Below are 57,671 nucleotides of genomic sequence, written 5' to 3'. Positions count from 1 at the left end.
ATTCGGTTTCAGCATTCGGGTCAGTAAAAACACCCCGAGCAGCATAAACATACTTTTGAACAGCGGGACTAAACCTAAGGCGGAAAGCGCAATCGCGGCGACAAAGCCAAACACAGCCAGCCACTCTTTAGCCGGCGTCAAAGTCTGCTCCGTTTCCACCCCGCTGACAAAAAAGAAGTTTTTGCGCAGGTTATGACGCGATTTAAAATCTTCACCCACCGCCAGCACCAGGTTATCACCCGCTTTCAGCACCACTTCACCCAACTTGCCAGACAAGCGTTCACCGTCGCGCTTAATCGCGACGACCGCGGCATCGAACAGCGCACGGAAACCGGCGTGTTTGAGTGTGCGGCCGACTAAGGTACTTTCCGGACGGACAATCACTTCAGACAAGTTATCGAGTGGCAGGCCATTCTGGTTGGCAAAAGATTCCAGCCCGGAGAACTGATTAAGCAGGGTAACTTTTTTAATATCACCACTGAACAGCAGGCGGTCACCCTGCTGCAGCACTTCATGCGGAGAAACCGGTGAAATCAGCTTGCCCTGACGCTGCAACTCCACCAGAAACAGCGCTTCCAGATTACGCAGGCCGTTTTCTTCAATCGTGCGGCCAATCAGGGCTGAGCCTTCACGTACCTTAGTATCAATAAAGTAATCGGCCAGTACCTGAGTGGTGTTGCAGTGGTTGGGCAGCCAGCGACTGGCAATAAACAGGGTCAGGCCACAGCCCAGCACCAGCAGACTGCCGACCAGGGTAAAATCGAAGAAACCCAGCGGCTTAAAGCCCGCTTCGACAACCATGGAATTGACGATCAGGTTAGTCGATGTACCCACCAATGTTAACGTGCCGCCGAGAATGGCAGCGTAAGAGAGCGGGATTAATAACCGGCTCGGCGCATGATGGCGGTTGGCGCGGATCGGCGCCAGCATGGCCGACACCACCGCGGTATTGTTCAGCACCGCAGAGGATAACGCCCCGAAGGTAAACAGATTGAGCCACGAGCGGCGGTAGCTGCTACGAATCACGAAGTTCGCTACCTGGCGTAAAAAGCGGGTTTTCTCCAAAGCCAGAGAACACACCATCAGCAGCACCAGAGTCAGAACGCCCTGGCTGGCAAAGCTGCTCACCACCTGTTCACTGCTGACAAAACCGCACACAAACAATACTAAAAGCAACACCCCGAACACGCGTTCAGGGTTGGATTGATATTTGATCAGCCCCGCTATTGTTAACACAAACAGCAACAAGACCGCCAAAGCCGACGTATGAGTAACTAACATTGTTGTTTTTCTTCTTCCTTGGAAAATGAGCTGCTATTTATTTATCTATTTAATTTCTACAGCTCTTCGTACACTTTGAGTGCACGCTCAAGATCATCGTAAAAAGTCAGCGTGCCCTGATGGAGGATTATCGCACTGTCACAAAACTCACGGATCTCCTTCATATCGTGACTGACCATGATCACACTGGCGGTTTTACTTTTATCCAGCAGTGCCTGCTTGGCCTTTTTACGAAACTTCTGGTCACCGACTGAGGTCGCCTCATCAATCAGATAAATATCAAAATCAATCGCAATACAGCAGCCAAAGGCCAGGCGGGAGCGCATACCACTGGAGTAATTTTTCACCGGCAAATCGTACTTCACCCCTAGCTCAGCAAAGTGTTTTACCTTTTCTTCGTACTCATCCAGATTGGCCACCCCGTTCACCCGGCCGATAAAACGGGTATTTTCCCGCCCGGTCATTTGCGGGTGAATTCCGGTAGAAAGCGCCACCGGCCAGGAGATGGCTTTATCAGTCACCACCTTACCCGAGTTCGGGTATTCACTGCCGGCAATAATCCGGAACAGAGTCGATTTACCCGCACCATTGGAACCAAGTAAGGCGACATTGTGCCCTTCAGGCAGGGTAAAGTTAAGGTCTTTAAAAACGTACTGTTTACCCAGCTCTGAAGGGTAATATTTAGTGAGGTTTTTGATTTCAATCACTAATCACTATCCCTTGCCAAAATTTCTTTATATTGGTTTATCTTATTATTAATAACAGGCCCGTGCGGTCTTAACTTTTGTGCAGCACTAAGTACTAAATAAGCCAAATCAATTTTAGCGTCGGCTTCTAAAGCAAACGCCAACTCCCTTAAAGAATCCACATAGTTATCTGTCTTGTTTCTGCCAAATACTTTCTCGTGGACTTCAACAACTTCATCAATTGTTACATTCCGTAAAGCTATCTTGAGATCTTTGCGGTCTGCATCGCTAAGATCACTACTAAAAACGTCAAGGGCTCTTTTATAGCGTTCTATCACAAAGTTTCTTGATATAGCGATATAATCCATAATAGGCTGCTCAAAAACCACCAAATGAGCTAAATAGTCATCTAATTTTTTCTCATCGATGGTAAAAATCTGATCAAATTCTTCGCTTTTGTAGTATCCCAATCTATTATTTTTAATCACCTGCCCGGTAGGACGTCCTCTTAAAAGCAGTGAAACATACTCTAACTGGCTTCGATAGGCACGATGAACAATAAACACAGAATCCGACAATGCTTTATTATTCACAATTTTTGATCTTAACTTGTCTTCAGCATCGAAGATAATCTCAGCACCACTCGAGTCCCGATATACAAATCCATCCCCGTACGTATTGTGTATACCTACGTTATCAAATGATGAAGACAAATTAATTAAATGCTTTAATTGTGGTGCTTTTTTAAAACGATTACTGAGATTAAAACATGGTGAGAAAATTTTCTCATCATGATGCATGCTCCACTGAAAAACATAACAATCTGCATTATCAGTATCAGATAAGAAATCTTTAACTGTCATGGTAAAGTCTTTCGGTGTCCAGAACTCATCAATATCAATAAATAATATGTGAGTAAATCCATCAAGCTTAGCTCTCAGGGCAATATCATTATATGCGGCTTTCTGAAAGTTCCCCTTAGCTTCTTCAACCAGATCATCTCTTATCTGATACTCCACCGCATAATTTTCGGATAAGCTATCAAGAATTGCCATCGTTCTGTCACTGGTGTTATTGACATAAACCTCAACTGCATCAAAGCCAAAGTATAAATGATGGTGAACCCACTCAGAGATGTAAGCCCCTTCGTCTTTAGCAATCGCTGCAACTTTAACTTTCAACATACACTATCACACCCAAGAGTAGCGTTTAGAAAGAATACTCATATCATGATTGAAAGCCCCGTTTACAATGTTATTTTCAACTCTATTGTAAATATGCTTTTTATGATTCGGCTTAAAATCAAAACTAGAGACATAGTTTATAAACTCTTTCCTCTGCTCTGGTGTGGCATCTACGATCTTATCGAAATGGCGAATAAAAGGTACAATATCAACACTGATAGAAGCATTAACATTTTCCGTTACATCTTGTTTTTCGGGATACAATCCAACCAAAGAAAAGAACTTTTCCACCATCAGTTTTTTATTTTCGTCATAATTGATCAAATGAATATTTTCATCCCCGACATGCCGAGACCAATGATCAACTAAGCGGTTCATACGAATGTTTTCCAGTTCGCGCTCACAAAAAGTAAAAATAGTATCATTGGGATTAACCCCCCATTGAACCTTCACACCTTGAAGAAATGCTGAAATCAGATAATCGGTATAATCTCTCACTGCGATGACGACTTTAACCTGCAACCCTTTAGCTAAAGCACTGTCAATCAGCATCTTGATATGGGCTGGTCGGTCTCGAATCAGAAATTCAGAGGAAACAATCGTGCTCGAATCTCGACTTAGCGCAAAATCGAGTAATTTCGGCCATTCTTTGTCAAACACATCCTGCTTAAAATCAGGATGATTAGAAGCAAACAAATTATGCGCGTTGCCATGAACACCAAACGGAGCGAAACAAGCCTTGTTTGACAGCGAAGTTGGCAACGCCAATCCTACTTTTTGAATTGCACTGGTGGCAGTTTTTCCGATACCCGGATGAAAAATCAGCGTTTTAGGTTGATTGAGATTGATATTAGACGACATATTACTGCTTACTCACCTAAAAACGGGAAGCGGCCAAACTGACTGACAAGCGGTCCCCATTTTAAAATCTGTTGTTCATTTAATTCGTTACCGCCGGCAAACGGATTGCTCCATCCCGCAGCCTGCCACTTATCGATCGGATTAAGAATATGCAGGTTGGCTAAGCCAAAGTCTCCTGGCAGCTGGGCATCAGCGACGGCATTATCACCGATATGGACAAAACGGCTCTTATCTTTGAGCTCATTACTGATATAAGACCACATGGTGGCGTTATCTTTACGCAGCCCCAGTTCCGAAGAGACAAACAGGCGGTACCCATTAGTGACGCCAGCTTTACGCAGCATCAGGATGATCTGATATTCGGTATAATAGGTATCCGAAATGATGTAGACCGTTTTGCCCATACCAATCAGCTGATTGAGCACATCGACCACTTCATCTTTACTTTCAATCATTTCCAGATCGTAAGCAAACTCCATCTCAGCATATTGCTGCGCCTGCGGCTCGGACCAGCCCTGTGATGTTGCCAGCTTTTGATAGGTTTCAAAAATGGTCACATCACCCTGAAACTCTTTATCCTGACGGACCAGAAACTCGGCCTGATTACGCACTTCAACAAAGGTTTTCGCATCAGCAACCACGCCTTGCGACACCAGATACTGGCCCAGTTTTAGTTTGGCATAATCCGGCACATAATGGCTGCGGCGCACCAGGGTATCAAACACATCAAAAGAGATAACATCAAACATTTGCACTTTGTGCAGCAGTTGCTGTTGGGTGCTGACGTAATTGGTAAACAGATAGCCTTTATCCTGAGTGAAACTGGCCAGTTCCGGGTGGAAAAACAGCTGGGTATACCCTTGGCGTTCCGCCAGCAAGCCGATACAACGCTCTAACGCATGCAGCTGAGAACCATCATTAGGCAGTGGCTCTGCAGGGAAATCACTGTACTGGTACTCTTTCTCCAGCAGCGGTCTTAACGCCTCAGGTTTGGCCCAGAACATACCGCCAACCGGGTAAGCCAGAAACTCAGAGTGATCCTGTAAATCCCATTGCTGAAAAAATTCACCTTTGAACGGTTTATTCTTGAGCCAGTGATTCACCCAGTCCGGCATCATGGTGTATGAGGTCGGATAGTACAGGCCGCACTCACTATCCTGCAGCATCTGGGTCATCACCCGGGCGATCACTGCATGGTCTTTGAGCAGATATTCACCGAGATAATCGGCCCACTGGGTCTGCGGACGACCGGAATAAAGCGACTTTTTCGAATGCAGATGACAAAACAGATCGTAATCGAGAAGCTGACGGCCAAACTCGACCAGCATCGGGCCAAAATTGCGTCCGCGGTTTGGTACTTCAACCACTTCAATCTTCTGCACCGAATCCAGCGGAGCCAAATGCTCATCAATGGAGGCCTGATAGGCTTTATCACTGACACTGATAAACAGATCCACCTGAGCCGGAAAATCGCGCAGGCAACGGGCATAATAAGGAATAAAGTCTTCATAAAAGATATGCAGACAAACCGCGACTTTAGCCTGTTTAAGCAACTGAGGAGCCGGAGTAATATCCAGCGTACTGGTTGGGGTCCACTTAGGCGAAAATGGTGCCGTAATCCGCCCTTCCTGCCGCCCCGATTGCAAGTAATGGGCTAACGGGCTGATATTGGAGTGATAGACATCCAGATTATGTTTTTGGTAGGTCAGGTTATCAAAGGCAGGGCTCGGGCTGACTGAAGAAAAGCAGCTTTTGTGCAGGTAGTCACTGAACGCTTCCTGCTCGGAGCTGAACGGCCGGTTCTGCACCTGACAGTACCAATTAAAATCAAACAAACCATGCTGTTTGGCTTCATTCAGCAACTGTTGCTGGTGCACATCGAACTTCACACCGCTGACAGCATAACTCTGTGACAGTTTTTTCATCCTGCGCTGCAACAGGCGACCTTCGACATTGACCGCCAGTTTCATCAGTTGCGGATTGTTACGCAGTGTGCGCTCCACTTTCGGAAAGCGCCGTTTAATCATAGCTCTGTAATTCATACTCTCAATCCGAAGAAGTCGATACCATTCACGGTTCCCTCACTGGCAATATCGTCATCAATTTCAAACAACGGCCAGCTGTGGCGCGGCAGAAGCCCCTTTTTGGTGACAAACGTGGTGTAGAGAGACTCCACTTCCTGCTTGGTAAACTCAATGCCCAGCTGTGCAAAAGATTCAAGTTGCGCCAGGGCACCCTGGCAGACAGCTTCGACCAAATGAAAATGGTGCTGAGTAGACACTTTTCGGCCATAGTAATAGTCAAAAGTGACATGCGGCAGAGGGCTGAGGCGAATGTCCTGAAACTGGCCAACAGGCGCGGTAAGTAATCCTTCGAGAAACATCGAGCGGTCTAAAGGAACATAACCCTCACCCAGTTTCACGCCTTCATGCAGATAACCATTCATCACAGCTCTGTTTTCACCCAGCGACTGTTCACCCGGATTCGACGCGATCAGATAGTGGCCAACCGTATCCACTTTGTAAATCAGGCTGAGCAAGGTTTGAATGGTTCCGCCATACCCCAGGTCAACCACATCAACCACACCGTGCTCAAAAAAGCCCAGTTCGGTCAGGTAGTGACGATACGCATCACTGGAGGTAGAAATCACAGGTGTCAGTTGAGGGATTTTGTCTTGCAGCAAAGCGGAGACTTTATCCAGCTGCTGAGGAAGCAAAAGCTGTTTACTGAACTCCTTTTCCGTGAATACCTGGCGAATTTTAGTATCACTGAGCATAAACCGGCTGCGCATTAACTCGTGTAAGGTACCGGAGAATTTGAAGTTGAGTGAATAAGGATAGGTTTGCGGTTGCAGCAAACCGATTTTAAACAAGAACGCACGTGACACCAGCAGATAACGTGTGTCTGCCTCATGCTGCTGCGCCTGCGCGTAGCGCTGAAACGCCTGTTGCAGCCAATACCCTTCGCGGGCAAGAAAAAACAGTGGTCTGCCGGCAGGCTGATGCGTGAGCAAATGCTGGTTAAAGTAGGTCAGCACCGGAGACAAAAACACTGCCCCCAGCTGCTGCAAGGATTCGATAGCCATCTGATGCCTGTACTAATTTAGTAATTTTGTAAGATATTAAGATGAAGAAGATGGGTGTTGAGTCAATTGCTTGACAAAAAGTTGATAATCCATCGCAAATACCACAGGTTCAGCGTTGATTTTAATACCATCAACATAGAGATCCGCCAGAGTCGGAGTTAATGTATTCTGTTCCAGATCCGGGGCGATTTCGAACGCACAATCCGTTTTTGGTAAGCCTGCCTCAACTAAATCTTCGCGCGGTTGATCCGCCATCACTTCACAGAAGGTGTGATTCCCCTGTTTAAAAGCAACGTGCACCGATTTGCTCGGGTCGCTCTTTTTATAGACCCAACCTTTGACAACATGATTGAAACACGCATCCAGGTGGTACACATAGTCCGCTGCCGGTACATTTTGTCCTGACAATTTTGATTTTATTTTTCGTGCAACTCTTAGCAGTGGCATACCTGTCCCATTAATATCCGTTTTACTTACTATACTTTTATATTTAAAACCGCTCCGGAACGAAGCGGCAAATTAGGTTGCAGAACACTAACACGGTATCGGAAATTGGTTCATAAACCGATTCATCTTTGCGATCCTGATGCAACTATCATCCAGGCGATAATACCACTGTTTGGATGAGGCATCATAGCGCTTATGCAGGTCGATAAAAATTTTCGCATTACGCAATACGGACTTTAAGGCAAACTTTCCATCCATCGAAAGCCGTTGTTTTAATTGATCTTCATTGATTGGACACGGGTAGACATCAAGTAAAACGTCCAGTAACTCTCGTGGCCGTCCGGTGGCAGGTGCGATATACAAAGACAGAATTTGTTTTTCTTCATCCAGAGAGAGTGGCGATATCATAACCCCTCCAGATGTGAAGATGGTCTCTGCTGCGTTTCACGGCGCTGACGAATCAGGCTTTCAATACGCTCAGCAAACGGATTCGGCTGCTCACTGAGCGCAAACTCCGCCACCATTTGATCGGCTGCTCTTGACGGTACAGGCTCCTTTTTCGCCGTGAAATGCCCCCCTTGTAATAAAAACATTTCTTTATGGGAGTTTATCGGTGCATCTGCTGCACCACCTGTCGGCGCAGTTATTTCCCCCTGGCTGATGCAGTTAAACGCAGTATCCGCCTGCAACTCAATATGCAAATGCGCGGGCGTTCGCAACTGATACAGATTACTGCGCTGCCGGCCCCGTTTATCAAAGCGATGCACCAGCTCAAGCAAACCCAAAGCCTCAAGCTGCCGGACATGCTGTTTGACAGTACGCAGCGACACCTCGCAATACCGGGCCAGATATTGGTATGAAGGGAAACAACGGCCATGAATATCGGCGTTATCCGCCAGTTTCAGCAGAATCAGCTTACTGATCGGCGAACCAGTTCTGACTTTCATGAAGGTGGCAACTAAAGTATGGCTCATACAGGTATCCTCTTGATTATACGGAGGACTACCAAACCAGCCTTAACCACATGAGGGTTCTATTAATGGGTAGAAATTTGCGATCTTAGTTCAAAAATACAAGCCACCTCGCAGCGCTAAGAGCTGATTAACTACCCAAATTACAAACCCATTTGAACTCGTTCTAACTTTTAACACGCCGTGCGGAAAACGCTCAATTTTAGTCTTGCAGCCCCGTCCCTCCGGACAAAAAAACACCTAAAGTCGCCCTGTCCGCCTGAGATAGGAAATGAGCATGACGACAGCCATACGTCGCTTTATTTATGTTTATAACCCGGTCCATCACCAAGAGGAGAACTACTTTCCGCCCGGTAAACAGCCAGGCCGTGAAGACTTTATCTGGCTGATTGCCAAAGCCGCTGGTTTACACCCGGCGGGCTTTCAACTGGCGCTGTTTGTCTGGCTGCACCATGGCAGCCTGCAAGCGCTGGCAGAGCGTTTTCAGCTACCACACCGAAAGCTGCAACATGACCTGGACGCATTTTTCACCACCCTGGAACAACTGAGTATTGCAGAGGAGAACTAGCTTATGGCCCCCCATACAAACTGGCAGGTTCCACCAACGGCCCGGCCGTCAATCCAGTGGCTGACCATACATTGCAGTGCCACCCATGCCGGACAAGATATCGATGCCGCCGAAATACGGCGCTGGCATCAGGCCAAAGGATGGCAGGATATTGGTTATCACTGGGTGATTAAACGCAATGGCACGCTTGAAATCGGCCGTCCGGCAGAGCAAACCGGCGCTCACGTGTACGGACACAACCCAGGCAACTTAGGCATTTGCCTCATCGGTGGCTGCGATAAGCAGTTGCAGCCACAAGATAACTTTACCCTGGCGCAGCGCAAAACGCTGTTCACTCTGATCGCCGAGTTGCAAGCACGCTACGCACTCACTGACGAGCAGGTCAAACCGCACCATGCCTGGTCTTCACATAAGGCTTGCCCGGTGATCAACCTGCATGCAACAGACTTTGCAACACACCAAACAGGGAGCAACACATGAGTTTATGGAGCCGTATTTTTGGCAGCACTTCATTGGTGGAAAAAAGCTTAGACGCAATGACCCGGACAGGAGATGCAATGTTCTTTACCAATCAGGAAAAGGCCGGATACAAACTCGATCTGCTCAAAGCCTTTGAGCCGTTCAAACTGGTGCAACGCTGTATTGTACTGCTGTTTACCGTACCCTACGTGCTGCTGCACAGCCTGGTGATCGTCGGCTGCATGCACGGATTTGAGTGGCAACCGATAGGAGAAATGATCAATGAGGCGTTTGGCTATCCGGTCCTGACCGCCGTCGGATTATACCTGACCGGCGGGGTATGGCCGAAAAAGTCATAACCGATAACGCATCTGTTTGAGAGCACTATCCATACAACAGAAGCCATACAAAACAAGCGCAGCCTTATGCTGCGCTTGCTATGATTACGTATTTATCCTTCAGCCAAGGGCTGCGTCAGGCAAGCTCAGCTTCTTTAACCGGCTGGCGCTCGGTACGCTGCTGTTTTAATTCAGCCTTTGTATCTTGCAAATAAAGGTTATTAAAACAGAAGTTGGTCGCTTCGATATAACCTTCAACCGAACCACAGTCAAAACGCTGGCCTTTAAACTTATAGGCAATCACGCAGCCTTGCTGCGCCTGTTTGAGCAGCGCATCGGTGATCTGAATTTCACCGCCTTTGCCTGGCTCGGTATTTTCAATCAGCTCAAAGATATCCGGCGTAAGAATATAACGGCCGATGATCGCCAGGTTGCTTGGCTCGGTCCCCGGGGCTGGCTTCTCTACCATATCATTAATGCGCAGCAAATCATCGCGAATTGCTTCACCAGCAATCACGCCATATTTATGGGTTTGATCACGCGGCACTTCCTGCACTGCCACAATCGAGCAGCGGAACTGCTTATACAAATTCACCATCTGCTTAAGTACGCCATCCCCTTCAGGGTTGACACACAGATCATCAGCCAGCACCACGGCAAACGGTTCATCACCGACCAGTTCACGCCCGGTCAGAATCGCATGACCGAGCCCTTTCATCTCGCGCTGGCGAATATAGGTATAGTTAGCCGAGTCAATCAAATGGCGGATATCAACCAGCAGATCTTCTTTATTGGTGCCTTCGATCTGATGTTCCAGCTCGTAGTTTTTATCAAAGTGATCCATCAGAGTGTGCTTACCACGCCCGGTAACAATACACATCCCATTCATACCGGCGTGAATCGCCTCTTCGACACCATATTCAATCAGCGGTTTGTTGACCACCGGCATCATCTCTTTCGGCATGGATTTGGTTGCCGGAAGAAAACGGGTGCCGTAGCCAGCGGCAGGAAATAAACATTTTTTAATCATGACGTTGTTAATACCTTATTATTTGTTAATGTTATAAAATAAACCGAGTGAAAATTCATCTTCTTCGAAGTCGGGTTTGGTTTACAGCCAAAGAAAGAAGGAGCATCCGTCGTTAGTTTGTCGTCAACTGCAGAGTCGAATGATACTCTTCAGTTGCTTTATCTCGATACTTGGCATACCATACTTTTATTTTTTACTTACAGAAAATTTATATTTACGTATAAATATACCTAATATTAAAAATATAAAAACTCTGTATAGATATAGTCTATAAATATCGTTAACGTATAAATTAACCACCGCAATCAGCGGTGGCTTATAATAAAAAAACAAACAGATATTATTTCACTTAGTTGAATCAATCTTATTTAAAACCAGATCTTTATAATAACCAAAATGTGGATTATTAGGATTTATTTTAATCGCCAGATCACACGCAATGATAGATTCCTCTAACAAATTGAGTCCATTTAAAATTTTTGCTTTTTGCATATGATATTCGGAATTTTCACTATTGATCGCAAGCAACCTATTATTAACTATAAAGGCAGAATTAAACTTACACCTTTTAATTAAATACTCAGAAAACCAAAATAAATAAGAAACAGATTGTTGTTTTTTTTTCGGGACATTTAATTTTTTGGTAGGGAAATTCAGCCCATCTAAAAGGGATATTAAAACCATCTTAAGTAGTCCCATATCTCTTAAACAGTAGCTAACAGGATGCCCAGCGAACTTTATTTTATACTCATTAAGATTGACACCCATGAGTTTACGATAACTATCTATATGAATAGCATCTTTATCATAGGGATCATAAAAAAAATGATATTCAATAGAGTCACATAGATCCGTATCAACAATCATTTCTGAACTATTCATAAATGGGATATCCGTATCCCATCTATGCTCCCAGTCATTCTTTATATTGAATAAAGGAGAAATTGCGATAACTCGATCTACAAAAAATGCTTTAGCAAACTTTATACTGCCATATGCACCCATGCTACTTCCATAGCTAGCAATCAAAGAGTAAGAATTTTTAATCCTTTTTAAAAAACTTTTTATAGTATCAATATCATTTATGCTGAGATTCTCATACCAAATGTCTTTAGAAGTTTTTATAGCAATAAGATCATAATTATTCTCTAGTAAAACTTCGCCCCCAAAACCGGAACCACTAAGTTCGCGATTTGTTCTTTCGGTGAAAGTGACGACAAGGCCTTTGGAATCTTCATTCGAAAAAAAATAATCTACAACTAAATCATCACGGTTTATGATTGTAACTTTCTGATTCAAGCGATTATGACTCCTATACAAATGACTAAGTATCTGCACCCGTGGTTACGTGGTTGATCCAATCTTAGATTAGTATAATATTCAACCAGAATTGCACCGTGGTGATGTTCTCCGCCATAATGTGCCTGTATATACTTCGAGAATCAACCTTCATTTACAAAAGTGTCGATTACCAAACCATAAAAGTGTCGATCACCATACCATATTGGAGGAATTTGAGATACATAACACAGATTTGTATAGATTACTTAAGTATTCGTTGTGATATATATGAATTATTAATAATGTGAAAACTCACATATATTATATAAAATTTCCTAATCACTAATAATTTCATTAGGTTCTAGGGCTAATCTGTATTTCTCCACTTTCTTCTTAATCAAAGGGCCACTAGGTCTTGCTTTATGTGCGATCTCCATTAAGCGTAACGCTTCAATCAAATCGGTGTCTTCAAGTTTGATTGCTTGGTCACGAACCCAGTCAACATCTCTTGCTGTTTTAATATCTGCAAACGTCACCGTTTGGATATCAAAGCGTGGTTTGGGTTTGAGTTTAAGAAATGCATAGCAACGTTCAACCAATGAGTCTAAACGAGCCTGAGTGACTTTCTGCAGCGCTGTTTCAACCAAAGCCTTATCTTGAGGATCAGCAATCACTTCTATATCGCCATTTTTCAATGATGCTTGAAGTTGATGGTAGTCCTGTGCGGCCAGAATGATATCTAATGAAGCACGCACTGTTACATCAACATCACATTTGCCAAACTCAGGCTGACAACCTGAACTATCTATCTTCAAACGCCAATGGCGCTTTAAATCCGTAACTTCCAGTCGCAGCGTGCGAACGTGATTAAAGGGATATAGTGACGCAGGAAACAAGAAATTCATCGCTTTCGCTACAGCTTTACTTTGCAGCTTTTTAGGCGTTAGTACCAATGCAGCGTTAAGTAGTTTTAAATTCATAGGCTGTGTGAAACTTTATCATAGGTGGGTAGAAAATATATAAGCCAAGATAACATAGAATAGACACGAGAAGTTCACCATCTATAATTCACTATAAGATAACTTTCAAATAGATTAGAAATCTATAATTTTATTACCCCACAATTTTTCAGCTAATCTGAAATCTTCAGGCCAATCGATATCAACCGATTTCGCTTTTTCCTGGGTCAATAAATAAGGTCTAACACCGATCCTATCTCCATATAATTTATAGTTATCTATATGAGAAATAAACATCCCGCTATCGACTTCAAAAAGTGGCTTGATATTTTGAGTCATTGGCCATTTTAATTGACTACGGTCATAGCTCAGTGGTTTTTTATCATCCCAAATAAATCCTTGCAGCTTGAGAACTGTCATTAACGAATCAAAACCTTCACCTAATTTACTAAAGTACAAATCAATTGCACTCTGATAATCATAGGTATCTATAAAGGGGGACGTTACATGAGTCCAGAGTATATGTCCTTCTTTAATTAAACTGGGTACATAAGCAATAAGCTCATCTGTTGTAGTGGAACTACTGCCTAATTCATCAGGCCTTTCATCCAGTACTATTCGAGTGTCTTTAATTGTAGCAGCAAATTCTAAAACTCTTTCATCATTAGATGAAACGATGAACTGATCCACTGAATTAATCTCTGTTAGTTGCTTTAGCTTTATATTTAACAGACCACCTTCAATACCAGCAAAACTCTTAACATTTTTATCAGGTATCCGTTGACTTCCTTTCCTACAAGGCAAAAACACAGTTAACATGCTAATTCTTCCCAATTTAGTATAACTTTATAATCGTGTTCAAGTGACGCTTTTTTTATTTTTTCAGGAACATTAGAAAATGGAATATATGCAATAAATTCACACGAATTTTTAATCGCAGCTTCCAAATCCGAAATCGCATCACCAAACATAATTGCTTTAGGATTAGATTCTTGCTTTAAAATATTTTCTAGTAATGTAGCCTTTGGTGTTGGCGAACCAAAAACATTAGTAAAATATTTATCCAGTCCACGCAACTTAAATATTTCCCGTAACTCCGATTGCTCTGAACCACTTGCTACATATTTATTACCTTGTAAACATTCAACAAATTCCAAAAAACCAGGAGTTAGATCTGCTTCAATATAAAGTGTTTTACACTGATTAGAAAAACTTTCAAGAATATCGTCCCTAAGAGTATCTCTACCTAAGCCAACTTCTAAAATATCATCAAGAAAGACATTAACATGATGAAAACGTGATTTACCAAAATTATTAGCAAAATAAGAGATACAAGTATCTATCTTATTTTTATCAAACGAAAGAGCGCATAACGCTCTTTCCATAGCATCAATTTTCAGTTGGTTTGAGTCAAGAATAACTCCATCACAATCAAAGATATAAATGTCATAGTTATGAATGGATTGCATAAACAGACCCTTGCTGCACTGGATAAGTCGTCGGAGTCAGTGACGTAAGTACGATTGAACCTTCAACATTATGATATTGTTGAATTACATCAACCATTTCCTGCTGGCGACTATCTCCTTTTTCGTAGCCATCAAACCCGACGAGACTAACCTTCTCTGGCTTGGCAATGACCAACAAACCAAGTACATAGGCGCTGGTTAAATCATAGGATGAGTTAACTTTGGTGCTATCTACACTAAGAGCATCCACATTGCTATCAAAACCAACATCAAAGACTTCCAGATGATTCAATGAAGTCATTTCAGTTTCACTAAAGCGGTGTTTTGGCAAAATAACAGGATGAGAAAGCTGCTTATAGCGCTCGAAATCCGACAAGAACTTAGCATTATGTGACAATACAAAATAATCGACCAGGCTGTTATCAATGTCTTCCACCAGGTTGACTGAAAGTACGACCGGCTGCTTCTCTTTAATATACAATTCGACCGCATCTTTGTATTGCTTGCTGGTTTTTCCATTAGCAATCACTAGCACTTCTTTACCGGAAAATTTTTCTACTAGACTATCAGTGCCTGTCACTTCGTTTGAAGTCGAGTTAAATGATACTGCCGTTTCCAAAACAGCTCCGTTATAAGAAGTTGTACCTTCAAGCTGGCTCAGGTAACTAATAGCACCGACTATCTCTTCTGTACCAAAATGGCTGCTGGACAATAAGTTTTGGATATAAGTAGGATGAACATCATTTTGAGCGCCTAAGAAATACAACAGATTTGTTCCCCAACCATATTGTTTTTGCATACCTTCAAAATGACGCACAACCAGATCATAAACAGGTTGTGGATTATATAAACTTTCGCTACCCAACACCGCCAGCAAGCGTTCAGTCTGTGTGTTGCCAGCTCCGCGTCCCATACCGGTGATAGTGGCGTCAAGCCATTCGACACCTGCATTTTTTGCGGCAATTGAATTGTCTAACCCTTTACTCATATTATCGTGAGTATGAATACCCAAAGGCCCCTGCCACTCAGTACGGAGCGCTTTAATAATACGTTCAACTTCTGAAGAATCCATATTGCCAAGGGAATCGGCAAAGTAAAGTACGTCGAGGTTATCACCCCAAGATTTGGCAATACGCGCTTTTTCTGCGATCATTTCATCCGGCTTACCACCTGCCTGCATCAGGTTATAACCGACAATATAACCTAACTCCTTTAGACGAGAAACTATCGGGCCGGAATCTTCTACTTCATGAAAATGAGCAGCGACACGAACCAGATTAATTTTACTCTCTGCGCACGGAACAAACAAAGCATCAACTGCTGCGATTGGATCCAGCGATGAACTTAAAATGGTTTTCGCATCAACCATTACACCATATGTCGGCCCTTCAGGCAGATAAAGCTGGTTAAGATGTTGCTCAGTAGTGTAGGCATAAGCTCCTACAAAACCTGATTTAGGAAAGTTTCTTAATCCAAGCTCAACGTAATCAATGTTAGCAGAGCTAACTGCTTTCAAATAAGCCTCAACAACTTCGTTGGAGAAATCCCAGTTGTTGTAGTAGCCACCATCACGTAACGTACAGTCTAAAATATTCATAGTTCATTCTACTTATAGTAAGTTGCAAAATCTGGATCGTGTTCTGCCATGACAGCCAGTACTTTTTCAAATCTTTGATTAAGAATATTAATTGTTTCTGGCTTTAGCTCTCTTTTATATCTTCCGGGACAAACATCAGCTCCAGCCCATTTATTTCCTATATATCTAGGGTTATCAGAAAGATTATCGATTCTTTCGACTTCTAAATTATCTCTGATTTCTTTAGTTAGTTCACATTCAAGAAAGTCAGCAGATTTACTAATAAAAGAATCAAAACCTAAGCAAAGCCTAGCATATGTCAATACCGAGAACTTTTTAGGATCAAGTTCAGTCAGCGCCTTAACTATGTTTTCATAATATTTCGTATTTGCTTGTTCGAGTACAAAGTCATCTACAGATTTTTTTCTTAGCTCGGATAACCTGAGTTCCCTTTGTTCTTCAGATTCACCACGCACAGGGTGGCTAAAACGCCAGTGATACACATTACAAAAATGGTCTCGAGGATCTCTATAGTTAATAATTAATTTATGTTCATCATGGACTTTTCCTACATCGAACATAGTAGGGAGATTGAAACGGTGTAAATTTCCGTCACTTGGTAGATCAGCATCTTTAAGAGCATCTACTGAATTCTTAGAAAGAAACTTATCGATATATTTAGCATCATCAAAACTTGAGTTTTGAATCGTAGTAAATATCCTTAACATAGAATCAGTTGCCGATGTCTGCGTTGTTAGGTAAATATATGTATTATTGGTCATTCTATAAGTCTTTAAATGGTATTTTTTCTAGTTTTAACAATTTTAGTTGATCTTTTTCTAACAGTAATTCTATGGTTTCAATACATTCAACCACATTAGAGAAATGAAAATTCTCAATTGAGAACACATTATATTTCCACCACTGTATATCAACTAACCTTTTTATAATTTCACTATTAAATCGATACTTGATAACCTTAGCTGGGACTCCCCCAACAATAGAATATGCTGGCACATCCTTTATAACCACGGATCCAGCCGAAATGATTGCACCGTCACCGATTTTTACACCAGCTTTGATAAAAACATGCGCCCCGATCCACACATCATTTCCTATTTCTACAGGAGGAATTCTAGGACGATAGCGATCGATAGGTTCATGATACGGTATTCCACATTCTAAGAACATATTTTTCCAGCCATGTAAATTAGTCTGGTATTGCATCATAGAAGTACTTAACCAATCAGTTGGATGCTCTGAGGGACCAATAGTAACCTTGTCAGCAATAGAACAAAACCTGCCGATTTTACAAGAATTAATGTTCGATGCCTTCCCATAAATTCCAGTAAAGCCGCCCACTTGTAACAAACAATTCGGTCTGACATTACCTTGAATAGTTAAGGGCGCTTCTAAATAAGACAACTCATGTAAGTCTGGAATATTTTTAGGGATTTCAATATAACGCCGAAATGATGCATTCATTAATTTACCCTTAGAATTTTTTGAAAAATCAAATAAATTGAAAATCAAGAAAATAACACTTTATTGTACTGTTCAATTTTTTTATTTACTAGCTCACCATTGGGCCTTAGATTTTTTGCTTTTAGCATAAAGTACAATGCATTTTTATAATTACCCAATTTTTCCCACGCCATAGCGGTATTTCTTAACATCTCAAAATTGTTCAAAAGCTCATCTTGTTCAAAAAATTCATCTAGCTCATTTAACGTTGAATAACTATAAATATATTCAAATGCGTATCTTTTTATTGCCTTTGGCTGAGAGGAAAATTTACTAACAACATTTTTAACAAATTCAGAATCTATACTGATATATTTACTACTAAAGCGAACACTTTCATCAAAAAAATCATTTCCTAGCCGTTTAGCCAAAAATTCATTTTCAGCCTCTAAATCAGACTTAACAATATTGAATTCATCTTCGGTTAACAAGAATTTATCTTTATCACAATTAACATGGCTATCGAAGTGATGAACACCTTCTCTTCTTGGGTTTAATTTTCCGCTTTCATCAAATAGAGGTAACTTGGAATTAATATAATTTAATAGACGACTAGTCTTATTACCGACACCTTCATTGACTGAAATAGGTTTTATATCATTAAAGTCAACTCCAATTTCTTTTAAAAATTGGGGTATTAAACCAGCATTAGATGAACAAAGTTTCTCAAACGAAAAATATTTTACATTCTCAAAAACATCATCTAGCTTAGAGATTATATTTGATATACTAACGACAGAAAGATTATTTAAACTAGCAACACCTCCTTTAATGTTCTGCTGAACCAATGAACAAAGCAAAGAATAAGGAGATCGAATAACACAATATACAGACAATTCAAATCCCTTATTCTCCAGGATTTTCTTCAATTTCACTAACGCATCTTTAGATAAGATCGATATATCCTCTCCTGATAAAATTAAATCATTATCGCCATCTAAACATTCATTTAATTTTTTGAGGTAAATGTTATTTTGAAATTCAACATCAATAGAAAACCTTTTATTTATATGATATTCATTCGGTTCCTCATGGAACAAACTATAAATAGGAATGCTATGATTTATTACATTTATTCCATTCATATCAAAGATAGGAAAATCAATTCCGTTAGACTGTAAAATATCAATATTTTTTGCCAACGTCTCTTGAATCGAACTAGTGGCAGTCTTATGTAATCCAACGTGGAGTATACACTTTTTCATAAGATTCCTACTTATAAATAACGTTCAATAATATCATATACTACGGATAAACTTCATCTAGATGAATATCTGCACACTGCTCAATAGTAAGTGGTAACTGAATATTTTCAACAAACACTTCCCAATTCGAGCTATCACTGATGATATTTTCAATTTTATTAGCCAAGTCCATAGGATTGCGTGCTCTGAACAGAATTCCGGTCTCACCATCAACAATTTTTTCAGCCATTCCACCGATGTCACTGCCAATCAGCGGACGACCATGTTTGTAGGCTTCCTGAATCACCATCGGTGAGTTTTCCCACCAGTTGGACGGAATGATTACCCAGTCGGTCTGTGCCAGAAGCTGGCCCATCTCATGGGATTCATAAGCGCCATGCATGGTCACCACACCTTCCAGCTCTTCCAATAGCGCGACGACTTTCTCTTTAAATTCGCTGCTTTGCTGATCCAGGTTAGCACCATGAATATCAAGATGAACCTGATCCAAAACTTCTTCAGGAAGCGCTTTAAAGGCTTCCAGCAAAGTATCAATACCCTTGAACGGATTGACCTGACCAAAGAAAGCGAACTTACCACGAGGTTCACCTTTCATTAACGGTCTTGGTGGTAAGAATTCTACTTGAGGCTGGCCATTTTCAATCATGGTCATCTTACTTGCATCGATGCCCCACTCTTTATAACGGTCAATCAGGAAATGACTCGGCGAGACAAAGTGATCCACCAGGTTGAATACCGACTTAATATATTTTTCACGCAAGAAAAAGTCGGATGCATTTTGATGCGGGAAACAATTGGCACAATCTGAAGGTGTGGCTTTGTAGCAAAGCTTCATCTGTGGCCCAGGTTTGACCATTTGACCATTGTGCGCGCAAATCGCAAGGTACTCGTGCAGCGTTAACACGATTCTGGCATCAGGCAGAGTCCGTTTCACCTGCTTAATCAGCTCCAGTCCCATATGGATATAATGATGAAAATGGACTACTGTTGGCTGATATTGCTCTAACAGAGATTTAAAATCTTGCCAAACATGCTTTTTGTAGCCATTTTGAAACAAGAAGAAATCTGACATATGAGTATGAAACAGTATTTCCTGACTATTGTTACGAGTAGAAAAGGTAGAACCACCATGTGCCGGGCGATCGGTTCTGGCCAGAAACAAGCTGTCGATTCCTCTGGCCTGATATTCCTGATACAAGTTATAAGCCGCAACTTCGGCACCACCTTTACTAATATCCGGGTGGCCATGTGAGACGATTAGAATTTTTTGTTTGCTCATTTGCTTAAGCCTGTAGACGTTGAATTAATTGATCCCAGCGTTGGGTATGCTGCCAACCGTTAAATAAAGTCAGCTTGAATTTCCAGTCACCCTGGTCGACCAATGACTGAGACTGACGCTCTAAGTGATAAAGCTTTTCTGTGCCCAGAATATAGTTGTCATAACCACTTTCCAGCAGTTTCAGACATAAATCCGAGTCTTCGAAATCACCCAGAATATAGCTGGTATCAAAGCCACCAATTGCATCATATTTCTGTTTTTCAACTAACAGGCAGGCAGCCGTGACTGTCGGGCATTTTTCTAACCCAACTTCAGGTACCAAGGCTTCAGGGAAACCTTTGAACTGATGGTCATTGAGCCACAAATGACCAAATTCATTGTTTTGAACAAACTTCATCCCGATGTGTTGAATAGATTCGTCTTCATAGACTAGCTTGACACCCATAGCACCGATATTATCGGTCTGTTGGTATTGGTTCAGCATCCGCTTCAACCAACCAGACTCAGAAGGAATCACATCAGAATTGAGTAGTAACAGGTACTCACTTTCAGCAAATAGAACTCCTAGATTATTCGCTCCGGCAAAGCCGAGATTGCGGCCAGCGCTCACCACACGGAACGAGACATCGTTCATTTTTGCAATGTCTTCACACATGACTTTTGTCGCTTGCTCAATACGCGGGTCATCAACCACATAAATCAAGTCAACATTTTTAAAATCTTCATCGTACTCAAATTGGCTGATCTGATGTAATACAAAGTCATAACGGCCATAAAGGGGCACAATGACCGAGCAGCTTGGTTGCTCTGCCTTTGTACCAAATTGATATACTTTGATGTCATCTAAAGGCGGTAACGCCGTTCTGTGTTTCCAAAGAGAGAGCAATGCCGGAGAGATATGCTGCTGATACAGTTTATTAACACGGCTCGAACGTGGGTCGACATCTTGCAGTATATGCTGCGTTACCGTCACTTCATTATCTTCAACCGCACTAAGCTGCAACGGGAAACGGGCTATCTGACCAGACTCGGTAAAAAACAGTAAGTACAGTGGCTCTTTATAATCCCAGAGTTCACTGTAGCAATAAAATCCGCTTTCAAAACTGGCTGGAAGATGATCAAATGCTTCGCTTACATCTGCTCTAACCTTTCTGACTAAATTAGGTAATAGGTTCGCAGACAACTTTGCGCCATCAGTGACAAAGATAGCGGTTAGATCGCATTGAAAATCATCCAACCAACCTCTGAAGAAACATCCCTTGTCCAGTGCAAAACCGGCTTCTATATGCAGATTAATTTTGAGTTCGTGAATCGCTTTGAATTGAGGTTCACACTCAGCGATGTAACTACGCCCCAGAACCTGCATCAGAAATAATTTGGCACTTCCGGAGGAAAAGGCATTGCTGTCGACCAGGTTTTGACCCAATTCTTCTTTGCCCATAGCGTCAAACTGTTTAAGTTCCACATCTTTTGTATGAGCACTGTTGGCAAAAGTCAGTTTGAATTCTTTGTCTTGTGATGAGGTGAGTTCAAGCAGCAGCAGGAAACCATAGCTGACATCTTCACCTTGTAAGCCAAAGCTCACCGCCACATCACGACGTTCGCGGCGAATACACTTGAGCAGTCTCAAAGGTTTGCTATCTTTCGAGGCAACTACCGTAACGGCATCCTCAGTATCGATATCAGCACACCAGCCTCGTATCATTAAGATTTTGTTGTTGTAGATACCAACTTTTTCGATGTGATGCTTTATCGGATTCTGAGCCAGTTCAGCTGCCAGCTGACGCTGTTGTTCTTCCTTGATCTTTTGGTCTAGATCAATAACTTCAACATCACTTTCTTCTGTTACTTCCGATTCAGCAACAGAGTCCATTGCTGTGGTATCAATAGCATCACCGTCGACATTTTTAAAAAACTCATCCCAGGCAGATTGTAATTGCTCCTGTGATGCTCCGGTTTCTTCCAGAGGGATAGTTAATTCGGAATCTTGCGACTTAAATGTGATGCTCAAATCACCCGATGCATGTTCAATATCGTAAATTTTAAAAAAGCCAGGCTCTAATAATTCGTTATTCAAGTTGAGATGGCTCAAGACATCATTGCGTTGCTCGCGGCGCGATTGAAGCAGATGCGCTAAGGTTCCGTCTGAACTAGAGACTGAAACAGACACGTGCTGCTCTTCTTGAACGCACCATCCCTTAACGATCAAATAATCGCCGTCGAAACGGCCTGCTAAATCAATCCAGTAGCGAATAGCTGCTTTATCCGGATCCTGTTTTGTCGATGGGGATTCAACATCACTTTCTTCCACCTTAACCACAACACCCATTTCTTTATTCTCAGGAGCAAACGTCTTACCCAACTTTTTTTTAAACCAAACACTCATAAACTGACGCCCCGGACCTTAAGCCTTTATCAGTGGCAACCACCACGATTGATTATTTAAATACCATTCCACTGTTTTCTTAATGCCAGTTTCAAATGATTCCGCTGGTTTATAACCCAGTTCGTTATTGGTCTTAGTGGCATCAATCGCGTAGCGGCGGTCGTGGCCGGCACGATCGGTGACATAAGTAATCAGGGATTCTGATTCGCCAGACTTAGCCGCCAGCGCCAATGGGTAACGGGAAGCCAGTTCTGCATCATCGGCAAACGCCTGGTTCATCAGTTTGCATACCACTTTGACGATATCGATATTGGCCCATTCGTTATGGCCACCGATATTGTAGTTTTCACCCAGTCGGCCTTGGTTCAGCACCAGGTCAATGCCGCGTGCGTGGTCGGTCACGTACAGCCAGTCACGGATCTGTTGTCCATCACCGTAAATTGGCAGCGCTTTGTTGTGCAGAATGTTAGTGATGATGAGCGGGATCAGTTTTTCCGGGAAATGGAACGGGCCGTAGTTATTGGAACAGTTTGATGTGGTGACTTCTAAACCGTAGGTATGGTGGTAAGCACGCACCAGGTGATCAGAGGCCGCTTTTGAAGCTGAATATGGTGAGTTTGGTGCGTAAGCCGTTTCTTCTGTAAAGGCCGGATCGTTCGGGCCTAAGGTGCCGTACACTTCATCGGTAGAGACATGGTGGAAACGGTGCGGTAACGGCGCTTTGCCTTGAGCTTTTGGCTCATCCAACCACACTTTTTTACCCGCTTTAAGCAAGCTATAAGTACCAAGAATGTTGGTCTCGATAAATGCATCCGGGCCGGTGATCGAACGGTCAACATGAGACTCTGCGGCAAAGTGTACAATCGTGTCCAGCTGATGTTCTTTGAGCAGAGTTTCAACTAATTCGGTATTGCAGATATCGCCGTGAACAAAAATAAAGTTCGGATTATCTTGTACCGGAGTTAAATTATCTTTATTCCCCGCGTAAGTCAGCGCATCGAGTACCACCACTTTATCATTCGGGTATTGTTCCAGCCAGTAGTGGACATAATTTGCGCCGATAAAGCCTGCGCCACCTGTTACCAATAGATTACGTTGTTTCATGATGTTTAAATTTATGTTGTTAAGTGAAGTTGGGTAGTTTAGAGAAATACAAGTCGCAAAAGTTAGACAGAGTAAAATTCTGTTTCAATTCCGCAACTTTTGAGCAGCTAGTCACAGCTTGCCAGCTCATCCAACATTGCCGCCAGCTGCTTACGCCAGTAAACGGTCTCCGTTTGGCTCGCTTGCTCAGCGCTGGTTTTATCAATCACGCTGAAACTCGGCCGTTTGGCCGGGGTCGGGTATGCTGAAGCGGGAATCGGGCGCACCGGGATCGATTTGTCGAGTAAGCCTTTCTCGACTGCCAATTCCTGAATTGCAACGGCAAAATCATACCAGGATGCCACACCAGCATCGGTCCAGTGCAGAATTTGCGTCTGCTCTGATTCAGCGCCGGTTGTGTTTTGTGTCTGCTGCTCAATCAGGTTCCAGATCATCTGTGCCAGGCCTTTGGCCCAGGTTGGTGTACCGACTTGATCGTACACGATACCCAATTGCTCTTTTTCCGCCATCAGGCGCAGCATGGTTTTAACAAAGTTATTGCCGTGCGCGGAATAAACCCAGGCGGTGCGAATGATGGTGGCCTGATTACCGAGAATGGCTGCAATTTTCAGGTCGCCCTGCAGTTTCGAATCGCCATACACGTTAACCGGGCATGGGCGGTCATCCGGCTGATACGGCGTGGTCTGATTGCCGTCAAACACGAAATCGGTCGAGACATGCACCAGTATGGCATTGTGCTCTTTACATGCCAGTGCCAGATTTTCACTGCCGTTTTGGTTGACGGCATAAGCCGTTTCTTTATCGCTTTCGGCTTTATCCACCGCGGTATAAGCCGCCGCGTTAATCACCACATCCGGCTGATACCCGGTAATAGCATCAAATACCGCCTGCTGCTTCGTAATGTCCAGTTGTTGTGAATCGAAAGCCGTAATGGTGTGTTGGCTTGGTGCTGTTTGTTCCAGTTCCCAGGCTAACTGACCGCCTTTGCCAGTGATTAGAATTTTCATATTAATTTTTTCAATAACAGATTTAATGTGTGAGGCGGTATGGCCGCCTCTTCCTTTTGAGGGGAGAGCACTTTAGTGATAACTAGTGATTAGATACTAACGGTTAAATACCAACGGTAAAAACCATTGGTCATAAAAACCATTAGTCATAAAAACAAGGCGCCCGGCCCCTGGTCTCCCTTTGCCACTCTGACTGCTAAAAATTACACCGGTTAAAGCGATATTAAAAATTATCTGACTATCGGCTCTTTAACAGCGTCAGTAACAGTGCCAGTTGCCCTTTCCAGTTGTGTTGCCGAACTTTGCCCTGACAGAACAAACCAAGCCGCTGCCAATAGGTATAATGTTTAAGGCGAGCAAAGTCTGCCTCTGCCCCCCCGGTTTTGCTAAACACCCCGGTTTCGCTAAAACGGGTTTGCAGCGCTGCGGCTTGCTCCACCGTATGCCAGAAGTTCGTTTCGAAACGCTGTAAGTGACGAAAGAAGTGACGGATTAAATACAGCACTGAGTGTGATTTCGCGCCCAGGCTGTTACTGCTGTGCTGACGATAATCCATTAATGCTTCATCAATAAACACCACTTGGCCATTTAACCTTGCAACCAACACTAACCACCAGTCGTGCATAAAAGCGGCTGGCGGTATTGGCATTGCCTGTTGCAGTAAAGCGCGGTTGAACAACATGGTGCAGCCGGAAGCGACATTTTGTTGCAGTAACCTTTCGGTCGAGTGGTGCCAGTCACGGGAGATATTACGCAGCTGAAAAAAGCTCGGGCATAACTCATTCAGATCCTGATCGACGATTCGCTTATCGGTAAACACCAGTCGCGGTTGATGTGGATCTGCTCCTATAACGGCCTGCAGTGAACGCTCGATTTTTTGCGGATGCCAGATGTCATCCTGATCGCACAGCATGATGTAGTCTGCCGTGGTCAGGCTGAGGCCAAAATTAAAATTGGCGCACGGGCCGTGTAACGGCCCGCGATTACTATGCCACTCAATTTTCGGGTCAGCCTGTTGCAGGCGGGCAATGATCGCCCGCGTCTGATCCGATGAACCATCGTCGACAATAATTAACCGGGCGACGAGTTGCTCATAGCCCGATGAAACCTGCAGCGAAGTTATCTGCTGCTCAATAAACTGCTCACCATTGTAGGCAGCCAGCACAATATCAATACACGCTTTCGTCACTGCCGGTTTTCATCCATGCTTCATCGTATGGCTTTTTCAGCACCTTGATGCGGATATAATTACGCACCCGCACATAGCGCCATACCAGATTCGAGTGAATCGCTTTACGCAGATGCTTGTGCATCGCCTCACCACCCAAATGATGAATCATTCTGACTGACTCCACCTCAACACAAGGGATCTCGAGTAATTTGGCTTTGTAGCACAAATCGACATCCTCGCAATAGAGCGGGAACAACTCATCAAAGCCGTTTAAACGGCTAAAGGTTGATTTGGTGGTGATGATGGCCGAAGCAAAATACCAGTCACGCCGCTTTTGCCGCTGCCCGGTCGGCAAACCAAGCTTAGCTCGGATTAAACGCAGTGCCTGGTTTGGTAAACTGGGCCACTCGTTATAATTTTGCTGGCGGGAACCATCGCTGTTTAGCAGGCACGGATAAAACAAGTTGCCGTCGATTTTTTCGCGATGGTTGATAAACCACTTCTGTACCGAGCTATTTATGAACTGGCAATCCGGATTAATAATAAACAGGTGCTCATAGCTCGCTTTAGTGATGGCAAAATTATTACCGACACTAAACGACCTGGGCTGGCTAAATTTATACAAGCGGATCGACGAGTTCATCGTGCTCAGCTGTTGATTGCACTCTTTGACCCAGCAATCAAATGCATCACTGTTAAGATTATCAATCAGGATCAGCTCAAACGGCGATGGCCAGAACTTGATCAGCGAAGCGACCAGCTCACGAATATAGCCTTCATGCCCGTGAGAAACGGTGACCAGTGATATCGGCGGCGCGCTGGAATAAGGCACAGTTAGAATTTTGGCGCTGCGTCAAAGCTGAGGCCGGCGACATCTTTCGCAGACAAACTTGGCGCTTGGTTATTAACCAGCGGCCATTCAATTGCCAGCGCCGGATCATCCCATTTGACGGACACTTCCGCTTGCGGGTTATAAAAGTCGGTACACTTGTAGGCAAACTCGGCCTCATCAGACATCACATAAAAACCATGAGCAAAACCTTCCGGTACCCACAGCTGGCGTTTATTGTCTGCTGACAGCACCACACCCACCCATTGGCCAAACGTTGGTGACGCTTGGCGCATATCGACTGCCACATCAAACACTTCACCGGACACCACGCGCACCAGTTTGCCCTGGGTATTTTCCGTCTGGTAATGCAAGCCGCGTAAAATGCCGTGACTGGATTTACTGTGATTCTCCTGGACAAATTCGCGCTCGCCACAATGCTGATTAAACAGTGTGGTGCGGAAAGTCTCCATAAAGAAACCTCGCTCATCACCAAACACCTGAGGCTCGATAATTTTGACTTCCGGAATGTCTGTATCAATAAATTTCATTGTTAAACCTTTATAAACCACTGCATGGTATAGCTAATACCATTTATATCATTAATTATTGTCTGGCACGCGCTCAACAGCTAAAGCCTGAAGCCGACTCACAGCTTCAAGCCCAAGCATCAAGATCTAAGCTTAAAATACTTTATGATCCAGCAGGCCTAGCAGGTAATCACCGTAACCGGATTTGCGCAGTGGCTCGGCAATGCGGCGAATCTCTTCTTCACCAATAAAGCCCATGCGGTAGGCCACTTCGGCCGGGCTGTTAACCTTAAGGCCCTGGCGCTTCTCAATCGCACGGATAAAGACCGCCGCATCCAGCAGGTCATCCAACGTGCCGGTATCGAGCCAGGCAGTGCCGCGACCCATCACTTCAACGTTGAGAGTGCCCGCTCGCAGGTACTGCTCAATCAAATCGGTAATTTCCAGTTCACCACGCACTGATGGTTTGACCTTTTTCGCGTACTCAACCACGTTTTGGTCAAAAAAGTACACGCCAGGAACTGCGTATTTGGATTTCGGCTGCTGCGGTTTTTCTTCTATCGACAGCACTTTGCCATCACAGTCAAACTCGACCACGCCGTATGAGGTTGGATCTGCCACGTGATAACCAAAGATGGTTGCTCCATCGCCGTTGCTGTTCGCATTGCGGAACGATTTCGCCAGATCATGGCCGTAGAACAGGTTATCACCCAGGATCAATGCCGCTGGTGCACCGTCAAGAAACTCTTCTGCCAGAATAAACGCCTGGGCTAAGCCATCCGGTGACGGCTGTACCACGTATTCCAGCGATACGCCCCACTGCGAGCCGTCGCCCAGCAGGCGCTGAAAGCGGTGCTGCTCTTCCTGGGTGGTAATGATGCAGATCTCACGGATACCCGCCATAATCAGGTTGGCCAGCGGGTAGTGGATCATCGGTTTGTCATACACCGGCATCAGCTGTTTGCTGACCACCTGGGTAAGCGGGTAAAGACGGGTGCCGGAGCCACCGGCCAGAATAATCCCTTTACGTCCATACGGATTAATCGGCGATTCGACGGTTAAATTCATAGTCCAACTGTTCCTTGCATGATTATTTTCAATGTCTTATTGGGGGGAGTTATTTCAGTTCGCGGATGGTCGAGACGATGATATTACCAATGGCAAACAGCATCGCCGCCAAAGCAGCAAACAGAGAGATATTGTACAAGGCATCCGGGTATTTGTTGTCTTCCGGCTGCGTCGCCGCTTCCACCACTACCAGATATTTAAGCTGGCGATACGCTTCGATGCGCGATTTTTCCAGCGAGACCTGTGATGAAGTATAAGCCTGCAGCGCCAGTTCCATTTTGACTTTTAAATCGGTATAGCTGGCCAGGATTTCACTCAGCGGGGTCACTTTGCCGTCTTCTTCCGACAATTTGGAGCGCTCTTTTATCAGCTGCTCTTTAAGCGCGGCAAGCTGATTTTTTGCCTGCACAACCTGCGGCGCATGCGGGCTCATGATTGCTGACAGCCCTTTCAATTCTGCTTCTTTGCTTGATACCTGCCCTTCCAGCCCGTAGGCAATCTGCTGCATTGCCATGCCTTCTGCGGTCGGATCGAGCAGATTATAACGCTGCTGGAAGTTCATCAGTTTGACCTGCGCCTGCTCCAAACGCTGCTCGATGTTCTGATGCTCATGGGTGATAAATTTGAGCTGCGCTTCGGCCAGTTGGTGACCAATCGAGTTAATGTACCACTCGGCACGCTTGACTATGGTTTCAGTGAGCAGATGAGCAAACTCTTTATCAAACGCCTGGCTGTAGACATGTACGATGCTTGATTTCGAGTCAATGTAGACTTCGAGGTGGTCCTGATAATATTTAAGAAAATCTTCCCGGGTCGCATCATCCGGCAAACTGCTGAACAGATCGATAGAGGACTGGGTGTAATGCTCACGCAAATTGAGCTTATCATCCAGATAACTCAGCATATCGTTCGACAGGATATAAGCTTTCACCAACTCGGTATCTGAGACTCCGCTGTTCGACACCCCTAATCCGGTCAGGATTGCCATGGAGGCATCCATGGTCGCCATCCCATCCGGCTGCTGCACTATCACCTGCGCCTGGCTCTCATAACGATCAGTCGCCCAAATCAGCTGATAAAAGGCAAACAGCAGGGTCGGCGTAACGACCAGCAGGAAAAAATGCGATTTCTTCAGCGCGTTAAACCAGCGTCGCCACAGCGGCAGATCCTCAGCGTCTTGAGCCGCGTTTTCGTCGGATGCATTTTGCACCGGACTTTGAGCTTTATCCTGACTCTCGCTGTTTGGTGTCAGTTTCGCTTGCGGCTTGGCGGGTTGTGCCTGCTGCTTTTTCAGGTTGCTAACCCGAAGCAGGATACGTTTCGCCAGTTCCGGGTCACTAGCTTCCAGCTGTTCCGCTTTGGCGGTGAGAAATTCAATACTGTTGAATTCTTGTTGCGTAAGATCTTGCTGTAACTGCTTAAACTTCTGTGCAGTAGTCGGTTCGCTCATGGATAATTCTTATAAAGTTTGAATGCGTCCCATCGGGCGCACTGTCGTTAGTAATTAATGGCAAATAGTTACTCGCTAATAATTAGCCACTCACTATTTAGCGGCTGATGGCTTGCTTCCAACTTGCGTGATAACACGCCAGGGCAAAAAAGGTCAGTACCAGAGTCGTAATATCCAGGTAAAAATAGCTGACTCCCTCATAACCGTACTGCGGATAAGCGGCATAGCGCGCCAGCTCGACTGCATGCAGCAGCGGGTTCCAGGTTAAATAAGGCCAATAATCACGCGGAATATCCTGCAGGCTGAAAAAGATGCCAGAGATAAAAAAGATTGGCCGCATTGCCAGTGAACGTAACTTATCCACTTCCGGCACATAACAGGTTGCGAGTGCAAACAGCACACCAAGGCTGGTCGCAATCAGCCATACCCGCAACAAGATCAATAAGATTTCCAGCAGATCATTAATCTGACCATCAATTCGCAAGAAGTAAGCCAGTATGGCAATAATCAATACCACAAACAGCTTGATGAGCAGCTCAAAGCCCGCAATGGCAATAATCGAACTGATCGGCTGTACCTGACGAAATGCATACAGAGGCTTATTTTTCTTTATCGAAGCAGATACTGAACCGATACAGCCGAGAAAAAACTGCACCAGGATCATACCAAACACCATAAAGTAGAAGGTCGGTACACCGTGGGTTTCCCCACCATCCATTCGGCCGCGAATATAAGAAAGCATAAAGATAAAGGCGACCGGAGAGACGACACTCCAGGCCACGCCAAGTTTATCATTCGATTTGCTTTTAATTTCTCGCAAAAATATGGCGAAGATGACATCGCCCCACACTTTGAGCGTGGAGCGTTTTTCAACCAAGGCCATCGTTATCTGACCGCCACGTTGGCCGCCACTGCGATCTGGTAGATGATCTGCGTGATGTCTTTAACTGCCTGCATGGTTTTGGTTTCCACTTTCGGCAGCACCAGGATCTGATCGCCTTTTTCAATCGGGTCTTTACTGTCAAATTCAACCAGACCGTTGGCGCGCACAATCGCGATGCGTTTGTCTTCCGCACGGTCGGTAAAACCACCCGCCCAGGCCACGTAGTCATCGATACTCGCACCCTTGTTATACACGACCGCTTGTGGCATCAGCACTTCGCCGCCGATCTGTACCAGATCGGTTTTGTACGGAATAACGATCGTATCGCCCTGCTCGAGCAGGATATTGGCGATATTGCCATCATCAGAGACAATCACTTTACCCAGCGGCTGCACCTTACGGGCGCGCTCGGTAAACTGCATCACCATCTCCGCTTCTTTGGCGCGAATCGCCGCTTCGCCATCAGAGGAAGCTGGTGCGGTAAACACGCTGCGCTCGAGGCGATCCAGTGATTCGTTGAGCATCTCTTTCTGCTTTTGCGCGACACTTTTACGCAAAATATAGATTGAACCATTATTGGTCAGTTCCGGGTCGATCGGAATATAACTGAGCAGTTCGTGCAGACGGGTACGTTTATTGACGGAAAAATAAGACGGGCCAAGGTAACTGCCGGTGACCTGAATATCGATCACCTGCGGATGCAAATCATCATTAAACATCACCTTATCGCCATCCTGTAATTTGAATTTCAGGAATTCCTGGTACGGCATATATAAAGAGAACGGCCCGGTGTCCCGGTTACCCATTACAGCGACGTGGCTCACTTTCGCCAGCGGACGTGAATACTGAGTCAGCATATTGCCCGGCGTGACCGGCTCTTTGAGCTCAAACCGGAACGGGTTACGCACCCCGCCGGATACGGTAATCGCAGCCTTCTGCGGCTTGACCAAAATGACATCGCCATCTTTAAAGCTGACTTTGGGCATTTTACCGGTACGAATGAAGTCATATAAATCAATATCTTCAATCGGCTGATTGTCGCGCAGGACGACAATTTCACGGTAGCTGCCACGCTCGGGATCAATGCCGCCAGCCCGGTTGAGGTAATACAAAACACTGTCGGATGCCATACCGGCATACTGACCCGGACGAATCACCGGTCCGGAAAGATAAATACTGACCGGAGTGGACGTTAATAAGTTAACGTAAACGCTGACATTATTGGTATAAACTTTCTTTATTTGCGAAGTGACGTATTGGTTAACTTCACTGGCACGTAAATCTTGCACTTTAATCGGGCCGATATCCGGAATAAATATATTGCCCTGATTATCTACGGTGACCACGCTGGAATAATTAACCGCTCCCCAGATCCAGATATTTATTTTATCTCCGGCTGCGATCAGATAGTTATCATTTAATCCGTCTGTCCGCTCAGTTTCATATCCGCCAGCAAATAAGTTTGCACCATAAGGGGGCGGCATATTCTCACCACTTGAGGGCAATAACTTACGCACATCGGTTTCACCCGGTAATAATAAGTTGGTGCGGTTTTCGCTCGAATAGGTTCCCATCGCCAGCGCTTCATTCGGCGCTTGCTCACCCTGGGGACTGGTCGGACTGGTATAAGCGGATGGGTCGGCCGCAGCTGCCGCAGCCGCGCCATTTTGATTGGCGGCATTCATCAAAAATGGAGAAGCGGCATAAGCAGCCACAGGCAGGAACGACAATGCACACAGCAGTCGTTTGCTAAATAAAGAGAGATTCATAGTCATAACTTAATTGAGGACGAGTGCTGAACAATATTTGGGATGAGATACCAGGCTCTGACTTGCTCCGGGTATTGTTTTTTCTCTGCACATGCAACGCGCAAGGTTTTATCACCACTCGCTTCGAAGATAGTCAGATCACGACAATCCTGGCCCAGACTAGAGGTGTACTGGGTACCTAACTGGATGGAGTAATCGGAGTTGTCGAGTCGGGTGCTTGCTGCCTGCTCTAACTGAGCACGATATTTGGCGGGTAATTTTTGGCCGAGAGGCTGAACAGAGGCTTCAACCAGAGGAAGGCTGGCCTGTACCTGACGTGGGGCACTGCTGCAAGCCGTGAGTCCCAGAATGCTGAGACAAGAAACGATGATGGTTTTATACATGTTTTGTTTGTACATCTTAGTGACTGTGCGCAGGCACGCTACCGCCCATCGGCTTTTAGCGTTAACCACACAACGCACCTCTCCATTTTTATTATTTGTATTATTCCTTTCTGTGCCTGGCTGAATATTTTTTTCAGCTTAATGACACGTCTATGAATAAGCCGTGAATCTTGGTTTACCTACGTACATTAGTAATAACTTACATATATAGGTGATTACTAATATAAATACGAGTAAACCGATTCATTCATAGGGGTATAACTATACATTTTTCCGCGCCAGAGTATAGCCTATGTTGAAAATTTGACGCAATACTGAACGTAAGTTGAACTGATTTAACGAAAATATTTATTTTTACAACGTCTTTATTTGCTCATAGAATGTATAGCGTGTATGGAATATGCACATCATCGATGGTTCATTTGTAAATTTACAAGGATATTATTAATGAAACACTTTGCTCTAGCAATGTTGGTGGCTTTTGGTATCTCTTCAACCGCAGTTAATGCTGCAGTAGAAGACGGTGCTGCTGGTGCATCAACGGGTGGTGGTACTACTGGTACTACTACAGCTGCAGGCGCCTCTTCTGGCGCAAGTACTGGTGCTGGCGTTGGTGCAGGCGCAGGTGCAGCTGGTTCAACGACCGCTGCTACGGCTGCTGCAACAGGTATTGCTACCTCTACAGCGGTTGCTGTAGGTGCAGGCCTGGCAGTTGCTGCTGTTGCCGTTGCATCATCGAACAACGATGGTACAACAGGTACTGACGGTACTGACGGTACTAACTAAGCGTGACGGTACTGACCAAGCGTTAGTATTTTGACGCCAAACACCCTTAGGTTCACGCCAAGGGTGTTTTTTTGCTTATTGGTTTTTTATTGTTGCTTATTGGTATAGTTGCTTATCGAGCTTTTACTTGTCGGTCTTGTTTGCTTACCCGAGCCATACACCGTTCGCTTTCATTAATTCAGTATTTATTATTCAGGACATACGGATGAGCCAGTTTTCGCGTTACGCGTCCATTCTTATTTTTACTTTACTGACCGGTTGCAGCCAACGCTTTGTCGATACCGGTTCCACTTTGAAAGAAGCTTTTTTCGGTTTCGAAGATGTGAACCTCAGCCAAGAACAGATAAAAAATCTGCCTTATGCGAGCATGTATGCCCGGGTTAATGGCACACACCAGATTCTGATGGTTTTGGCTGTTACCGAGCAAAATCCGCAAACCGGTAACCTGCAACTCAAATGGGTTTCTGCCGATAACGCGATGATCACGACGGAAAATGGCCGCATTGTTAAAACTCTGAATTTACCTGAAAGCAACCTGGTTAGTCTCTCGGCCAGCAATCAACTGACAGTGCCCTCTGCAAATAATTCTCAGCCCTGGAATGCCACTTATGACTGGCAGCCGGGCTATCAGTTTGGCCATGTGGCCAATGTCACTTCCCAGGTTACCGGACAACAAATGTTAACCTCTCCCGCATGGCAGAAGCAGACGACTCAAATCCGGGAAACGGTACGATTTAACGATACAGAATCACAGATGACGAGCAATTACTGGATTGATCAACAAGGCCAGGTAGTGAAAAGCGCCCAATGGGTCATCCCGGATCAACTCTTTATTGAGTTGGAAATCATCAAACCTTTTGCCGTCAAATAAAAGAGTGTTACCCATGAAACGGAAAATTCTGCTTGGCAGCCTGATGTTGTTGTCTGCCGCCTCTGTTGCGAACCCGCTTGTCGTTGAACTGCCCGGTGAAGGCGTGGCGCTGAAATACACTCAGCCAGTGCGCCTTGAACGAGTGCTGGCTGATACAATCCAACATTCCGACCACAGTTCTCCGCTGATCTACCCTTTGGCAAATCAATTATTTGACAGTAATAAAGAACAGCAGGCACAGCAATTAAAAAGCCAGGTGCTGACCGGCCTGCAAAAGTTTGCCAATACCAATAGTGACTGGACGGCCTCTGTCCAGCTGCTGATTGAACAGATCAAACGCTGGGACATTGGTTATCGTGAGTTTACGACACTGGATTACGATGATGTGCGCCTGAAAGCGGCGGCAAATCCGCTGCTGAGCGGTAAGTTTGAGCTGATTATTCCGCAGCGCAGCGCCAACATCAGTATCGAAGGTTTACTGTTCAGACCACAAAGCGTGCCGTTCAACCCTGCTTATAACCTGAGTGATTACCTGGCTGATATCACTCCGCTTTCCAGTGCCGATAACAGCGCAGCCTGGGTAATTTATCCCAACGGCGAGACGGTACATTCGGGCTATGAGTACTGGAACAACGAGCGCCGCCATCTGGCACCCGGCAGTGTCATTTTTCTGGGCTTTGGCTCCGACGACCCGCAGCTGATTGATTTAGAAAAAGATATCGTGAAACTCATCAGTATGAGAAAAGGATTATAAACAGATGCAACACTCGAGTTTACTGATTGCTGTTTGCAGTGTGCTTTCATCTTCTGCGGTCTGTGCGGCCCAAAACGCCAATTGGAAAGTATCCCAGACAGACTTTGGCGGCACCGGCCTGATGCAGACGCCTACAGCTCGTATGGCGGAAGAAGGTGAGTTCAACATTGGTGCGACCATCAACGATGATTACCAGCATTACATGGTGTCCCTGCAGCTGATGAGCTGGCTGGAAACCACGATTCGCTACACCCGCGTACCTGATTTTAAATTCAGTAACGATGAAAGCTACAGTGGCGATAACCTGTATACCGATAAAGGCCTGGATTTTAAAATCCGCCTGCTGCAAGAAAGCTACTGGTTGCCGGAAACCTCATTTGGTATTCGTGATATCGGTGGTACCGGATTATTTGACGGCGAATACGTCGCTGCGACCAAGCGTTTTGGCAGCCTGGATTTTACCTTAGGTATGGGCTGGGGATATCTGGGCCAGAGCGGCACTGTGACTAACCCATTCTGTAAAGCCACCGACAGTTACTGTATCCGTAACAACGATGAATATGCCGGTTCGGGCGGTAGCGTTGACTTTGACCGCTGGTTTAAAGGCCCGGCCGCCCTGTTTGGCGGGATTGAATATCAGACCCCGTATGAGCCGCTGCGCATTAAAGTCGAATATGAAGGGAATGATTACAGTCAGGATCTGCCGACCGTTAACGGTAAGGTTTTAAACCAGCATACTCCGTGGAACTTTGGCATCAACTACCGCCTGGGCGATTGGGGTGACGCACGAGTCAGCTATGAACGCGGCGATACGCTGACGCTGGGCTTTAACCTCTACACCAATTTTAATGATATGTCCGCCACCTGGCGTGATGATCCAAAGCCCCAGGCTCAATTACGACCTAACCCGCAAAACACAGACTGGCAGCAGGTAGCTCAGGAACTGGAGGATAATGCCGGTTATGAGATGAACGACATCCGCGTTGAAGATGATGCCGTTGTCGTGCGCGGACAGCAGAAGAAATACCGTGATCGCTCCGAAGCGCTGGATCGCACTGCGGCGATTCTGAACAATGCGTCCGACCAGTCGATCACAACGTTCCGGGTCATCGAGCAGCAAAGCGGTATGGATATGACTGAAACTCAGATCGATCGTGAGCAGTATGTTCATGCCGCGAACTACATGAGTGTGAATTCAGACGTGAACGATGCTTTCTCAGCCGGCGAACCCAGAGCCAAAAGAGACGATACGCTGGCCTCGACCAGAAAAACGTGGGACTACAACATCGACCCGTCCCTGAAACAGAGCCTTGGTGCGCCGGAAACCTTCTATCTGTATAGTCTGGGGTTCAACGCCGGCGCCAATGTGTGGCTGAGTAATAATGTCGAACTGGCGGGCTCGGTTTATTTCAACCTGGTCGATAACTATGACAAGTTTAACTACATCGAAAACTCACCGCACATTCGTAACTACTCTACACCGCGGGTACGTACTATGTTCCGTGCCTACGTACACGATAACCCGGTACGCCTTAACAACCTTCAGCTGACCTGGTTCGCTCAGCCAACTGACGGCCTGTATACCCAGGTGTATGGTGGCTATCTGGAAACCATGTTTGCCGGTGTTGGTGGTGAAATGCTGTATCGCCCGATGAACTCTAACTGGGCACTGGGTGTGGATGCCAACCTGGTCAGCCAGCGCGACCCGGATTCCTGGTTTGGTGTGTACAGTGACGACTACTTCTTCTACGATGAAGCGACCTGTGACGAGCGCATTCCGTCTTGTCAGGCTTATGTGCTGAGCCGCGGTACTACCGGTCATGTGTCTGCGTACTATATGCCGCAATGGGAGTTCCTCGACAATACCCTGATTAAAGTGCACGCCGGTAAGTTCCTGGGCGGTGATGTCGGTGTGATGGTCGACTTTTCCAAGCAGTTTAAGTCTGGCGTGACGGTTGGTGCTTACGCAGCGAAAACGGACCTGAGTGCAGAAGAATACGGCGAAGGCAGCTTCAGTAAAGGTTTCTATATCTCGATTCCGATGGACATCATGACGGTGAAACCAAGCACCAGCCGCGCTAATATCGCCTGGGAGCCAATCACCCGCGATGGCGGCCAGATGCTGCGCAAACGTCACTATCTGTTCACCGAGACAGACTCGCGCTCACCGTGGTATCAAAAACCCAGCAGCGTGAAGTAATCTGAATTAGCTTGGGTAATACCCGGCGGGTTAACTGGATGATACCCAGGTTCACTCACTAATAAATGGCGATGTTGTTCTGACAGCATCGCCATTTTTATGCGCCTTAGAAAAGGATATCGCGCTTCAAACGGAAATATTTAAGCAGGACACACACCGTAAAAACAGACATTGCAAAGGTGTGTGTCCCCGTAAAAAAGAAGGCGTGTGTCCTCGTAAGAAAGAGGCACCACAACGGTGTGTCCTGTTACGGGAAAGCTGTTTCGGGAAAGTGAATACACAAAAAGGCGCAGCCAGAAATGCATCTGACTGCGCCTTTGTTGTCGGGTCGGGTAACTGAATTACTCTACGGTTACCGCTTTGGCCAGGTTGCGTGGCTGGTCGACGTCGGTGCCTTTGATCAGGGCAACGTGGTATGACAGCAATTGCATCGGTACGGTGTAGAAGATCGGTGCGGTAATCTCGCTGACGTGCGGCATCGGGATGATCTTCATGCTTTCGTCGGCTTCAAAGCCGGCCTTCTCATCGGCGAACACATACAGCAGGCCGCCACGGGCGCGCACTTCTTCTACGTTCGATTTTAGTTTTTCCAGCAGGTCGTTGTTGGGTGCAATCACCACGACCGGCATATCGGCGTCGATCAGTGCCAGCGGGCCGTGTTTCAGTTCACCGGCTGCATAGGCTTCTGCGTGGATGTAGGAAATTTCTTTCAGCTTCAGTGACGCTTCCATCGCGATTGGGTAGTACTCACCGCGGCCCAGGAACAGGGTGTGGTGCTTGTCGGCAAAATCTTCCGCCAGGGTCTGGATCTGCTTGTCGAACGCCAGAGCGCTTTCAATTTGTGCCGGCAGCGCGTGGATCGCCTCAACGATTTCCGCTTCTTTGGCTTTATTGATTCGGCCCTGCTCTTTACCGATTGCCGTGACCAGCATCAGCATCGCCGCCAGTTGCGTCGTAAAGGCTTTGGTTGAAGCCACACCGATTTCGGTTCCGGCGCGGGTCATGAACGCGATGTCGGATTCACGTACCAGAGATGAACCGGAGACGTTACAGATGGTCATCGCGGCCATGTAGCCACGCTCTTTGGCGATACGCAGCGCAGCCAGAGTATCGGCGGTTTCACCCGACTGAGACAAGGTGATCAGCAGGCTGTTCGGACGGGTCACGAAGTTGCGGTAACGAAATTCAGACGCGATTTCTACGTCACAGCTGACACCGGCCAGCGCTTCAAACCAGTAGCGCGCTGCCATGCCCGAGTTGTAAGAAGTACCACAGGCGATGATCTGCACGTGCTCTACTTTACTCAGGATCTCGACCGCGTTAACACCAATGCTTTCGGTGATCACTGAATCTTTGGTGATACGGCCTTCCATGGTGTTGAGCAGCGCTTTTGGCTGTTCAAAGATCTCTTTTTGCATGAAGTGACGGTACTGGCCTTTATCACCGGCATCGTGCTCGGCGTTCGATTCGACAATCTCACGCTCAACCTGCTCACCTAAAGTGTTAAAAACGTTCACTTCGCGGCGGGTCATTTCCGCCACGTCACCTTCTTCCAGGTACATAAAGCGGCGGGTCACACTCAGCAGGGCCAGTTGATCTGAAGCCAGGAAGTTTTCGCCGACACCAAAACCGATCACGATCGGGCTGCCGGAACGGGCCACGACCAGACGGCTTGGGTCTTTGCGATCCACAACCACAGTACCGTACGCTCCTTCCAACTGCTTAACGGTTTTTTGTACCGCTTCCAGCAGCGAAGAAGCGCTGCGCAGTTCCCACTCCACCAGGTGAGCGATCACTTCGGTATCGGTTTGTGATTCAAATACGTAGCCGCGCGCGCGCAGTTGCTCACGCAGGGTTTCGTAGTTTTCGATGATGCCGTTGTGCACCACAGCGATGTCACCGGACATGTGCGGGTGGGCGTTGACTTCAGACGGCTCACCGTGCGTGGCCCAGCGGGTATGGGCGATCCCGGTACCACCGGAGACCTGCGCGGCGTCAACCGCGTCGGCCAGTTCCTGCACTTTACCCAGGCGGCGGATGCGGGTCAGTTGCTGCTCTCCATCCACAATCGCTACACCGGCTGAGTCGTAACCACGGTACTCAAGACGGCGCAGGCCTTCGACCAGAATTTCTGCCACATCACGCTGCGCTACCGCGCCAACAATTCCACACATATTGCTACTCCGTTAATTATTTTGCTTCCGGACAAAACGATTAAATTGCGTACATCATCCTTGTTCGCTGAAACAAGTTATGTCACTCAGAAGCGGGATTATTTTTATCAGGCCCGGATCACCCGCACCTGATGAGATTCAATTTGTTCAGCATAGTCATCAGACAGATCTCTGTCCGTTACCAGCACATCAATACTGTCCCAGGCCAGTTCCAGATTGGGAATCTTACGGCCGATTTTTTCTGACTCGACCATCACAATCACTTCACGCGATACTTCCGCCATCACCTTGCTCAGGCCGACCAGTTCGTTGAACGTGGTGGTGCCGCGTGCCAAATCAATGCCGTCTGCGCCGATAAACAGCTGATCAAAATCATAAGAGCGCAGCACAGATTCTGCCACCTGGCCCTGGAATGATTCCGAATGGGTATCCCAGGTGCCGCCGGTCATTAATAAGGTGGGTTCGCTTTCCAGTTCATTGAGGGCATTGGCGACATTGAGCGAGTTGGTCATCACCACCAGGCCGCGTTTGTCGTTCAGTTGCTGAATCAGTGCCGCGGTGGTACTGCCGCTGTCGATCACAATTCGGTTATGTTCCCGGATTAACTCTGCTGCCGCCTTTGCCAGTTCAACCTTTCGAAACGAAACTTTTGAATTCATTTCATCAGCGACCACTTCGCGCGGCAGGGCTATCGCACCACCGTAGCGTCTGAGCAGCAGGCCATTGGTTTCCAGTGAGGCCAAATCCTTACGGATGGTGACTTCGGAAGTATCAAACTGACTGGAAAGCGCTTCGACGCTCACTTCACCTTTCTCATTGACCAGATTGGCAATCGCGTGGCGTCTGAGCTGAGTATTTCGTTTCGACATGATTTCTTGTTTTGTTAGTTTCGAACTGAAAGAAATTATAATCAAGATGAAACATTTCTGTCCATTTATTTCGATCCAAAAAATTATTATTTCGCGCTAAAACCTTGTCCTAAGACAAACCTTAGACAGTGATATTGCCTTCATTCAGTGTTAGAATTCACACCCGAAAAGAAAAAAAATTACAGAATCAGATCACGAACTGGTGTCACAAAAGCCGTTCAACATGGATAAGTTGAAGATTTCTGAAATTTCATCCCATACAAATGGTCATAAAATGACTAAATTTGTTGAAAGACTTTCAGCTTTGAGGTGAGTAAAACTCGTGAACTACACTTGGCAATAGAAGAAGATAAGTTGCCACCACCGAGCTCACTTCGACGCTAACAACGAAACTTTACTTTATTTATTAAATTTTATTTACCGGAGAGACCCTTCCATGAAAAAGACCAAAATCGTTTGTACGATTGGCCCTAAAACTGAATCTGTAGAGAAGCTGACTGAACTGGTTGCAGCTGGCATGAACGTGATGCGCCTTAACTTCTCTCACGGTGACTTTGTTGAGCACGGTACTCGCATCGCGAACTTCCGTACTGTCATGGAAAACACAGGTAAGGAACTGGCTATCCTGCTGGATACTAAAGGTCCTGAAATCCGTACCATCAAACTGGAAAACGGTGATGACGTTGAGCTGGTTGCCGGCCAGGAATTCACCTTCACGACGGATACTAAAGTAGTCGGTAACAAAGACATCGTTGCAGTGACTTACGCAGGTTTCGCGAACGACCTGAACGTCGGTAACACTATCCTGGTTGACGACGGTCTGATCGAAATGGAAGTGGTGGCGAAAACTGACAGCGAAGTAAAATGTAAAGTTCTCAACAACGGCGCACTGGGCGAAAACAAAGGTGTTAACCTGCCAGGCGTTTCTGTGAACCTGCCAGCGCTGTCTGAAAAAGACAAAAACGACCTGAAATTTGGTTGTGAGCAAGGCGTTGATTTCGTTGCAGCATCTTTCATCCGTAAAGGTTCTGACGTGAAAGAAATCCGCGACGTGCTGAAAGCATTCGGCGGCGAAAACATCCAGATCATCTCTAAAATCGAAAACCAGGAAGGCGTAGACAACTTCGACGAAATTCTGGAACTGTCTGACGGTATCATGGTTGCACGTGGCGACCTGGGTGTAGAAATCCCGGCTGAAGAAGTTATCTTCGCGCAGAAGATGATGATCGAGAAATGTAACCGCGCACGTAAAGTGGTTATCACTGCAACCCAAATGCTGGATTCAATGATCAAGAACCCACGTCCGACTCGCGCAGAAGCGGGTGACGTAGCGAACGCGATCATGGACGGTACTGACGCAGTGATGCTGTCTGGTGAAACCGCGAAAGGCAAATACCCGGTTGAAGCTGTGAAGATCATGGCGCAAATCGCAAACCGTACTGACGCCGCACTGAAAGCGGAACTGGGCTCTCGTCTCGACAGCCCACGTCTGCGCATCACTGAAGCTGTATGTAAAGGCGCGGTAGATACTGCTGAGAAACTGGCTGCACCACTGATCGTGGTTGCAACTGAAGCGGGTAAATCAGCACGTTCAGTACGTAAGTACTTCCCGACTGCGAACATCATCGCGGTAACGACTAACAAGAAAACCGCCGCTCAGCTGGTGCTGACTAAAGGTGTGCGTCCGGTCGTGGTTGATTCAATCGCCAGCACTGATGACTTCTACCGTCTGGGTAAAGAGATTGCTCTGGAATCTGGTCTGGGTAAGAAAGGCGACATCGTGGTCATGGTTTCTGGCGCTCTGGTTGCTTCAGGTACCACTAACACAACATCTGTTCACGTACTGTAATTTCAGTCGCAGCACTTGTCCGGTCTGCGCCGGATAAAATAACAGACAATAAAAAATCGGGGCATGCCCCGATTTTTTTGTCTTTAATTTCTGTGGTTCAGCTACCAGCCAAAGAACTCTTTGTGATGGGTATTCAGCAATAAAACCATAGGTAGGAAATAAAGTGCGCTCAGTTTTATGCCCAACACCAACAAAAAGCCAATGGTCAGCCTCACCAGAAAGTGGTTAACCATACCTGCCCCGTTTTGCCCGGCGTCCTTATCGTGCTGTCTGTTCATCACGCAACGGTGACGACATGACCACCCAGTTTCCGGACAGCTATTGATGAAAAGAACAACAGTCTACTTATTGTACAGTTTAGCTCAAGCAAAAAGAGAAATTAGACTTTAGTCTCAGTGTCAGAAAAATGTGACACTCGTCAAGATTTGTCGGCATTAATAGACTTTATGCGATATCATCACAGCTATAACAGAGGGAAACCCGGTTACGCCCCAGAGTTTTAGACTCATATAAGGCAATATCGGCGCATTTATAGGAACGGGTGCTGTCCTGATTCAAGTCGGTAATTCCGGCACTGATGGTCACGGTTAGACTTTGGTCTAGGTCAACCGCATGGCGCAGACGCTCGACCACCGCCTGCGCTTCATCGATAGCCGTATGCGGCATAATCACAGCAAATTCCTCACCGCCGATCCGGCTGATAAAGTCGGTAGTGCGTAACTGGCTCACCAGAAGGTCGGCGACCTGCGCGATGACCCGGTCACCGGCGTCATGCCCCTGCTCATCATTAATCCGTTTGAAAAAGTCGATATCAATCAGCACCAGACAAGCATCGTGGCTGTCGGGATAACGCGCCACCAGCTGAGTCTGAGCCTGCAACTCCTGCTCAAATTTACGCCGGTTCCACAAATGGGTCAGCGAGTCCTTCTCACTCAATTCACGCAGCTTATTTTCCAGTGCTTTGTGCTCGGAAATATCCACCAGTGAAGTTATGTAATAACTGATGCGTCCGGCTTCGGAGATAGCCTGGATGCGCATGATGGTGGTCAGATGGCGCTGCTCCGGGGTGACAAATTCCACTTCGCCCTGCCAGAACTGGGCCTGCTCGACCAGTTCCAGCACATGCAGTATAAACTCGATACCCTGCTGAGACAGCAGTGTTTTCAGGCCGTTGCGGCCGACAACCCGCTCACTGCTGAGGCCGGTGATGTTCTCGAACTCCTGATTGACCTTGATGACCTGGTGCGAGGTATCGGAGATCATCACCGCCGACATCCCCTCCAGAGCCGCGCGCGCCAGTTTGCTTTCAATGTTACGGCGATGGTAATGCAGCGCCATCGACAAGGTCGGCAGGATAAACACCAGCAACAGCAGAAACACGAATATCCCCTGCTTGACCAGATCATCCACATCCCGTTGCAGACGCTGTTCCAATTGCTCAGGCGACAAGGTGATCACCAGATGCAGCTTTTGGTCTGCGGAGAGATCAAAGGTGGTAAAAATCAGCAGATGACCTTTTTCCTGGGTATAGCCATTTTGTATCTGCTTGATTTCATTCCAGCTGAGCGGAAAACGCTGCGCCAGACTTTCTGCGCGCAGGGAGCCTTGCCCCGGCGCATCTCGGTAATCACGTCCTGAGGCGACCAAATAGATCCCCTGCTCAGAAACCAGCTGCGGCCGCAGTTCGTTATTTAGTACATAATTGAGCCGGTTGGCCAGATTCCAAGGTTCGACAGTGACCATGATGTAGCCATAGCGCTTATCCAGTACCGATACCGGTCTAATGATCTGAATAGCCGGTAAGGTTAAGTCAACATCCGGCCCCAGCGCGTACTGTGAACTCCAGATACCAATATCATCGGCGGCGAGGGTTTGAGCGTAGCGAAAGAATCCGCTCTGTGAGTGATCGTGGCGGTCTTCCGTACTTTGCGCAGAATGGGGATGCGGATAATAATCGACCCGCAGTTTTTCGATGCCTTGATTGTCAACGAAACGGATATGATTGTAGCACTTCTGGCTCTTGAGCACAGACACGAACATACTTTTCAGTTGGTTCTTATTGTGTTCGCTCGGGTCAAGCGCAAAATCGGCCGTCAGCTGGCCGTCGCCGAGCAGGTCAACCACAGAGAACAACTGGTCCTGACTGTTGGCAAATTCACGCTCACTGTAGGTCAGTTGATTCAGGCCGCTCTGAGCGATCTCAATAATGGATGCTTGCTTGATTACCTGGTAGCGCTGGGAGTAGTATGCGGCCGTTGCGGTCAAAATCAGGGTGCTGACAATTGCAAGAAAGATCACTACTCTTGAAAATCTCATCACTCTGCGCCACTAATCTGCCAAAAATTAAGTCGGGCATTATAGCACCATCGCACGCAGACAGAATATAAAATAGCCGATTCATCATTTAACTCCATGATTTCTGCATTCGGCAGCAAAATAACGTGGTGTTGCAATGAATTATCGGCTGTCTCTGGTGAATCATTCTTGAAACTAAAAGTTAATCAGTTATCCATTTGTTATTTGAATTGGCTGCGCTCGGCACAGCTACTCCTCCAGACGATAGATAACCTGGACCCGATCGCGGATAGTCAGCACTGAGTCCTGATAGGTATCACTGATGGCGCGCTTTTCGCTCATGTTCATGCTGCGCATCAGTACCGGTTGCTGATTGGCATCGTTATATTCCACCTGCCAGATAGCACCGAGATGACGCTCAAAACCTTTTGCCACTGATTGTGCCTTAAGTTTGGCATCCTCAATCGCGGCCATACGCGCCTGCATCTGATATTTAGCCGGATCACTGACTTTGAGCTGAATGTTATCCACCTGGTTGATACCCGCAGCCAGAGCAATATCGAGATACTGATTCAGATTGGCGATCTCGCCGACTTCAACCGTCACATTACGCGACGCACGGTAGCCGACCAGTTCCGGCTGGCCCGATTGCGGATAATGATACTGCGGCGCAACAAACAGGTTGGAGCTGACAATCTGCTTACGCTCCACGCCAGATTCGGCCAGGCGGTCGGTAAACTGCGCCACTACCTTGTCCACCGCAGCTTTGGCCTGCTCGGCATTCATCGTGGTTTCCACCACCCGCACCGAGAACTGCGCCATGTCAGGCTGAGCCTCGACTTCACCATACCCTGTGGTCACCAGATGAGGAAAATCCGGAGTTTGTGCAAGCACACTCAGTGATGTCACACTGCAAAACACTAACGCTAGCTGGGCGATCCATTTCATTTATTCACCTTTTCTCGTCAAAGCCGGGGCCTGACCATACAGGGCCCGGGCAGATAAACCAGAGCAATAGCGCATCAACCCGTGCTGACTGCTCCCCTGTCTCTTGTGTTTTCTCGCCTGCACAGTTTAGCTTAGCCCGCAGGCACCCCCAACTGTGCACACCACCAACACGCAGACTTTGAGCTTATAATAGGTGAAAGGTTGCACACTCTCCGTCAATCCCAGGTAAACTGACATAACTTTGACCTGATAGCCCTTACGACCCTGACTGTGACTATATTGATTGCGGCAAAACACGCTGCGCCACGCGGATAATGTCGCGCGACAGACGCTTCAGAATGCCGCTCTCCAGCTGCCAGTGATGCCAGTACAGCTTTTGATCGATGCGCATGCCCGGCAAGATCTCCACCAGCAGCCCCTGCTCCAGCTCAGCGCGAATCTGAATTTCCGGGATCATGGCAAACCCGATCCCGGCCAGCGCGCCTTTCACACACGCCTCAGAACTGCCGACACTGTGCTTAACCGGACTTTGCATCTCATAGCCCAGCGACTTACGCACAAAGCGCTCGTTGACATAATCATTGGGATCAAACGCGATTGAGGGGGCGCTTTCCAGTGCCGCGCCGCTCACGCCGGCCGGGAAATAGCGCTGATAAAATCCCGGCGCACAGACACACAGATAAGGCATATCGCCAAGCAGCACCGCTTCACAGCCGGGGATCGATTTAGCCGACTGACTGATGGCAGCGACCACCTCGCCGTTTTTGAGTTTTTCTATCGTGCGGTGCTCGTCATCGACCAGCAGGTTAAGCTGGATATTACTCTGCTCAACCAACGGTGCCAGCGCCGGGATCAGCCAGGTCGCCAGACTGTCTGCATTGGTAGCAATGGAGACTGAGACGGTTTTGTCGCTGTCATCACCACTCAGATCCGGCAGAATTTCCTGTTCCAGAATGCATACCTGACGATATAAGCCGAGCAACTTCTGTCCGGCCGGTGTGACGCGCGGTGGTTGCTCGCGCACCAGCACCGGCTGCGCCAGCCACTTTTCCAGCTGCTTAATCCGTTGTGATACCGCCGACTGCGAGATACACAGTACGTCGGCGGCTTTTTCAAAACTGCGCTGAGCGATGATCTCATCCAGTGCTTCTATCCAGCGATAATCCAATCCGCGCATGACCCGACCTCATTAGCCTGACTTATTAGCAATTAATATTATTAGATTTATTTATTTTCACCCATCCTTTATTTTAACGCCAGATTTAATACTTACTCAGTTTTAAAACATAACTATTGTTTTCCGAACAACTATTGGCTTTAGGTTTCACTATGAACTTATGGATTTTACTGCAGGGCTTTGGTTTCGGCGCGACCATGATTATTCCGATCGGGGCTCAGAATGCGTTTGTGCTTAATCAGGGCATTAAGCGCAACCATCATCTCACCACCGCCACCCTGTGCAGCTTTTTAGACATCTTTTTTATCTCACTGGGGATCTTTGGCGGCGGCGCAATTCTGACTCAAAATGAATGGTTGCTGGCGCTGGTGACCCTGGGCGGCATTCTGTTTCTGATTTTCTATGGTATCCAGTCGCTGAAAAGCGCCTTTGACCAGCAGCAGGCAAGCAGCGATAAGCAGGCGATGCTGCGCGGTCGCCGGGCGGTGATTCTTGGCACCCTGGCCGTGACCGTGCTCAACCCGCACCTGTATCTGGATACGATTGTGATTCTGGGATCGATTGGCGGCCAGTTTGAAGGCAGCGACCGGCTTTCCTTTGCCATCGGTACCATACTGGCCTCGTTCGTGTGGTTCTATTCACTCTCCATCGGCGCGGCAAAACTGGCCCCAACGCTGTCCAAACCTAAGGTGAAAAAGATCATCGATCTGGTGGTGGCCGCAGTGATGTTTCTCATCGCCTTTACGCTCGGCCATAACCTGCAGTGGCCGGTTTAATCCGGCACTGCGGCATAGAATAAGCGCCAAGCATAGAAAAAGTGCCAAGCACATAACGTAAAAACGGAGGCTGAAGCCTCCGTTTTTTCTTAGTGAACCAAGTTGGTCCTAATAAATAACGAGCTGAATGAATAATTAGTCCAGCTTGTTGAGATGCACATCCATTTGCGGGAATGGGATCTCGATACCGTTTTCATCCAGCGCTTCTTTAATTGCCTGAGTCAGATCCCAGTAGACCGGCCAGTAATCGGCACTGTTCACCCAAGGGCGCACAATCAGGTTGACCGATGAATCTGCCAGCGTATGCACGGCAATATTGACCGCCGGATCTTTCAGTACGCGCGGGTCACTTTCCACCACTTTACGCAGCACTTCTTTGGTCTTTTTCAGATCCGCTTTGTACGATACGCCAATCAGCATATCCACCCGGCGGGTGTCGTAGCGTGAGTAGTTGACAATCGAGTCGCCAATCACAGATGAGTTCGGCAGTACGATCATCTTGTTATCCGGCGTTTTCAGAATGGTCTGGAAAATATGGATAGAATCCACTGAACCGGCCACGCCTGCCACTTCGACGTAGTCACCGGATTTGAACGGACGGAATGCCACGATCAGTACACCAGCGGCGAAGTTAGACAGCGAGCCTTGCAGAGCCAGGCCAATTGCCAGACCGGCCGCACCGATAACCGCGACCACAGATGCCGTCTGCACGCCGATGCGGCCCAGCGCCGCAATCAATACGATGACAAACAGCAGGTAACGCACCAGACCGTAGATGAACTGCACCACGGCTTTGTCCATCTGTTTCTTCTGCAGTACTTTGGACACGCTGCCGGCAATCACCTTGACGATGATATTACCGATAAACAAGATCAGCAGCGCAGAGATAATATTCACGCCGTATTGGATCAACAGATCCGAGTTATTGGTCAGCCAGGTATTGACCTGACCCAGACTATCGACAATTGGTATGTCTACACTGCTCGATTCACCAGCCATAGTGTTTATCCTCTAGAGTAATCATTATGTATTTCTATATAAACCACTGACTATCATACACATAATATGCGCCGTGCTGACATCAGATTTTGGTTAATTATTCGTTTGGCACAGCTTATCTGCGACAATTTGCATTAAATTGACACAGTAAGTTTAAAGGCTTACAAAGCAAAAGGTTATGAGGTGAGCATCGTGCCTGTTACAGCGTATGCAATAAATACCGGCGTTGCCAACTCAGGCACTGATTTGTTTGCGGCAGATACAAAAAAACCCGCTCGATGAGCGGGTTTGCGAATCACATCAATGCCAGATTACAGTACGTCAACTGAGTTCAGGTCAGAGAATGCTTGCTCCAGGCGAGTTACCATTGAAGCTTGACCAGCACGCAGCCATACGCGTGGATCGTAGTATTTCTTGTTTGGTGCATCTTCACCAGTCGGGTTACCGATTTGACCTTGCAGGTAATCGTGGTTAGCCGCTTCGTATTCACGGATACCATCCCAACATGCCCACTGAGTATCAGTATCGATGTTCATTTTGATAACACCGTAGCCGATAGATTCGCGGATTTCTTCCAGAGAAGAACCTGAACCACCGTGGAATACGAAGTTCAGTGAGTTTTCTGGCAGGTTGAATTTCTCAGAAACGTATTTTTGAGAATCACGCAGGATAGTTGGAGTCAGTACTACGTTACCTGGTTTGTAAACGCCGTGTACGTTACCGAAAGAGGCCGCGATAGTGAAACGGTGGCTGATTGCGCTCAGTTTTTCGTAAGCGTATGCCACGTCTTCCGGAGAAGTGTACAGCTCAGATGCGTCCATGTCAGAGTTATCAACGCCGTCTTCTTCACCACCGGTACAACCCAGTTCGATTTCCAGAGTCATGTTCATTTTCGCCATGCGCTCAAGGTATTTCGCTGAGATCTCGATGTTTTCTTCCAGAGACTCTTCAGACAGGTCGATCATGTGAGAAGAGAACAGTGGCTTACCGGTTTCTGCGAAGTGTTTTTCACCCGCGTCCAGCAGACCGTCGATCCATGGCAGCAGTTTTTTCGCTGCGTGGTCAGTGTGCAGGATGACAGGCACGCCGTAAGATTCCGCAACAGTGTGAACGTGTTTTGCACCCGCGATCGCACCCAGGATTTGAGTTTGCTGACCTTCAAGTTTCAGACCTTTACCAGCAAAGAAACCCGCGCCGCCGTTAGAGAACTGCACGATAACCGGAGATTTAACTTTCGCTGCTGCTTCCAGTACTGCGTTTACAGAATCAGAACCGATACAGTTTACTGCTGGCAGAGCAAATTGGTTTGCTTTAGCAATTTCAAATACTTTCTGAACGTCGTCGCCAGAGATCACACCTGGTTTAACGAAATCGAAGATCTTAGACATGGATATAATCCTATTTTTGTCGTTTTAATTAAAAACGGTAAGTTTACATTCTTGTAAAAGCTTGCTTACAACTGGCGCTATTCTAGCAGAAGAAACCGGCCGGTGCAGCAAACAAGAAAGCGGGAAATCACTCCCGCTTTCTATCAATCAGTTACGCTTTAGCGCGTGCTTCCAGCATTTCAACTGCAGGCAGAACTTTACCTTCTACAAACTCAAGGAAAGCGCCGCCGCCGGTTGAGATGTATGAAACGTCTGCTTTGATGCCGAACTTGTCGATCGCAGCCAGTGTGTCACCACCACCGGCAACAGAGAAGCCTTCAGACGCTGCAATCGCTTCTGAAATGCCACGGGTACCGGCTTCGAAGTTCTTGAACTCGAATACGCCTACCGGGCCGTTCCACAGGATAGTTTTCGCGTTTTTCAGGATTTCAGCCAGTTGCGCCGTTGAATCCGGGCCCAGGTCGAAGATCATGTCGTCGTCCTGAACGTCAGCCACGTTTTTGATTTCCGCTTCTGCGTTTTCGTCGAAGGCTTTGGCACACGCCACGTCAGTCGCAACCGGAATGGCACACTCGTCCATCAGTTTCTTAGCCGTGTCAACCAGGTCAGCTTCGTACAGAGACTTACCTACGTTGTGGCCTGCTGCTGCGATGAAGGTGTTGGCGATACCACCGCCAACAACCAGTTGGTCAGCGATTTTCGACAGTGATTCAAGTACCGTCAGTTTGGTCGAGACTTTAGAGCCGCCAACGATAGCAACCATTGGGCGAGCCGGGTTGTCCATGGCTTTACCCAGTGCATCCAGTTCGTTCGCCAGCAAAGGACCTGCACATGCGATCGGTGCAAACATACCCACGCCGTGAGTTGAAGCTTGTGCACGGTGCGCGGTACCGAACGCGTCCATTACGAATACGTCACACAGTGCTGCGTATTTCTTAGACAGCTCTTCTTCGTTTTTCTTTTCGCCTTTGTTGAAACGAACGTTTTCCAGAACAACCAGTTCACCAGCGTTCAGTTCCAGACCTTCCAGGTACTCTTTCGCCAGTTTCACTTCGCAGTCCAGCGCGTCGTTCAGGTAGTTCACAACAGGCTGTAGAGAGAACTCTTCTGCGTATTCGCCTTCAGTAGGACGACCCAGGTGAGATGTCACCATTACTTTCGCGCCAGCTTCCAGGCAGTGCTTGATCGTTGGTAGTGATGCCAGGATACGTGCATCAGAAGTCACTTTGCCATCTTTTACTGGTACGTTCAGGTCAGCACGGATAAATACGCGTTTACCTGCCAGATCCAGGTCAGTCATCTTGATTACAGACATGGTTTGTCCTCTCAAATATTCAAAGAAAATAAAGTTTTCGTCAGTTCGGCGATCCTGCCGAACCTGTCAATTCTTAAATTGCTTAGTCAATTTTTAAACTAAGTTAGTCAATTTTCAAACTACTTAGTCAATGTTCAAATTACTTAGGATATGGGGATCATGATATTTATTTCAATGCTAAAAATAAATATTTTTCCCCAATCAGGGGCAGCGCTCTCCCCATTCGGGGGCAACCGCCTCACCAGGCTAAAGCGCTATTGCGCGGCCTGCATCGCTAACGCAGTATCGAGCATACGGTTAGCAAATCCCCATTCGTTGTCGCACCAGACCAGCATTTTGACCAGTTGCCCGTTACTTACCCGTGTCTGGGTTCCGTCCACAATCGCACTGTGCGGATCATGGTTAAAATCGATGGAAACGAGCGGCGCTTCAGTATAGTCAACAATGTTGCTTAATGTACACTGAGACGCCTGTACTATGGTTTGATTTACGTCATTAACTTTCACATTTGTGTTCAAGGTAACGCTTAAATCCATCGCGGTCACATTTACGGTCGGTACGCGCACCGAAATGGCTTCAAATTTGTTGGAAAATTTCGGAAATATCCGTTCGATCCCTTTGTGCAGTTTGGTATCGACCGGAATGATCGACTGGCTGGCCGCACGGGTACGGCGCAGGTCACTGTGATAAGCATCGATGACCTGCTGATCATTCATTGATGAGTGAATGGTGGTGATGGTGCCGGAGTCAATGCCGAACGCATCGTCGAGGACCTTGATGATCGGTACGATGCAGTTGGTGGTACAGGAACCGTTGGAAACGATGTGCTGATCAGCGCTCAGGGTATCGTGGTTCACACCATAGATGATGGTGTTATCGATGTCCGCTGCACCAGGATGGGAAAACAGCACCTTGCCGGCGCCGGCCTCAATATGTTGCAGTCCATCGGCACGCGATCCGTACACGCCGGTACAATCGAGCACGATGTCGACATCAAGATCGCGCCACGGCAGCAGCGGTATTTCAGCCAGATGCAGAATACGCACCCGGTCAAAGTCGCCGTTGTCATGATGAATATACATGTGTTCCTGATCGTGGCTGATTTTTTTACCAAACCGGCCATGACTGGTGTCATATTGCAACAGGTGCGCCATGGCTTCGGGCTTGGCAAGCTCATTCACCGCCACCACTTTAATGTGTTGGTTTTTGCCACTTTCGTACACAGCCCGCAGCACGTTACGGCCAATGCGTCCGAATCCGTTGATCGCCACTTTTAACATCGGTTCACTATCCCTTATTCCTTGTGCTGTGATGGTAGCGAGAAACGTCCGTTGATTCACCAAAAATCCGCCGCCAGCGGCTATCTTTTCTGCTTGTTTTGGAGTGAAACCGCTCCCAGCCGGGTTGGTTTACTGTACACCCAGTGATTAATTAAGCCGCTCTATGCCTGATTTCGGCGTATAAAGAAGCCCGGCACCATGGCCGGGCTTGAAACAGGACAGTGTTCAATCTTAATCAGGCAGGCTTACTGCTCAAAACGACTGCTCAGATCGTTGAGGGTTTTGACTACACTCTGATAGCCGCCCAGGGCCAGGTACCACTCTTTCGGGTTGAGGTAGTAAACCTGCTCTTTTTGCCATGCCGTCGTCGCGGTGATCTTGTCCATTGCTGACAGAGTTTCCACCGCTTTACCTTCACCACCGGTCGCCGCGCCGCGATCCAGCACAAACAGCCAGCTAGGGTTTTCAGCCAGGGCCGCATCCAGACGCTGCTGACGCTCAGCCTGTTGCTGCTTGGCTTCTTCTGAGCCTGGTTTGGCACGTGGTTTCGGCTCTGCCGCTTCCACGGCCGGTACCACAGATTTGAGGCCGGTCAGGTCATACAGCATACCAAAACGCTCACCCGGAGCATGCAACATCACGTGGCCGTTAATGGTAAACAGCACCAGTGCCGGGCCTTGTTTGGCCGCTTGCGCATGCAGGCTGTGCAGTTTGTTATTGAATTCGACACTCAGTTGCTGCGCTTTTTCCTGCTGGTTGAACAGGGTGCCGAGCAGTGCCAGATTATGCTGCATGCCTTGCACGAAGTGGCCAGCATCAATGCTCAGATCCAGTGTCGGCGCCAGTTTGCTCAGCTCCTCGTAAGCACGTGACGAACGGCCGGCAACGATGATTAAGTCCGGCTGCAGCTGTTTCAGCGCATCGTAATCGGGCTTGAACAGATCGCCGATTTTAGTGACGTCGTCTCCTGAGTAGTGGCTAAGGTATTGCGGCATAAAAGTGTCCGGCACGCCCGCGGCGCTGACACCCAGGGCATTCATGGTATCCAGGGTTGCCAGGTCAAACACAGCCACACGCTGCGGTGCCTGCTCAACGGTCGTCGTGCCCTGCTTGTGCTGCACGGTCAGCGGAAACGCCAGCGCAGGCTGGATAAAACTCAATACGCTGGCGACAACCGCCAGGCCAACTGCCAATATTTTCATTGCTGTTCTCTTATATAGTCAGGTTTGCTCACGATAAAGCGGAAGGCCGGTATTTTATTCTCCGGGCCTCCCGCCTTTACTCTGTCAACTTAGAAGCGCATGGTCAGCGCCAGGTTGTACTTACGACCATCGAGGATGTAACGGTAGTTCTCGTCTTTCTCCGGGTTGATCTCTTTGTTAAACGCGTTGTACACGCCTGCTTTCAGGCTGATGTCTTGTTTGATTTTGTACACCAGACCGAGGTCAAACAGGGTATAGCCCGGGATCTTGAGGCCGTTGCTTGAGCTGCCGCTGGTGCCGGTCTGCCAGCGACCGGTGGTTTTGCTGCGGTAGTTACCTTGAGTCCAGAGCAGCAGTTTCTCCGTTGCCTGCCATTCCACTGACGCGTTGTACATGTGTTTCGCCACATCATTGAGCGGCTCACCTTTGTACTCACCGCTCTTCTGCTCGGTTTTGGTAAAGGTGTACGACTGGCGCAGCAGCACATCTTCGTTGATCTGGTAATCCATGGTCGCTTCAATACCGGACATTTCCGCTTTAGCGATGTTTTCGTAGGCGGTATAACCGTATTGGTGCGCCGGATAGACAGTGCCGCCGTAGTTACACTCGACGTTGGCTTCACAGATACGGCCGGTGCGGTTGATCTTGTCTTCAAACTCGGTCAGATACGCGGTCAGCGTGGCGGAGATACCCGAATCATAGCTGTCGTCAAAGCCAAGGCCGATTTCATAGTTGATACTGGTTTCCGGTTTAAGATCCGGGTTACCGATGATCACACCACCGCGCGAGGTGGCACCAAAATCGGTTGCGCTCTGGCGCAGGCTCGGCGCTTTGTAGCCGGAAGTCACCCCGCCTTTAACCACCCAGGCATCGGTCAGGCCGTAGACGGTGTACACTTTCGGGCTGAAGTGGTTACCAAACGCTTCGTTGTCATCAAAACGGCCGCTCAGCACAATTGACCAGTCATCCATCGGCAGCCATTCATTTTCGGCAAAAATCGAGTACTGGTAACGTTCCATGGTGTTGATGGCATCGGCGTCGGCGACCACAGGCTCAGACAAGCCATTGGTCGCACCATCTTCCAGTTTTTCGTTTTTGTAGGTCGCGCCGACCGTCAGGGTATTGGCGTCCCAGAACCAGTTGGCTTGTGAGTTCAGGGTCAGCACATCGAAGTCGATACCGTTACCGGTATTTTCGTTCACCCGCGACGGGTTCTCGGAGTGGTCGTAGTTGACGTAAGATTTAACGCGCATGCGATCATAGTGACCTTCATGCTCTAGGAAATAGGTGTCACGGATGGATTTGCTGTAGCTCTGCTCCGCATCACTGATGCTGCCGTCGCGGTTGGTGACGGTTTTCGCAATACTCACGCCCGGGTTATGGGTGCGCTCCTGCTCGGCACGGCTGTAGCCGAATGTCAGGTTGTTTTGCTCATTCACGCTCCAGTTGAGCTTAGTGCTGAAGTTGCGGCGTTTGTATTCCGGATCGGACGCTTCACTGTCATCGCTGCCGATAAAGTGGCTTTCGTCCTGATTGAGGTAAGAACCGGTGAACTGCAGTGAGAGCGTATCATCGATCAACGGCGCATTGAGCGCCACGCTGGTCTGGGTGGAATCTTCATTCACTTTGTTCGAGCTGTCGGCCAGGTTGTATTCCGTGGTGATGCTGCCGCTCCACTCATTGCCGACTTTCTTGGTGATCACGTTAATCACGCCGCCCATCGCATCCGAGCCGTACAAGGATGACGCCGGACCACGGATGACTTCGATACGCTCGATTTGCGAAACAGGAGGCAAAAAGTTAATCGGCGTACCAGCCTGGGTGCCATTAAGGCCAAAGGCATCGTTGCCTTGTACCGGACGGCCGTCAATCAGGAACAAGGTGTAATCAGATGACATACCGCGAATCATGATCGACTGCTCTACACCACCACCGGAGACTTGCACCCCGGAAATATTTTTTAACACATCAGTGATGTCGGTGTAGGACTTTTTTTCGATATCTTCAGCGGTGATCACCGAGATGGTTGCCGGGGCACGGGTAATATTCTGCTCAAAGCCCGAGGCGGTGACCACCACAGTTTCGTGAGCCTGATCTTGCGCCTCATTGGCCAGAGCCGGGAATTGACAAACCAGGCCGAGGGATACTGCTAATGAGACTCTAGATGGCGTCCATGTGTACATCTGACACTCCTTTCTGCTTTAAATGAAAATAATTATCAAAATCAAGATGAGAATTATTCACAAAAAGGAGTGCATGAATAGGGCAAGATGTGGAATACTTAGGCCCAGTTATGGAACAAAGCCTAATTTTTGTTGTCACCTCGGCCCGAAGAGGAAAGAAAAATGCAGGATCTCAGTGCAGTGCGCGCCTTCCATGCGCTCTGCCAACACAAAAGCCTGACCGGAGCGGCCAAAGCCCTCAACCAGCCTAAATCCACGCTCAGCCGCCGTCTGACTCAGTTAGAAGAAGACTTAGGCCAGGCTCTGGTCACACGCCAGGGCAACCGCCTGGCGCTGACCAAAGCCGGCGAAGTATTTGCCACCTACTCTGAGCAGTTGCTCGATCTGGCCAATAAAAGTCAGGAAGCCCTGCACGAGCTCAACCATGAGGTCAGCGGTGAAATGACCCTGGTCGTTCATCCTAACCTGACCCGCGGCTGGATGAGCCGGGTACTGGATGAATTTATGCTGCAACATCCGCAGCTGCGTGTGCGTCTCTACAGTCAGTTTCAGCATGGTGAACAGGCGCTGGAACCGGATTTGATTATCTGGATCGGCGATATCGGTCCGGCTGGCTACCGGCGCGAACTGCTCGGAGAGTGGCGCTGCGCCGTCTATGCCTCCCCTGCTTATCTTGAGCAGCATCGCCAGCCCGGCCATCCGCGCGATCTGACGCAGCACGCCTGGATTGACCTGGTCGCGCTGCGCCACGAAGCGCTGACGCTGACCCACCCGCAACTGGGCGATTATGTGCTGCCGGCCAAAGAGAGCCGCCTGCAGTGCGACAGTCTCTACATGCAGATCGATACCATTGCCAAGGGACGCGGTATCGGCCTGCTACCCAACTGGGTGGCACAAAGCTATGAAAAGCATCATCCGGGCAGTATCGCGGTCTGTCTGCCGCAGTGGTCAGCCGCCCCTTCCAATATCAACTGCTACTACCCGACCGGACGCCATCCGTTGCGGCTGCGCCTGTTTATTGATGCGCTGCGCGCTGCCTGCCCCGATGAGTGGAAATAAGCATGTCGCTTAGCATGCCTTAAACGAAAAAGGCCCTGCTCAGTGAGCAGGGCCTTGGGTTTGATTGCGTATTAACCCCGGCTTACGCCAGCAGTTCGTTCGCCGTATTGACCACGTTTTCCGCCGTGAAGCCGAACATCTTGAACAGCTCGCCCGCTGGTGCAGATTCACCGAAAGTAGTCATACCGATGATACGACCGCCAAAGCCGACGTACTTGTACCAGAAGTCTGCGATGCCCGCTTCAACCGCGATACGTGCCGTGACGTCTGATGGCAGTACCGCTTCACGGTAAGCCGCATCCTGCTTGTCGAAAGTATCAGTCGATGGCATAGACACCACGCGAACCTGCTTACCGGCTGCCGTCAGTTGCGCTGCGGCTTGTACGGTCAGTTCTACTTCAGAGCCGGTCGCGATCAGGATCAGCTCAGGTTTGCCGGCACAATCTTGCAGGATATAACCGCCTTTGGCGATGTCCGCCACTTGCTGCGCGCTGCGCGCTTGCTGAGCCAGGTTCTGACGCGAGAAGATCAGCGCCGATGGCGCATCTTTACGCTCGATAGCCAGTTTCCACGCGACCGCAGATTCGACCTGGTCACATGGACGCCACGTGCTCATGTTTGGTGTCAGACGCAGTGACGCTACTTGCTCGACCGGTTGGTGAGTCGGGCCATCTTCACCCAGACCGATGGAGTCGTGAGTGTAGACCTGGATGTTCTGAATCTTCATCAGCGCCGCCATACGCATCGCGTTACGTGCGTATTC

Annotated in this window: 50 protein-coding genes and 1 pseudogene (1 of these 51 running past the window's edge); 10 read left to right on the top strand and 41 right to left on the bottom strand. The window is 47.3% G+C overall.

The features are described 5' to 3' along the window. The 8 genes and pseudogenes from E6C74_RS03045 to E6C74_RS21105 all read right to left on the bottom strand — a co-directional run. Positions 1-1,281, bottom strand: the 5' portion of a protein-coding gene (locus E6C74_RS03045) for an SLC13 family permease (RefSeq protein ID WP_136483243.1). It extends 456 nt beyond the left edge of the window; 1,281 of the gene's 1,737 nt are visible here — the first part of the coding sequence; the start codon lies at positions 1,279-1,281; its stop codon lies beyond the left edge, outside the window. Between the two features lie 56 nt (positions 1,282-1,337). Further along, positions 1,338-1,988: an ABC transporter ATP-binding protein gene (locus E6C74_RS03040; RefSeq protein WP_136483242.1), complete on the bottom strand. Its 651-nt coding sequence runs from the start codon at positions 1,986-1,988 to the stop codon at positions 1,338-1,340. Then, positions 1,988-3,151 carry a glycosyltransferase family 2 protein gene (locus tag E6C74_RS03035; protein ID WP_136483241.1) on the bottom strand — a complete coding sequence of 388 codons (1,164 nt, stop codon included), beginning with the start codon at positions 3,149-3,151 and terminating at the stop codon, positions 1,988-1,990. Before E6C74_RS03035 ends, E6C74_RS03040 begins: the two co-directional genes overlap by 1 nt. A gap of 6 nt (positions 3,152-3,157) precedes the next feature. Further along, entirely contained in the window at positions 3,158-4,012 is an 855-nt protein-coding gene (locus tag E6C74_RS03030; protein ID WP_136483240.1) for a hypothetical protein, read from the bottom strand. Between the two features lie 8 nt (positions 4,013-4,020). Continuing rightward, positions 4,021-6,054: an HAD-IA family hydrolase gene (locus E6C74_RS03025; RefSeq protein ID WP_136483239.1), complete on the bottom strand. Its 2,034-nt coding sequence runs from the start codon at positions 6,052-6,054 to the stop codon at positions 4,021-4,023. After that, positions 6,051-7,097 carry an HAD family hydrolase gene (locus tag E6C74_RS03020; protein WP_136483238.1) on the bottom strand — a complete coding sequence of 349 codons (1,047 nt, stop codon included), beginning with the start codon at positions 7,095-7,097 and terminating at the stop codon, positions 6,051-6,053. The genes E6C74_RS03025 and E6C74_RS03020 overlap by 4 nt, the downstream gene beginning before the upstream one ends. A 36-nt stretch (positions 7,098-7,133) precedes the next feature. Continuing rightward, positions 7,134-7,544 carry a hypothetical protein gene (locus E6C74_RS03015; RefSeq protein WP_136483237.1) on the bottom strand — a complete coding sequence of 137 codons (411 nt, stop codon included), beginning with the start codon at positions 7,542-7,544 and terminating at the stop codon, positions 7,134-7,136. 692 nt (positions 7,545-8,236) lie between these two features. Further along, positions 8,237-8,518 (bottom strand): annotated as a pseudogene (locus E6C74_RS21105) (helix-turn-helix domain-containing protein); the annotation flags it as partial. Positions 8,519-8,792: 274 nt separating this feature from the next. On the opposite strand from E6C74_RS21105, the gene E6C74_RS03005 reads away from it, so the two are divergent. Genes E6C74_RS03005 through E6C74_RS02995 form a run of 3 tightly spaced genes read left to right on the top strand, consistent with a single transcriptional unit; the run spans position 8,793 to position 9,901 of the window. Beyond that, on the top strand, positions 8,793-9,083 hold the full coding sequence (locus E6C74_RS03005; RefSeq protein ID WP_136483235.1) for a hypothetical protein: 291 nt from the start codon (positions 8,793-8,795) through the stop codon (positions 9,081-9,083). Positions 9,084-9,086: 3 nt separating this feature from the next. Next, positions 9,087-9,563: an N-acetylmuramoyl-L-alanine amidase gene (locus tag E6C74_RS03000; RefSeq protein ID WP_136483234.1), complete on the top strand. Its 477-nt coding sequence runs from the start codon at positions 9,087-9,089 to the stop codon at positions 9,561-9,563. Then, on the top strand, positions 9,560-9,901 hold the full coding sequence (locus E6C74_RS02995; protein ID WP_136483233.1) for a hypothetical protein: 342 nt from the start codon (positions 9,560-9,562) through the stop codon (positions 9,899-9,901). Before E6C74_RS03000 ends, E6C74_RS02995 begins: the two co-directional genes overlap by 4 nt. A 115-nt stretch (positions 9,902-10,016) precedes the next feature. On the opposite strand, the gene galU is transcribed toward E6C74_RS02995, so the two are convergent. The 21 genes from galU to E6C74_RS02890 form a co-directional block, all read right to left on the bottom strand. Beyond that, the gene (galU, locus tag E6C74_RS02990; RefSeq protein ID WP_136483232.1) at positions 10,017-10,910 is read right to left on the bottom strand and encodes a UTP--glucose-1-phosphate uridylyltransferase GalU; all 894 of its coding nucleotides are present in this window, start codon (positions 10,908-10,910) and stop codon (positions 10,017-10,019) included. Positions 10,911-11,255: 345 nt separating this feature from the next. After that, on the bottom strand, positions 11,256-12,209 hold the full coding sequence (locus E6C74_RS02985; protein WP_136483231.1) for a hypothetical protein: 954 nt from the start codon (positions 12,207-12,209) through the stop codon (positions 11,256-11,258). A 317-nt stretch (positions 12,210-12,526) separates the two neighbouring features. Then, complete coding sequence (locus tag E6C74_RS02980; RefSeq protein WP_136483230.1) at positions 12,527-13,171, bottom strand: hypothetical protein; 645 nt, start codon at positions 13,169-13,171, stop codon at positions 12,527-12,529. 114 nt (positions 13,172-13,285) lie between these two features. Further along, on the bottom strand, positions 13,286-13,969 hold the full coding sequence (locus E6C74_RS02975; protein ID WP_206208373.1) for an acylneuraminate cytidylyltransferase family protein: 684 nt from the start codon (positions 13,967-13,969) through the stop codon (positions 13,286-13,288). Beyond that, the gene (locus tag E6C74_RS02970; protein WP_136483229.1) at positions 13,963-14,619 is read right to left on the bottom strand and encodes an HAD family hydrolase; all 657 of its coding nucleotides are present in this window, start codon (positions 14,617-14,619) and stop codon (positions 13,963-13,965) included. The genes E6C74_RS02975 and E6C74_RS02970 overlap by 7 nt, the downstream gene beginning before the upstream one ends. Beyond that, positions 14,603-16,216 carry an aldolase catalytic domain-containing protein gene (locus E6C74_RS02965; protein ID WP_136483228.1) on the bottom strand — a complete coding sequence of 538 codons (1,614 nt, stop codon included), beginning with the start codon at positions 16,214-16,216 and terminating at the stop codon, positions 14,603-14,605. The genes E6C74_RS02970 and E6C74_RS02965 overlap by 17 nt, the downstream gene beginning before the upstream one ends. An 8-nt stretch (positions 16,217-16,224) precedes the next feature. Beyond that, the gene (locus tag E6C74_RS02960) at positions 16,225-16,977 is read right to left on the bottom strand and encodes a sulfotransferase domain-containing protein (RefSeq protein ID WP_136483227.1); all 753 of its coding nucleotides are present in this window, start codon (positions 16,975-16,977) and stop codon (positions 16,225-16,227) included. Position 16,978: 1 nt separating this feature from the next. Then, positions 16,979-17,680 carry a CatB-related O-acetyltransferase gene (locus tag E6C74_RS21185; RefSeq protein ID WP_136483226.1) on the bottom strand — a complete coding sequence of 234 codons (702 nt, stop codon included), beginning with the start codon at positions 17,678-17,680 and terminating at the stop codon, positions 16,979-16,981. Positions 17,681-17,724: 44 nt separating this feature from the next. Then, positions 17,725-18,924 carry a hypothetical protein gene (locus tag E6C74_RS02950; protein ID WP_136483225.1) on the bottom strand — a complete coding sequence of 400 codons (1,200 nt, stop codon included), beginning with the start codon at positions 18,922-18,924 and terminating at the stop codon, positions 17,725-17,727. Positions 18,925-18,964: 40 nt separating this feature from the next. Next, complete coding sequence (locus tag E6C74_RS02945) at positions 18,965-20,203, bottom strand: glycosyltransferase family 4 protein (RefSeq protein ID WP_136483224.1); 1,239 nt, start codon at positions 20,201-20,203, stop codon at positions 18,965-18,967. Positions 20,204-20,207: 4 nt separating this feature from the next. Then, positions 20,208-22,589, bottom strand: coding sequence for a glycosyltransferase (locus E6C74_RS02940; RefSeq protein WP_136483223.1), 2,382 nt, complete (start codon positions 22,587-22,589; stop codon positions 20,208-20,210). 18 nt (positions 22,590-22,607) lie between these two features. Next, positions 22,608-23,693 (bottom strand): dTDP-glucose 4,6-dehydratase, encoded by a 1,086-nt coding sequence (rfbB, locus tag E6C74_RS02935; RefSeq protein WP_136483222.1) that lies wholly within the window; start codon positions 23,691-23,693, stop codon positions 22,608-22,610. 107 nt (positions 23,694-23,800) lie between these two features. Further along, the gene (gene rfbD, locus E6C74_RS02930) at positions 23,801-24,727 is read right to left on the bottom strand and encodes a dTDP-4-dehydrorhamnose reductase (RefSeq protein WP_276605439.1); all 927 of its coding nucleotides are present in this window, start codon (positions 24,725-24,727) and stop codon (positions 23,801-23,803) included. A gap of 211 nt (positions 24,728-24,938) precedes the next feature. Beyond that, positions 24,939-25,889: a glycosyltransferase family 2 protein gene (locus E6C74_RS02925; protein ID WP_136483220.1), complete on the bottom strand. Its 951-nt coding sequence runs from the start codon at positions 25,887-25,889 to the stop codon at positions 24,939-24,941. Beyond that, positions 25,870-26,703: a glycosyltransferase gene (locus tag E6C74_RS02920; protein WP_168796944.1), complete on the bottom strand. Its 834-nt coding sequence runs from the start codon at positions 26,701-26,703 to the stop codon at positions 25,870-25,872. The genes E6C74_RS02925 and E6C74_RS02920 overlap by 20 nt, the downstream gene beginning before the upstream one ends. Before the next feature lie 2 nt (positions 26,704-26,705). Then, on the bottom strand, positions 26,706-27,251 hold the full coding sequence (gene rfbC / locus E6C74_RS02915; protein ID WP_136483218.1) for a dTDP-4-dehydrorhamnose 3,5-epimerase: 546 nt from the start codon (positions 27,249-27,251) through the stop codon (positions 26,706-26,708). 132 nt (positions 27,252-27,383) lie between these two features. Beyond that, on the bottom strand, positions 27,384-28,298 hold the full coding sequence (gene rfbA / locus E6C74_RS02910) for a glucose-1-phosphate thymidylyltransferase RfbA (RefSeq protein WP_136483217.1): 915 nt from the start codon (positions 28,296-28,298) through the stop codon (positions 27,384-27,386). Between the two features lie 49 nt (positions 28,299-28,347). Further along, complete coding sequence (locus E6C74_RS02905; protein ID WP_136483216.1) at positions 28,348-29,748, bottom strand: lipopolysaccharide biosynthesis protein; 1,401 nt, start codon at positions 29,746-29,748, stop codon at positions 28,348-28,350. A 97-nt stretch (positions 29,749-29,845) separates the two neighbouring features. Continuing rightward, positions 29,846-30,631 (bottom strand): ABC transporter permease, encoded by a 786-nt coding sequence (locus E6C74_RS02900; protein ID WP_136483215.1) that lies wholly within the window; start codon positions 30,629-30,631, stop codon positions 29,846-29,848. A gap of 2 nt (positions 30,632-30,633) precedes the next feature. Next, complete coding sequence (locus E6C74_RS02895) at positions 30,634-32,400, bottom strand: polysaccharide biosynthesis/export family protein (protein ID WP_240798120.1); 1,767 nt, start codon at positions 32,398-32,400, stop codon at positions 30,634-30,636. Positions 32,401-32,402: 2 nt separating this feature from the next. Next, on the bottom strand, positions 32,403-32,852 hold the full coding sequence (locus E6C74_RS02890) for a hypothetical protein (RefSeq protein ID WP_136483214.1): 450 nt from the start codon (positions 32,850-32,852) through the stop codon (positions 32,403-32,405). 378 nt (positions 32,853-33,230) lie between these two features. On the opposite strand from E6C74_RS02890, the gene E6C74_RS02885 reads away from it, so the two are divergent. The 4 genes from E6C74_RS02885 to E6C74_RS02870 all read left to right on the top strand — a co-directional run bounded on the left by E6C74_RS02885 (position 33,231) and on the right by E6C74_RS02870 (position 37,394). Next, the gene (locus E6C74_RS02885) at positions 33,231-33,569 is read left to right on the top strand and encodes a hypothetical protein (protein ID WP_136483213.1); all 339 of its coding nucleotides are present in this window, start codon (positions 33,231-33,233) and stop codon (positions 33,567-33,569) included. Positions 33,570-33,774: 205 nt separating this feature from the next. Continuing rightward, complete coding sequence (locus E6C74_RS02880) at positions 33,775-34,440, top strand: YjbF family lipoprotein (RefSeq protein ID WP_136483212.1); 666 nt, start codon at positions 33,775-33,777, stop codon at positions 34,438-34,440. 13 nt (positions 34,441-34,453) lie between these two features. Then, positions 34,454-35,194, top strand: coding sequence for a capsule biosynthesis GfcC family protein (locus E6C74_RS02875; RefSeq protein ID WP_136483211.1), 741 nt, complete (start codon positions 34,454-34,456; stop codon positions 35,192-35,194). Between the two features lie 4 nt (positions 35,195-35,198). After that, entirely contained in the window at positions 35,199-37,394 is a 2,196-nt protein-coding gene (locus tag E6C74_RS02870; protein WP_136483210.1) for a YjbH domain-containing protein, read from the top strand. 341 nt (positions 37,395-37,735) lie between these two features. On the opposite strand, the gene glmS is transcribed toward E6C74_RS02870, so the two are convergent. Both glmS and E6C74_RS02860 read right to left on the bottom strand, forming a co-directional pair. Further along, positions 37,736-39,568 (bottom strand): glutamine--fructose-6-phosphate transaminase (isomerizing), encoded by a 1,833-nt coding sequence (gene glmS / locus E6C74_RS02865; RefSeq protein ID WP_136483209.1) that lies wholly within the window; start codon positions 39,566-39,568, stop codon positions 37,736-37,738. A 107-nt stretch (positions 39,569-39,675) separates the two neighbouring features. Beyond that, complete coding sequence (locus E6C74_RS02860) at positions 39,676-40,437, bottom strand: DeoR/GlpR family DNA-binding transcription regulator (RefSeq protein WP_136483208.1); 762 nt, start codon at positions 40,435-40,437, stop codon at positions 39,676-39,678. Between the two features lie 436 nt (positions 40,438-40,873). Here E6C74_RS02860 and pykF point away from each other — a divergent pair, with 436 nt between their 5' ends. Further along, positions 40,874-42,286 (top strand): pyruvate kinase PykF, encoded by a 1,413-nt coding sequence (gene pykF, locus E6C74_RS02855; protein ID WP_136483207.1) that lies wholly within the window; start codon positions 40,874-40,876, stop codon positions 42,284-42,286. Between the two features lie 444 nt (positions 42,287-42,730). Here the strand turns inward: pykF and E6C74_RS02850 are convergent, their stop codons facing one another. The 3 genes from E6C74_RS02850 to E6C74_RS02840 form a co-directional block, all read right to left on the bottom strand. After that, positions 42,731-44,602, bottom strand: a complete 1,872-nt coding sequence (locus E6C74_RS02850; protein ID WP_240798119.1) for a diguanylate cyclase — start codon at positions 44,600-44,602, stop codon at positions 42,731-42,733. A gap of 228 nt (positions 44,603-44,830) precedes the next feature. Next, positions 44,831-45,529 (bottom strand): oxidative stress defense protein, encoded by a 699-nt coding sequence (locus E6C74_RS02845; protein ID WP_136483206.1) that lies wholly within the window; start codon positions 45,527-45,529, stop codon positions 44,831-44,833. Positions 45,530-45,803: 274 nt separating this feature from the next. Beyond that, complete coding sequence (locus E6C74_RS02840; RefSeq protein WP_136483205.1) at positions 45,804-46,706, bottom strand: LysR family transcriptional regulator ArgP; 903 nt, start codon at positions 46,704-46,706, stop codon at positions 45,804-45,806. A 152-nt stretch (positions 46,707-46,858) separates the two neighbouring features. Here E6C74_RS02840 and E6C74_RS02835 point away from each other — a divergent pair, with 152 nt between their 5' ends. Next, positions 46,859-47,482, top strand: a complete 624-nt coding sequence (locus E6C74_RS02835; RefSeq protein ID WP_136483204.1) for a LysE/ArgO family amino acid transporter — start codon at positions 46,859-46,861, stop codon at positions 47,480-47,482. Between the two features lie 135 nt (positions 47,483-47,617). Here the strand turns inward: E6C74_RS02835 and mscS are convergent, their stop codons facing one another. The 6 genes from mscS to E6C74_RS02805 all read right to left on the bottom strand — a co-directional run bounded on the left by mscS (position 47,618) and on the right by E6C74_RS02805 (position 55,849). After that, positions 47,618-48,481 (bottom strand): small-conductance mechanosensitive channel MscS, encoded by an 864-nt coding sequence (gene mscS / locus E6C74_RS02830; RefSeq protein WP_136483203.1) that lies wholly within the window; start codon positions 48,479-48,481, stop codon positions 47,618-47,620. A 311-nt stretch (positions 48,482-48,792) separates the two neighbouring features. Then, positions 48,793-49,869, bottom strand: a complete 1,077-nt coding sequence (gene fbaA / locus E6C74_RS02825; protein WP_136483202.1) for a class II fructose-bisphosphate aldolase — start codon at positions 49,867-49,869, stop codon at positions 48,793-48,795. 151 nt (positions 49,870-50,020) lie between these two features. Next, complete coding sequence (locus tag E6C74_RS02820) at positions 50,021-51,184, bottom strand: phosphoglycerate kinase (RefSeq protein WP_136483201.1); 1,164 nt, start codon at positions 51,182-51,184, stop codon at positions 50,021-50,023. A gap of 254 nt (positions 51,185-51,438) precedes the next feature. After that, a complete protein-coding gene (epd, locus tag E6C74_RS02815; RefSeq protein ID WP_136483200.1) occupies positions 51,439-52,464 on the bottom strand; it encodes an erythrose-4-phosphate dehydrogenase in 1,026 nt (341 codons plus the stop codon). A gap of 245 nt (positions 52,465-52,709) precedes the next feature. Continuing rightward, positions 52,710-53,666, bottom strand: coding sequence for a siderophore ABC transporter substrate-binding protein (locus E6C74_RS02810; protein WP_136483199.1), 957 nt, complete (start codon positions 53,664-53,666; stop codon positions 52,710-52,712). Between the two features lie 89 nt (positions 53,667-53,755). Continuing rightward, a complete protein-coding gene (locus E6C74_RS02805; RefSeq protein ID WP_136483198.1) occupies positions 53,756-55,849 on the bottom strand; it encodes a TonB-dependent receptor in 2,094 nt (697 codons plus the stop codon). A gap of 162 nt (positions 55,850-56,011) precedes the next feature. Between E6C74_RS02805 and E6C74_RS02800 the strand changes: the two genes are divergently transcribed. Beyond that, positions 56,012-56,908 (top strand): LysR family transcriptional regulator, encoded by an 897-nt coding sequence (locus tag E6C74_RS02800; RefSeq protein WP_136483197.1) that lies wholly within the window; start codon positions 56,012-56,014, stop codon positions 56,906-56,908. 82 nt (positions 56,909-56,990) lie between these two features. On the opposite strand, the gene E6C74_RS02795 is transcribed toward E6C74_RS02800, so the two are convergent. Next, positions 56,991-57,671 (bottom strand): transketolase C-terminal domain-containing protein (locus E6C74_RS02795; protein ID WP_276605437.1); only part of this gene is annotated, 681 nt, incomplete at its 5' end.

It is taken from the genome of Vibrio sp. H11 (genome assembly GCF_004804295.1).
Taxonomy (GTDB): domain Bacteria; phylum Pseudomonadota; class Gammaproteobacteria; order Enterobacterales; family Vibrionaceae; genus Vibrio; species Vibrio ostreae.
The sequence above is the reverse complement of the archived record's forward strand: the minus strand, read 5'-3'. Positions and strand labels throughout refer to the sequence as shown.

Excerpts from the sequence above, each read along its gene's own strand:
- E6C74_RS02875 (WP_136483211.1), top strand. The coding sequence starts at position 34,454 with ATGAAACGGAAAATTCTGCTTGGCAGCCTGATGTTGTTGTCTGCCGCC.
- E6C74_RS02845 (WP_136483206.1), bottom strand. The coding sequence starts at position 45,529 with ATGAAATGGATCGCCCAGCTAGCGTTAGTGTTTTGCAGTGTGACATCA.
- E6C74_RS03025 (WP_136483239.1), bottom strand. The coding sequence starts at position 6,054 with ATGAATTACAGAGCTATGATTAAACGGCGCTTTCCGAAAGTGGAGCGC.
- E6C74_RS02885 (WP_136483213.1), top strand. The coding sequence starts at position 33,231 with ATGAAACACTTTGCTCTAGCAATGTTGGTGGCTTTTGGTATCTCTTCA.
- E6C74_RS03020 (WP_136483238.1), bottom strand. The coding sequence starts at position 7,097 with ATGGCTATCGAATCCTTGCAGCAGCTGGGGGCAGTGTTTTTGTCTCCG.
- E6C74_RS03035 (WP_136483241.1), bottom strand. The coding sequence starts at position 3,151 with ATGTTGAAAGTTAAAGTTGCAGCGATTGCTAAAGACGAAGGGGCTTAC.
- E6C74_RS02870 (WP_136483210.1), top strand. The coding sequence starts at position 35,199 with ATGCAACACTCGAGTTTACTGATTGCTGTTTGCAGTGTGCTTTCATCT.
- rfbA (WP_136483217.1), bottom strand. The coding sequence starts at position 28,298 with ATGAATTTAACCGTCGAATCGCCGATTAATCCGTATGGACGTAAAGGG.
- E6C74_RS02895 (WP_240798120.1), bottom strand. The coding sequence starts at position 32,400 with ATGAATCTCTCTTTATTTAGCAAACGACTGCTGTGTGCATTGTCGTTC.
- E6C74_RS02840 (WP_136483205.1), bottom strand. The coding sequence starts at position 46,706 with ATGCGCGGATTGGATTATCGCTGGATAGAAGCACTGGATGAGATCATC.
- E6C74_RS02835 (WP_136483204.1), top strand. The coding sequence starts at position 46,859 with ATGAACTTATGGATTTTACTGCAGGGCTTTGGTTTCGGCGCGACCATG.
- E6C74_RS03000 (WP_136483234.1), top strand. The coding sequence starts at position 9,087 with ATGGCCCCCCATACAAACTGGCAGGTTCCACCAACGGCCCGGCCGTCA.
- epd (WP_136483200.1), bottom strand. The coding sequence starts at position 52,464 with ATGTTAAAAGTGGCGATCAACGGATTCGGACGCATTGGCCGTAACGTG.
- E6C74_RS03005 (WP_136483235.1), top strand. The coding sequence starts at position 8,793 with ATGACGACAGCCATACGTCGCTTTATTTATGTTTATAACCCGGTCCAT.
- E6C74_RS02850 (WP_240798119.1), bottom strand. The coding sequence starts at position 44,602 with ATGAGATTTTCAAGAGTAGTGATCTTTCTTGCAATTGTCAGCACCCTG.
- E6C74_RS02970 (WP_136483229.1), bottom strand. The coding sequence starts at position 14,619 with ATGCAATCCATTCATAACTATGACATTTATATCTTTGATTGTGATGGA.
- E6C74_RS02940 (WP_136483223.1), bottom strand. The coding sequence starts at position 22,589 with ATGAGTGTTTGGTTTAAAAAAAAGTTGGGTAAGACGTTTGCTCCTGAG.
- E6C74_RS02905 (WP_136483216.1), bottom strand. The coding sequence starts at position 29,748 with ATGAGCGAACCGACTACTGCACAGAAGTTTAAGCAGTTACAGCAAGAT.
- rfbB (WP_136483222.1), bottom strand. The coding sequence starts at position 23,693 with ATGAAACAACGTAATCTATTGGTAACAGGTGGCGCAGGCTTTATCGGC.
- E6C74_RS02805 (WP_136483198.1), bottom strand. The coding sequence starts at position 55,849 with ATGTACACATGGACGCCATCTAGAGTCTCATTAGCAGTATCCCTCGGC.
- E6C74_RS02900 (WP_136483215.1), bottom strand. The coding sequence starts at position 30,631 with ATGGCCTTGGTTGAAAAACGCTCCACGCTCAAAGTGTGGGGCGATGTC.
- pykF (WP_136483207.1), top strand. The coding sequence starts at position 40,874 with ATGAAAAAGACCAAAATCGTTTGTACGATTGGCCCTAAAACTGAATCT.
- E6C74_RS02975 (WP_206208373.1), bottom strand. The coding sequence starts at position 13,969 with ATGTTAACTGTGTTTTTGCCTTGTAGGAAAGGAAGTCAACGGATACCT.
- E6C74_RS02945 (WP_136483224.1), bottom strand. The coding sequence starts at position 20,203 with ATGAGCAAACAAAAAATTCTAATCGTCTCACATGGCCACCCGGATATT.
- fbaA (WP_136483202.1), bottom strand. The coding sequence starts at position 49,869 with ATGTCTAAGATCTTCGATTTCGTTAAACCAGGTGTGATCTCTGGCGAC.
- E6C74_RS02960 (WP_136483227.1), bottom strand. The coding sequence starts at position 16,977 with ATGACCAATAATACATATATTTACCTAACAACGCAGACATCGGCAACT.
- galU (WP_136483232.1), bottom strand. The coding sequence starts at position 10,910 with ATGATTAAAAAATGTTTATTTCCTGCCGCTGGCTACGGCACCCGTTTT.
- glmS (WP_136483209.1), bottom strand. The coding sequence starts at position 39,568 with ATGTGTGGAATTGTTGGCGCGGTAGCGCAGCGTGATGTGGCAGAAATT.
- E6C74_RS02980 (WP_136483230.1), bottom strand. The coding sequence starts at position 13,171 with ATGAATTTAAAACTACTTAACGCTGCATTGGTACTAACGCCTAAAAAG.
- E6C74_RS02965 (WP_136483228.1), bottom strand. The coding sequence starts at position 16,216 with ATGAATATTTTAGACTGTACGTTACGTGATGGTGGCTACTACAACAAC.
- mscS (WP_136483203.1), bottom strand. The coding sequence starts at position 48,481 with ATGGCTGGTGAATCGAGCAGTGTAGACATACCAATTGTCGATAGTCTG.
- E6C74_RS02950 (WP_136483225.1), bottom strand. The coding sequence starts at position 18,924 with ATGAAAAAGTGTATACTCCACGTTGGATTACATAAGACTGCCACTAGT.
- E6C74_RS03030 (WP_136483240.1), bottom strand. The coding sequence starts at position 4,012 with ATGTCGTCTAATATCAATCTCAATCAACCTAAAACGCTGATTTTTCAT.
- E6C74_RS02800 (WP_136483197.1), top strand. The coding sequence starts at position 56,012 with ATGCAGGATCTCAGTGCAGTGCGCGCCTTCCATGCGCTCTGCCAACAC.
- E6C74_RS02995 (WP_136483233.1), top strand. The coding sequence starts at position 9,560 with ATGAGTTTATGGAGCCGTATTTTTGGCAGCACTTCATTGGTGGAAAAA.
- E6C74_RS02810 (WP_136483199.1), bottom strand. The coding sequence starts at position 53,666 with ATGAAAATATTGGCAGTTGGCCTGGCGGTTGTCGCCAGCGTATTGAGT.
- E6C74_RS02860 (WP_136483208.1), bottom strand. The coding sequence starts at position 40,437 with ATGTCGAAACGAAATACTCAGCTCAGACGCCACGCGATTGCCAATCTG.
- E6C74_RS02880 (WP_136483212.1), top strand. The coding sequence starts at position 33,775 with ATGAGCCAGTTTTCGCGTTACGCGTCCATTCTTATTTTTACTTTACTG.
- E6C74_RS02820 (WP_136483201.1), bottom strand. The coding sequence starts at position 51,184 with ATGTCTGTAATCAAGATGACTGACCTGGATCTGGCAGGTAAACGCGTA.
- E6C74_RS03015 (WP_136483237.1), bottom strand. The coding sequence starts at position 7,544 with ATGCCACTGCTAAGAGTTGCACGAAAAATAAAATCAAAATTGTCAGGA.
- E6C74_RS21185 (WP_136483226.1), bottom strand. The coding sequence starts at position 17,680 with ATGAATGCATCATTTCGGCGTTATATTGAAATCCCTAAAAATATTCCA.
- rfbC (WP_136483218.1), bottom strand. The coding sequence starts at position 27,251 with ATGAAATTTATTGATACAGACATTCCGGAAGTCAAAATTATCGAGCCT.